This window comes from Nocardia sp. NPDC059240 (assembly GCF_042753865.1).
In the GTDB taxonomy this organism is placed as follows: Bacteria; Actinomycetota; Actinomycetes; order Mycobacteriales; family Mycobacteriaceae; genus Nocardia.
On record NZ_JBHZAC010000017.1, the window covers coordinates 1 to 56,741 of the forward strand.

A 56,741-nucleotide genomic window follows, 5' to 3' on the forward strand; every position below is an offset into this window, starting at 1 on the left:
GGGGGGCCGCTTCTGTTTTTTATCCGCCCCCGGGGTGCCCCCTTGGGGGTGGGGCGGGGGGGGGTGGGGGGGGGGGGGGGGGGGCCCGCGGGGGGGCCCCCCCCGCTGGGTTGGTCAGGCGGCTGCGGTGTTCGGGGTGCGGGTGCGGCGTGCCCGCGTCGGCGTGCCCGCGTCGGGCGTGGTGGCCGGTTTCGCGGACTTGGCTGCGGGCTTGGCCTTACCGGTCGCCGGGGCCTTGCCGGTCGCCGTGGGCTTGGCCTTGCCGGTGCCGGTGGCCTTGGCGGTGGCGGCCTTCGAGGCGGGGGCCGGTGCGGCGGCCGGGCGCGCGGCCGGTGCGGCAGCGGTCTTCTTTGCGGTGGTGCGCTTGGCCTTGGCGGTGGCCGGTTCGGCGGCGGGCGCGGGGATCTCGGGCGCGGCGGCCGGGGCGTCGGCGGCGGCGTCGGCCTGCGGCGGTTCGGCGGCGGGTGGCACGGTCGCCGGGGCGGTGTCCGTGTCCACCGGTTCCGGTTCCGGCACGGGGGCCGGGGCGGGGGCGATTGCGCGGGGTGCGGGTTCGGCCGCAGCGGGCACCGCTGTCAGCGCGGGCCGTGTGGCCACGGCCGGGGCGGTGTCGGGCGTCGCCAGGGCGGCCTTGGCGGCGGTGGCGGCGCGGGCGGTGGCCCGCATCGCGGCGGCGGCCATGAGCACCAGCGCGGCGGCGGTAAGTACCAGGGCGAAAGCGGTGTGCGCCAACGCGGGTTTGGCGGCGGTGACGGCGCGGGCGGCGGCGGGCCGGAAGGTCGCGGCGGCGCGGCGAACCCGCGCGGCGACCCGGCGGCCCGCAGCGTCGGCGGGCACGACGTGCGCCGGGCGGGCGGGCACGGCGTGGACGCGGCGGGCGGTCACGGTGCGCGCCGGGGCCGGGGCCGGTGTGCGGGTGGGCGCGGCGGCCTTCGGGCGGCGCGGGGCGGGGGCCGGGGCGGTCGCGGTGGCGGCCGTGTGGGTGTGGGTGTTGGCGCGGTAGCGGCGCGGGGCGGCCTGGGTCTGGTCGGCGTGCCCGGCGCGGGTCAACGTGTCGAGGGCGTTGCCGATCGCGCCCGACGAACGGCCGGTGATCTTGGCGATATCGCGGGGGCTGTATTCGGTGCCGGAATTGTCGGCCAGCACGTGCGCGACCATGCGCCGGAGCTCGCCGTTGCCCAATCGCGGGGTGGTGGGTGCGGTCATTTCGGGACTCCTTTTCGGAATGAATCGAATTCCGGCTCGCCCGCCGTTCGTTCGGATAGTCGCACACGGCGGGCGGGGCCGTCATTCGAATTCGGTGGTTTTTGCGGTTTCCCCGGGTGCCGTTCGAAGCTAGCTCCACCCGGCCCGCGAATTCAACCGTTTTCGCCGAAAATATCGAGGCGATTCCGCAGGTCACCACATATTTCCGGACAAGCAAGGGGGCCAATGATCCCACTGCATCCGTCTCGAACCGCCGGCCGCCGCGGCTCGGCGCGGGAGTTGTAAAAGGGAAAGGCTGGAAGTAATTCAGAGAATTACGGACGATCAACCATAGGCACCGAAGAGGACATCCGAGCGGACACACCGACCGGCCACCGCCCCGCCCTCATGTACAAACCCTCCTACCGGGGGTAGGACCCTGGGAGCCGCCACCGCCGATACTGCGCCGATGACCGGGCAGCCCTCGGGCGGGAGGGTGGTCTGGCTTGATCAGACCACGGAACAGACCACCGACCAGACGACAGACAAGACCACCCAACCAGCTCGACCCGACCCTCGAAGATCCACTCCCCGGACTTGCGGCGGGAAACGCGGCGCGCCGAACTGTTTCCGGAATACGCGAACAACGCCGCGAGTGCGCTATCGGCGCTTGGCGCTATTCCGACCGGCTCCGACTAGAACGCTGAATAAATATCGCGCCGAATTGATCGAGAGTGCTCGAGTCGCTGTTATCGGCTGCCTATCGATCATAGTGATCCGGCCGGGGCGGTGACGTGGTTTCATTCGATCGAATGCAATTGATGCTATCGCCGAGACGCTCGGAAATGGAGATTATTCAATAATGGGGAGAATGATGCGTGAGCGTTGTTGCGCTGCCTGTGTGGGAAATCTTGATGATTGTCGATACCGGGGTGAACGGTCGCATGGAAAGGTTTTTGTGGGTATTCAGATCAAGGGTTGCGTGTTTTTGAGGTGGCTGACGAGTTCGAGTGTTTCGCGGCTGGGTTTTTCGCCGATTTCTGCCAGGCGGCGCGCGGCCAGTGCCAGGGTGAGATCGAGGACGTAGTGTTCGCCCAGGCGGGCGTGCAGGCGCAGCATGTCCTGGTAGAGGCGTTCGTTGTGGGGGTCGATGACCAGGACGGTCTCGAGCAGGTCCAGGGCCGCGCGCGGGTCGGTGGCGGCGAGCAGCGCGGCGAGCACCCCCAGGGCGGTCCGCGCGTCGCTGCGCGCGGCCTCGCGCAGTGGGGGCAGCCAATCGGCGTCGAGATCTTCGGCCAGCACCCCGGCTACCGCCAGGTCGACGATGCGCTGGCAGGCGTCACGGCGCTGCGCGTCGGTGCCTGCACGGCGGCGCGCCGCCACGGCGGTGGTGAAGTCGGCGTAGTCCAGGTGTACCGCGGCGGGGTCGAGGACGTAGCGGCCCGCGTCGGTAATGAGCACCTGGTTGCCGGTGCCGTCGGTCGCGGCCGAGAGGGCGGTGCGGACTCGGCCCAGCGTGGTGTGCAGGGCATTGACCGCGCGGGGCGGGCACGCCTCGCCCCAAAGGGCGTCGATGAGCTGGTCGCGGGTCAACCCGTGCGGGTGGGTCGCCAGCAGCGCCAGCACCTCCCGGCTGCGGCGCTGCAGCCGCATCGTGATCTCCACCTCCTGCCCGCCCTGGCCGTCCTCGCCCCGAGCTGGCCGCCACATCACACGCACCGGCCCGAACAGCCGCAACGCCAACACCGGTCCCACAGCGTCGGGTGCGGGCGCGGTATGGGCCGAGGACGCCCCCACCGAGACGGGGCGCATCGGGGCGGTCTCGCACGATCCCGAGACCACGGCGACGGGCTCGGCGATCGGGACTCGCGCCTGGGTGTGAGGGCTGGTCGTCAGGGCCCCGAGGGCGCGAGCGGGGTGCACGGGGCCGCCGACCGGGTTGCCGGAGCCGGGGAGGCTGATGCGATAGATGTGGGGGGTCGAGCGGTCATGGCGTGCTCGACCGCCAGGGCCGTGCCACGCCGTGCGGGCCTGCGCCGAGGGCGGTTCAGGGCTCGCCGGGGTGGTGGTGCCAGTATTCACATGTGCTCGCACCGCCGCGGCGAGCGCGCCGGCCGGTTCGGCGAACCCGCTCTCGTACAACCGAACTCGCCCCGACCACAGGGTCGCAGCGTCGTCGGTGTGCGGGAGGCGACCCAACACGGGCAGCGGTAACCGGTCGACGGAATCGCCCCCGGTGTGTTCGGAGCCGATCGACACGATCGCCAACCGGGGGTAGCGTGCCGCCAGCTCGGCGACCGCCTCTTCAAGCGCGACCGTGTCGCGGCGCTGCGACCCGAGCACGAGAAGCAGCAGATCGGCGTCAACGATGAGCGGGCTGGGCCGGGGGTTGGTGAGGTTTCCGCAGTCGGCGATCACGACCAGCTCGCCGCTCCACTCCCGCCCCGGGCCGGGGCGCCGCAGCGCAGCGAGGACCTCGCGGCTGGCGTGCGGGCCGGGCACCGGCGGCGCGGCCAGGTAGGCCACGCCTGCCGGATGCCACTGCAGATGCGCCACGAGCTCGACCCGATGGGCGGCGGCGCGCGGAGCGCTCGCGGCGGCCATGCTGGCGAGCCCGCGCCGTACGTAGCCTCCGCACGCTGCGGCTAGCACGCCGCCGTGAGGGTCGGCCTCGACCAGGATCACCGATTCGGTGGCGGGCCAGGCGGCGGCCAACGCCAGTGCGGTCGTCGTCGCTCCGGTGTGCGGCCCGAGGCCCGCGACTGCGATCAACATGGACACCACCACCTGTTCCTGGACTGTGTATTGCATTGCCGTGCACTGTGTTCGGTCAGCCGTAACGTCACAGATGCGTGATGGCGGTGATCAACGCGCCCGCGTCGGGCGGGCTGGTCGAAATCTGTTGCCGCCACACGCTTTCCGGTTCACCCGGCCGGGTCTCGTGAACCTCGACCGCGTACAGGCCGACCGTCAGCGCCATGATGCGCGCGCAGTAGGTCGTGCCGAGCGGGACCGTATCGATCCCGGCCTGAATCGTTTCCGCGTCGGGGATCGCCGCCGAAGCAGCTACCACGTCTCGTGCCCGCGCCCCGGACCGGGCCAGATAGTAGGCGGCCTCGAACACCGAAATAGCCTGCGCCCCATCGCTTGCACGCCAGGGGCCCTGCCCGGTGACCACCGCGGCGAGTGCACCGCTGCCCGGATCGTGTGCGCAGCCGGGGGAATTGCCGGTCACCAGCGGCTGCGACGGGTGCATGCTCGCGACCGCCGCCGGTGGCGTGGGGCTGTTCGCCACCGGTCGGTGGCCATCGCCGAGGCTCGCGCCGACCGCGGCGATCCCGATACCGAGCACACCGATCCCGCCCACGATCGTTCGCCACGACGGCCTGCGACGCGGCGCAGAGTCCGTAGCGTGGTGATCGTCCTCGCCTCCATCGAGGTCGTCTTCGGGTTCGGGGGTGGTGTGGGTGGTCCACCAGTCCTCGAGCTCACCGGTCGTTGGTGCTGTGTCCTCGAGCAGGATCTCCTCGGGCTCGTCACTGTTGTCGGTGTCGTGCATGTCGGTGTCGTGCATCGTGCTCACCGCCGCTCTGCAGGTAGGGAGGCCGCGAGGGCATCGACCGCGTCCTGGGCCTGCGGTGCGAGGTCGGCCACGGCGGGCTCGACGGCGTCGAGGACCAGCGGCACCCACTGCTGCGGGTCCGTGACCGTCATCTGCGCCCACGCCAGCTCATCGGCCAGCGGAGCGGGCTGCTCGTCCCCGCCGCCGAGGGTGACCTCGGTGGCAGGGCCGGAGAGGCCGGCGTCGGCCACCACTTTCGACACCTGGTCCACAACAAGGGCATTGAGGGCGCGCTCGTGCGCCGCGATCGGGGCGGGCAGCCACACAGGTCGCGCGATCGCCGCCGCGTCGATGCGCAACCCGTCCTCGCGTCCTGGGGCATCGGGCACGGACTCCTCGGCCAGCGGCACGGCCTCGGTAACTACCTGCGCCGAGCGCGGCGCCGACGATGCCGACGGGACCTGCGGCACCACCGTCACCGTCACCGCCTGCGGCTGCTCACCGCCCTGCTCGGTCACCGCGGTCACCGCCCCCGCGCCTGCGTTCGGGTTGCCCCGGGTCTGGTCGGTCGCGGGTGCAGCGGGGGCCAGACCGGCTTGCCTATGCGACGGGGGATCGATGATCAGTCCCGGCTGCCCGGTGGGCGGGCTGGCCACCACAACCGGAGACGCACACACCAGCGTGGCCACCGCCGCCAAGGCGGCGACCAACAGTCGAGACCGCACTCTCGCCGCCCGAAGGTGAGGTAGTCGTGGCAGATGCGGCGAGGTGCTTACGCGCGACTGTGAGGCGGGCATGACTCCCGCCAACGCCTGCCCTCGTAGCGACGTCCACAGCACCCCCTCCCGCAATGTTCGGGTGTGCAGCGCATACACATGAAAGCCCTTGCCCACCAGATAGTCACCAATCACCTCGACGCGTCCGATGACCGGGTGTGCCACGCGGTCCGGTGCCAGGGCTATCACCACCACCGCTTCAGCGTCGGCCCGAATCTCGACGGGCACTTCGGCATCCAGATGTGAAGTCCATTCGCAGGCCAACGCTCGGCCTGCTCGCATCCAGACCACCCATATCCCCACCGTCGCAGCCGAGTTCCGTGCACTCCTCGCCGCAGCGATGAGCGCTGTTGCTTCTGCCGACCGCGGGTACTTACTACCGATTGACCAGTTCATGGCGCGCTCCTTCTACGAGAAGGCCACCCTGCCGCGACGCACGCAGCGGCAACACAGGCGTGAAAGCGCCTGGTGCGCAGCTGATTACGTGGCCCGAGGGGGCGAGGTTATTGGATCGATCGGTGGATTGCGCGTCAGGGTCGGCTCCCCGATCGCGGAAGCCGTTGCGCCTTCAGAGGCTGTCTACACAGGCCCTGGAAAGTTCTGGAGTTCACTCAGCTCGGAAGCACAATCCGCGAGATAACTCGAAGGTTGCTTAGTTGCCAAGTTCGATCCACGATAGCCGTCTGATGTGACGCTTGCAATACGTCGAAAGTACTGGTTTTTCAGGCAACTGTTCAAAAGAGACTCGATCTCCTGCGGGTAGTCGGGTACCGACGCTGGACAATCGCTCACCGACGAGACGGTCGACGCCAACCAGCGGAGGACCGGCGATGGCAACTCGACACCAACCTGGGTCGAGGCGGAGCTGTCCGACTCGGCGAAATCGGTCCGGGGCCCTTCGGAGTCTTCGCGAACCTGGGTCCGATTGGGTGGTGGTTCAGCGACGCAATAGGGCGTAGCACGCGGCAGCAATGCCACATCCGACTTCGGGCGCGAGGTCGCCGAAAGATGGAAAATGTTGTGGCACAACACCGATATAGAGTTGCTGGTTGGCGAACAGCCACACCGACACGACCAATCCCACCCCCATGGAGATCGGCCCAGCGCCATGCCGGTACCCATGGTCGAACACTAGACGGCGCAGGTGCGCATCATCATCCACCACACTCGGCCCTGGTCGATGCCGATACAGGTCGAGGAGGACGACGCCCAGCCAGGGCCCCACCCAGTAGGCGACCATCAGCAGAAATGCCTGATATCGATCAGCTTGCGCGGTCAGACCCAGGTAGGCGAGCACCGAACCCGCTGTCCCGAACATCAACGCCGCCACCGCCCGCCGGAACCGCGACCCCAGCCGGATTCCCAGAGTGACGAAAGAGACTGCACCGGAATACACATTCATCACCCCCGCCGACATCGCACCGAGGGTGATCGCGAGCAAGGTCGCTGCCGCGACCGGTGCGGGCAATTGATCGGTGAACGAGCTGGTGGGGTCCGCGAGTGCCTCGCGTCCCGCGCCGACCGAGGCCGCACCGGCGACCTCTAGGACGGTACATGAGACGAAAACCCCAAGCCCGCAACATAATCCGACCCCTCGGCGATCTTCACATGCAGGCAAATACCGGGTGTAGTCACTGGCGGTGGGGCTCCACCCGGCGGCATAGCTCCAACATGTCGCGAAGGCCAGCAGGCAGCCGCCAGTGACTCCTCGGCCGTTCGCGGCCACCGCGTACGAGGCTCGGGAGAGCACCAGTACCGTGGCGATCGTAAACACTCCCGCCAGTACGACCGATGCGTAGCGCTCGACCACCTGAATGAGGTTGTGCCCCAGGACTGCGACCACCACCTGGATCGACACCACGATCAGCAGGCACAGGGGGCGGGGCAGATCCGTCAGGGTATTCAGCGCCAGCGCCGCGCTGATACTGCCTACCGCGAACCACCCCACACTGGTGAGTGTGTTGAGCCCGGCGGGCAGCATGTTCCCGCGATAGCCGAATGACAGGCGGCTCAACACCATCTGTGTAACCCCGAACCGCGGGCCCTGCGCCGACAGCAGCCCGTGCATTAGTGACCCGAGACCGTTGCCGAGCAGTATCACCACGCTCGCCTGCCAGAACGACAGACCGTAAACCGCGACCGCCATCACACCGACGAACACCGTGGCGAACTGAAGGTTCGGCGATATCCATGTCCACAGCATCTGCAGCGGCCGACCGTGGCGGTCCGCGTCCGGAATGACTTCCACCCCACCGGGTTCCACGGCCACAATCCTGCTGCCGTACAAGCCACCTCGCGGTTCCGAGGACGCTTCGTCAGCGACGCCCACTGTGAAGTTCGGGCCCTAGAGGTTCTTCGACTGCCAGTACTCGCGCAGCGAAGCGATCCTGTCTCCGTCGAACTCCAGGATCGCGACCTCTCTCATGATCTTGCGGACACCGCGATCGGCGAATTCGGCTTCCCACTCCGCGATGGCGGTCTCGCCCTCGAGGTACAGGCTCAAAAGCCTGCAACGGATATCGGATTCGTCGCCGACGACCTTGTCTTTCCAATAGGCGGCGATCCCGTTGTGGCCGCGGTGGGGCTGTTCGAAGGCGCGTTCGGCATAGGTGGCATTCTCAGTGAAGATCGTGATGATCAACGCGGGATCCTGGCGCTCCCACGCTTGGAAATAGGTGTCGATCACCCGGCGCGCGATGTCCTTGGTCAGCATCGATCCTCACTCCGTAATGTCGGCCAGGCCGAGCGGTGGGTCCAGACGTGATCGTTGTTGGACCAGAGCGTAAACCTGCTCAGGTGCCTTCATCCGTAGCTCGCCCAGATCCGTATCAGCGGTGGCGGTTTCGTTGACACGGACCCATTTCCACGGCTCGCCCACCACCGTGACGTCCGAGGTGTTCGCGGTGTAGAGGCCCGACAGGATCGTCTCGCCCGGCAGTACAGCCAGATGCAAAGCCCCGAAGTAGTAGCTGTCTCTGCTATTTCGCCAATGCCCGACCAGGTGCCGCTGCGAGAGCTCGGCATCGATCTCGTTGCGGTACCCCGTATGGACCTTCTCGCTGCGCGGCTCCGGTGGCCAGTTCCGGCCCGTAACGCGATGCCCTGACACAGCAGTCAGGCGTGTCAGATCGACATGACAGCCGACGTCCTCGACCCGGTAGGTCGTAACCCACAACCCGTTCAGCACCGCCGCTGACAGGCTGGGAGCCAGCTCGTCGGACAACGCGCCATCCGCCACGACCTCGGTCTGGGGTTCGGTGTCGGACAGCGCGAACAATCGCTCAACTGTCCAGCCAGGAAACATGTGCTCCAACACCAGGCAGTGTGGTCCCCTGGGGAGTCCTTTCACCTGACCGGCGACCCATTTGTAGTAATGGGCCTTTGTCGGTGGCTCGGGTATCACCGGCAGATCCAGCGCCTTGGCATGTCGCCGATATTCGGCCACGAACTCGCTGTATCCGTGCATGTGGCGAGCGCGCAGCAGCGCCTTCAACGCGATCGTCGGCATCGAGTTCCTCATCGGCGAGGTCCATCTCCAGCGCAAGCAAAAGCGACTCCACGAGACTATAACGCGACACAGTCGCGCCCCCATCGCGTCGCAAACATACTGGTCGCCACGCGAGTATCGAAGCCATGGACACAGACGATGACCAGGAATTCGAACCGTCACAGGTCCCGCTTGTCCCCGCAGCGGATCCGCAATCCGACGCACCGGACGTTCCGAAGGCCGCGAACGTACCCGGCCACCCCGCGGCACGCCACCAACTCCGTTGTCGACAAAGCGCCGGCTCACATCCGCGAAACAACTGGGTCGTCGCCGAGACCCTTGCAGACCCCGAGCAGCCGACGACCGTCCTGGACGGTCCGCATGGCCGCGCGTTCACTCGGCTCAACCATTCGAGCGTCGGCCGCCTCGCGGCAGCAGTCCCGCTGCTCGGGCAGCTGATTAGGTCGTGTACTACATTCGGTGCCGCCGAAACCGAATGCTTCACCGCGTCGGGAGGACGGGAGATGCGCATGATCGCGGTCCCCGTCCTGGGTCCGTTCGGCTCCGTTAATGCAGTCGCCCTGTGGACCGGTGCACGAGGCGACCCTATCCCCGAGATCCCGGAAATCGGGTCCGTCGAGTGGACCGCCGCAGGCATCGCGGCCACCACGCCCCCTGCGCAATACCTGCTGCGGCTGTCCTACCTGGATACCCCTGCCGTGCACACCGTTCCGGAAATGCTGGCGAGCTTCCACAACTTCGAGGACCGCCCCGGTTTCTTCTCTCTGTTCAACCTCGACAATCCCACCGACCGCTGGGCGGGAACCGCCACCAAGATCTACGAAGACGGCAACGCCCACCAACTCCACATCGCAGCCCACGCTTCGGGTGCCGGCACCGACCGCACCGTGCGAGCCATCGTCTGCGACATCACCGACGACCAGACCCGCGCGATCCCCGACATCAGCTCCCTCGCCCTACGCGCCATGCCCATCCCTCCCGGCCACGCCCTCGGCCTCGTCGACCTGAAAACTGGATTCATCCACGAATGGCTCACCGACGAACACAGCCCATTGGCCGGATGGAGGCATCACAACCCCGAGATCGAACCCGGTGACCAACTCATGGTGGCCACCACGTGCTACGAACTCGCCGCCAACATCCGGCGGACCGCCACCACCCAAGTCCGCGTCCGCTTCCACCCCAACGACGAGTGGATCACCCTCCACGGCCGCTGGAATCGCATCGCCGATGGCGACCGCCCTCAAGCCCTAATCGACGTCACCCCCATCTCACCATCCCGCATCGCCCCGATCAGCCACTGCAACCTCTGCCAGGCCATGGCACTCGGCAGCACGGACAGATGACGATCCACGGCCTGCCCCTGCTCTGGCTGCATGGGCGCGGTCCGTCGCGACGCGCAGAGAAAGGTCGTCCGGCCGCATCCGACCAGGTGCCGTCCACTCCGGCTGCCCCTTGGCCACAGACAGCCGGAGTGGACGGTCTCGGTTGAGCTACGCCGCGTGATCGGTCGGTGGTAGTTCAGGACGGAGTATGGAACGCGGTATCGTGCCAGCGGCTTCGATATCGCCGAAGATCTCGAACACTGCGTCGATCACATCCTGTTGTCTCCGTGCCCATTTGGTCCAGAGCGGAATTCGGGAAGATGAATACCGGTGTCCGGGGATTCATCTCGGATGAATCCGCGCGGTCGGGCGCGCGATCGACTGCCCACGGCGGGCCGGTACGTACAGCACCACAGACGGTGCCGACCGAACCCGTCAACATGGTCGGGAGGGAAGGTTGACTATCCGAGACCGGCTGGCCTGAAGGAAGATTCCGCGCTGCCGCCTGCCACTCCGACCCGACGACGAAGACCCCCGTCCGGATCATCGATCCGGGCAGGGTCGTATCCCCCGGGCGAACTCGCGGGGTCGCAATACGCTCCTTGCGCAAAACAACGAGCATTGGTGGTCACGCCACGCCCGAATCGGTTACCGCCACGTGTGGGTCACACCAATGATGCAGGCCGAAATGGCGGTCAGCGCTGGCCGCGGCTGGTTGAAGGCGGAGGAATACAGGCGGACTCCCTAGAGCCGAGCGAATATACGGGGGACTGCTCATTCGACGACAGTTGCGAAGCGTGCCCAGTCGGTGAACTCCCAGTCCCATCTGCGGCAAACCCGTTCTTTTGGCAGTCCTTCGTCGCTTGGATCGACGAGCATGAGCTTGACGTAACGGCCATCGCCGACAAGCACCGCCAGCAGGTAGCTGCCCGGGGAGGTGAGCATCAACGACATCTCATTGTTCGTCATGGCAAAGCGTGCATCCATGTGATCGACCTTCTTCACCTCAATTCGCACGGGCTCTCCGGCAGGGTTGTTGCCGGAGAGGTCGTATCCGACGTTCTGTCCGCTGACGTCTTCGAGAAGCCAGCCGCGGCAGTTGAGATATTCCATCGTTGCAACTTCGGCAGTTCGCCAACGGGACACGATGTCCGCCAAAGGTTCTGCTGTTTGGGGAATCTCTCCTCGACCCGCAGCCGCTGCAGAGCTCTGCGCGATGAGCTGTGGGGAGCACGACTGCGTACCGGGGCTCATGTCGACGATGCGCTGCTCAGCGGTGGTGAGTTGCCGACCGTAGCCACGGGCCATCTCCCCAAGGTGTGCTCCCAGCTGTGCGATCAGCTCGTCGGATAACTGCGCGACCAAGGGACCGTCCACAAGCTGCTCGACTTCGAGCGTGTCTAGTCCTAGAACGGCCTTCAGCGCGCGTGCGCTGGGCTGATTCTTCTTCGTATACAGAGCTGCAGGTGCACCTTTTGGGAAAATGCGGGTTACGTCGCCTGCTGTCAATGGCAACGGAGAGTAGGCGAAGTTCTTCGGCAGAGTCTTCATCACGCGTTGAAGTGCAGTAAGCAGTGCTCCGCTCACAGTCGGGTGTGACGAGACCAAGTGCGACCGGAGGTCCTCGCCCTCCAAGACGAGCTCCCAAAGCCGCTGGAACAAAGGCGCTTCTGGTGTGGTCAGCTCGATTGCGATGGCAGCAGCGGCGTCCGAAAGCACTTGCTGAGTAGATTCGTCCCCAACGACAGCGTGCGTGCGTGATGGGTCGGTAAGTAGGTCCCCGGAAACCGCCACGGGCAGACCCGGTTCGTCATCTAGCGGTAGGCCGCAGGCAAGCCGGCCGCGAAGCCCCGTCAGCGACTGGGCATGTGGATCGAGAGGGACGGCGACCGTCGCAGTTCCGTGCCGGAGCAACCCGAAGTGCGCAGCGCCAGCATCGTCGTGGAGCGTCACATTTGAGCCGTCGCGGCCCACACTGATCGTGACATCCCTTGCAGGGGTGCTGATGTCGACGCGGCCGACGTGACGGAGGAACAGCAGGCTGACTGGGTCAATGGCGTCCAGAGAAGCCTCGGCGCCGAGGCGCCCGAAGATTGTAAAGACTGCGCCGTCGATTTTGGCAGTGCTTCGGATCTCGCACGGGATCCGGATTAGGGGGACTATCGACGGTGACTGCTCGCCGAGTAGCCCAGTAGCGATGCTTCGATCGAAAGTGAAAGCCACGTCGGCAGATTGGACATCGATGTGGGAGGCGATCGCGGCCAGGGACTTGAATCCGATGCCACGGTATCCGATGGAATCGCCGCCTCGGCGTTTGGTCGAACTTGCACTTCTACACAGTGCCTCGGCATCTGCGGTGGTGAACGACCGACCATTGTTCGCCCAAGACCAGGCCCCGCCGTCGAGTTCAGTGATAGTGATAGTTGTGGATCCGGCGTCATCCGAGTTCTGAAGTAGCTCGTAAGGCACACGATTGCGGTAGGTGTCGGCCAGTAGGTCTTCCATTCGGGCAATTTCCCCAAACAAGCCTGGGGCCTGCCTGTGTTCGTTGACCAGTCGGGTCTGCAACGCCGCCAGGTGTTGGGCCAGCCCGCTCATGCGATGCTGTCAGTCACACGCACGACAACCCGATATGGATCGCCTGGAAGGTCGCTGACGTCGAAGACTCTGCGGCCGATCCATCGTGGCTGGCGGCGAGGTACGTTGCCCAGGTTGTCGACAGGGATATACCCATAGAAACTACATGTTCGGTCATTGAGCAGGAACCCTGTGCCATCCAGGATCTCGAATCTGACCTGCGGCACGTTTACCTCGAAGGGTGCGTAGTCCATCACGGTAGATCCGTGGTCATCCCAATCGTTTTGGGTACGGTACCCCTTGAGTAGATCCTCGACGCTGCCGAACTCGAAGGTGCCTTCGGTGTGCACGGTAAGTGTTGTCTTGTAGTCGCCCTTCGACACATAAGCCGCCGCGACTGCGACCTTCGCACACGGCGCCCCCAGGCTGGTTTCGCTCACCACTGATGTTTCGAGTGGAGTCGTCACCGGAGTGGGAAGGCTCAGCTTTGAGTTGATATACAGGTCCGAAACGTCATCGAGATCGTAGGCCGTCAGTCTGAGATCGATGTCTGTTGCCGCCAGAGGCGCGTCGCAGGTCCAGTCATCACTCTGGGCAGATACCCGAATCACGCCATTCTCCGCGTCCTTGATCTTCTCGAGGACAACCCACTTGTAGCTACCCGAATGAGTCGGAACGCCTTGTCGGTTCAAGGTGAGGAAGACCTCCGATGCGTAGCTCCTACCATCGCTGCGTTTGAACCGGTCAGTCCAGTCCTCGGGAAGAAACCGGAAGGTGCCTGAGAAGGCGACCTGCTGCTTGCAACCGTTACGGCCACGCGGTTCAGTGACTATCCGAGCCTGAGCGTCAACTATCTGCCATCCCACGAGCGACAGCGCTAGTTCGTCAGCATTGACGTTGACGACCTCGAACTCCTTGCTGCCCATCAGATCTGCCTTTCGAAGTCGCGTACGCCACGTAGGAAGTTCAGCGACTCTATCGCCGCCACGTCCGGAAGGATATGTCTTCCCGGGAGTCGATCTGGCAGTCGTCTACTCTGCTGACACGCCGGAAACCGTTGGGTAACAGCAAGAAAACGCGAACTCCCTGGTTGGAGTGGTTGCGATCTCAGCTATGGGCGTTCCGTTCGCTGCGCCACTGCCCTACTAGCCGCATAGCGCGCTGACCGATCCGCGCCAGAGCTGGATGTCAAGCTGAATCCGTGATGTCACGGCCCGCTCCGCGTCAGTGATCAGGACATGTGAGTTTGGTAGCCTCCCACCCGTCGGACCGAGCCCTAGACCCGCATAAGGCCGACTACCGCTAGCGAAGCCCCCTTGCTTGCAGACCCAAGGCCTGTGGGCGCGGGGGCTTTTCGTCGTTTCCGGGCTTAGGCGGCCCGGATGTATGCCTGGATCGTGTCGCGTGCCTCCAGGGCGCTTTGCGAGCCGGGGAAGTGCTCGTCCAGCAAGTCGTCCAGTTGACCCAAGCGCTTCTTGACCCATGAAAACGATGCTGTGAGTGGACGTTCCAGGATCGGATTCACCGCCTCGATACTTCCGTCGAGGTCGCCGAGGCGGGCGCACGCCGTGGCGAGGTAGATGTAGGTCAGCATCTCGTCGCCCGGGGACTTTGTCTCCTGCCAGGCTGCAATGGCCTCATGGGAGGACTTGATCGCCAGGCGGAGGATCGCCGGCTCATCGGCCCACATCAGCGAGAAGCCCCAGTAGTACAGCTGTTTCGCGGGGCTAAACCCGAACAACGGCCCATCGAGATCATCCGGGCCGCATTGTGCCCGCACCCGGTCCGCACGCTCCAGCAGCTCGACCGCACCCCACGAGTCCCCGAGGTTCGCGGTGGACGCCGCGAGCCCGCACAGCAGCCGTGGCCCGGCGGTTCCGGTCGACGCCCCGACGTACTGAAGCCCCTCTATCGCAGCGCGTTTCGCTGGCTTGAACTTCTTGTCGAACCGCCACGCCAGCGACTCGGTCCCCTTCGCCCACGCCCTCAGCGGGTCATAGTCCGCTCGATCCGCAAACGTGAATGCCGCGGTGACGTGCGCGTGGGCGTCATCAGCCTGGCCGAGATCCAATGTCAGATAGGCCAATACGCCCGAGACCCGCCCATAGGCAATGTAGAGGTCGCGGATTTCTTCCGGCCGGTGAGCGCCGACCCGTAGGCGGCGTGCCAGCTCTGCGCGAAGCTCCAGCGCGTGCCGAATCGATTTGTCGTACGCCTCGATCCCTGACGACCGGGCAACCTGTGCAATGTCGTCTTGGATGTCATCGAGGTGAGCGCCGTCCGGCGCGACGAGCAACGTTTCGGACTCCCGGCGGGCGTCTTTGAGCGCCTTCATCGTCGCGTGTGCCTCTGCTCGCTCCGCTTGGTCGGCGTCCCACGCTGCCAGCAGCTCGCCACCAGCGCGCAGCAGCTTGTCCGCGTCGTCGACCCATTGGCGACTTGTCGGCAGCCTGCGGCCGGACTCCATCGCCGTGATCCACGTATGGCTACAGAACAGGCGGGCGGCTACCTCGCGGAGACTCAGCCCACGCGCGCAGCGGTAGTGCCGAAGAGTCACGCCTGTCCGGTTTGGGTTCATATTCGGCAATCCTGTAGCCGTGGAGCCCATTTCTCCTCGTCCCCCGTGGTTACAGATTGTGAGGTGCAGGTCTGTGACCACCGTATCCCGTCGAATGTCCTGCCGCTGATGGTGAGCTGAATTCACCTCCGGAAAGGGCTGCGGTCAGGGCCGGAGGCTACCAATCGACTGACGCACTAGGGAGCCGCGATGAAGTACCGACCGACAGCCGTCGGATACCTACGAAGCGACGTGTCCGGGGTTCAGCAAGCGTGGGACGAGACCCAGATCCGCAGCCTCGCTGGGAGATTGGGTTACGACTTCGCGCGCATGGTGGTCATTGACGGCCGCACGGCGACCCGGCTTCTGGCCGGGGTGAAGGCGACCATCGCCCGGCTCGACGCGGAGGCCGTTTTCGTGCCGTGCCTCGCGCACTTCGAGGGTGAGAACGTACCTGCGGATCTTGTCCAGGCGGTCGACGTGATCACGGTGAGTCCGGAGAACACCCACGCGCGCTGGTCAACTGGCCTGGTGGAGTCCGAGCGGGGAGGAGGTGGTTCTACGGCCTAGCCCCAGACAGGACATCGTCGGACACCCCTTGGCCAGGCTCCGCATCCTTTCGGTCGAGGGGTGATCTGCCTCTCGGACAACTGAATCACGACTCAACAGCAGGAAATACTATGCGTTACAACGCGATTCGATCAATTCTCTTTACAGTATCAGTGTTCACCGCGGTCATGTTGGGCGCTGGCGCGGCCCACGCCACACCACACGACGACTGGTGCGACACCAAGCAGCAGTACTTGATCAACCTGTGCAATGCGTACTACCTGAACGACAGGTCGGATAACCTCAAGTACCTCCAGGCCTGCTATGCAACCGTCAACCGCTGGTACGCCGACTGCCGTCGGAGCCAGGACGCATACCCCGATGACCCCTGCCTGAGCGGGACTGTTCCAAGCCGACCCGACCAATTCACGCCTGCCTGCGGCACTGCGACCTTCTAAGGTGAATTCATGCCAGAGCCCATGATCGACCCGAAGCGGGACGTAGGCCCGTTCGGAGAACCCATCGTCACGCGGACTCTGACCTCCGAGGTACACGGGGGGCCAGTGATCGTGGCCATCGGGAAGCCTCGGCTGCACCCGACCAACGGACGAACATGGCTCTGCCCCTGGCGAATCGAGGGGCTCGACGAGGAGCCGCTCACCGGCAGCCCAGCCATCGGGGTTGATGGCTGGCAGGCGCTCAACGCCGCGATCAGGTACGTCGATGCGGCATTGGAAGGGACTGGCCACCCGGTCAGCTTCAACGGAGGTCCACCGTCTCTGACGGAGTAGCCCCAGAGGCCTATGCGCTGCTGGAGGTGTCGTCGTCACGGGGCTGTTCGATCTCGCGACGACCGAAAGTCGGCCAGTCCCGCTGACTGTCCCTGTTCATCTTTCCCAGGGCCCGAATGATCTTCTCCCGCTGTTCTGGCTGAGTGTTCCTCAGTGCGTAGCGGAAGGTGAGGTAACGGAACAGCCCTAAAACAGCGGCTCCGGCCGGGATTCCTGTCCCAGCAACAGCTACAATATCCACCTACGATGTAGGTTGCGCTGCCGTCCCTGACCAAGAGAAGCAACACAGACAATGCGAGCGAACTCTCGCCGCTCCCCCTTGGAGAGGAGCGTTCGTCTGGTTCCAGAGTAGGTGCTCTCGATTCAAGATCGCAATGAAGTACAACAACAATGGGTTTCGTCGTTTCAGAACAATCGATTCGGCTGGGTGGGATCAACCGGCTTAGGACCGTTGCGGATCTCATCCTGGACTGCGGTGCCTCGTCGGTCGAGCAAGGCGTTGATCGTCTCGTCGATCCCGTCGAGCTGCTTCTCTGCGAAGGCGATTCCCTTGCGGTCCTTGGTCCTGTGGGCTTCGTCTAGGTCGGCGAGGATGTCCTCCCGGTCGGCCTGAAGTTCCTCGAGCCGATTCCGCTGGATCTCTGCTCTTAGGCGTTCGATCTCGGCATCGGACATTAGGCGAAGCGTACGCGAATCATCCTCGGCATTCGGTGATGTGCGTAAGCGGGACGCCGCATCGGCAACGACCTTGAGTGGTTTGGTCAGCTCCCGAAGGATCTCGGGGCGCTCAGTCGCTGTCGAATCCCGTAGCGACAACACGACCAGGCAGATCAGAGTGGCTGCCAGCCCTACGGCTAGCACCAAGGCCGCGGCGGAAGCGATGATTGCAGGCCAGTTCAATGAATCGTCCTCTCCTCCGGTTTGTGGGGCCGGGGAGACCAGACAGACTCCTACGCAGCCCAATCCCTCATCAGTGGTGGCGCATACGGTTGAAGCCTTCGGGCGGGCTGAGATCGCCCACCCCTCAATACGATTGCCGCAACTTAACCCGTTGGGGGGCATGATCACAAGGAAACCCCGGTAAGTGTCCAAGACGCGTTGATTGCTCCGTTTCTCGGAACCCTTCGCCCGCGTGGCGCGTCAGAACTGAGCATGGACGAACCAATCGAGTTCCGACCTCGCGCCTCCGGACAGAACGGGAAAAAGGGCCCCCTCCCGCGCACGTGGGAGGGGCTTTTCGTGTATCCAGGGTTCAGAGTTCTGTCACGGACTGGACCCGGGCTGTCGGGGTGTTGGAATCATCGGTGCTGATGAGGCCGGAGGCGACATCCGTCTTGGTTCCGCGGATCTTCAGCGAAGTTACTCGCTCCCACGACGTTCCCTCGCCCACCACGACCGAGACGCGGTAGGACTTCGACGGGTCGAGTTCAGGTGGGTGGTGAGGTTGACCGCGAGGTCATACTTGAAGTTGCAGCCGGCCGAGCCGTAGCACTTCTTGTCCGTCACCGTTAGGTCCACCCCGAGGAGATCCACGGTCGGAACGTCGTAGACCACAGTCGGTTTCGGCGGGACGTAGGTCGTGGTCGCCATGGCCGAGACGGAGATCGGGCTCCCCGGCTTCCCTGTGGTGGCCTTCTTGTCGCCACTGACCACTGCTCCTCGGCCAGTAGGGCCCGCGAGACCACCACGGGCTCCGAGCGTGCACAACCCCAAGGCAGACGCGCCCACGATGATGGCGACTACCTTGCCGTTGATCGTCTTCTCGCGCGGAGGAAGCTTGTACGGCTGGTGCTCCGGAAACTGGTACGTCACTTCGCCTCCAGGGCTGCGAGCCGGTCCTCGACAGCGGAAAGTCGGTGGTTGATCGTGATGATGCATCCGGTTGCTGCCTGAATCGAATCCGTCAGGCCGATGAGGGCGGTGTAGACGACGGATAGCCGCATCGAGATCTCGCGGGTGGGGTTGGCGCAAATGAAGCGTGCGGGGTACGAGGGCTACTTCGCCCAAGGTGACCCGAGCGCTCGAATGATCGCTGGCCGTTCCTTCGGATCAGTGTTCTTCAAAGCGACAACGAAACACGTGATCTTGACGGCGGCTGCCGAGACGGCTGCTGCTGATCCGGTGATGACGACCACCACACTCGCTGTGTCCACGTCCGGGCTTCCTCTGGAGGGATTAGGCGTACGGGCGAGAGTATGGCGCAGGTCGCTGCTGAAATGGAGTTCGATCGACGGTGGTTGGTCGTAGAACGCGATATCGCAGCCGAGTAGGTTGCCCTGCTATCGACGTCAAGCAGATGCTTGTTAATGCTGAGCGGCTCGGCCGGTCGCAGTCTGCGGACTCGTATGACGCGCATCGCTGACGTCACGGAACCTGTTGTCCGCGTGCCGCCGCGGGCCGGGCCGCCACCATGAGACCGCCGCGGGCGACGCCGCGCCGCGCGGTCGCGATCGTGCGGGCGATTGCGGTGTGCAGGCACCGCGCAGATTCGAAGTCGCACACAGCACGTCGTCATAGCAGCCGCCCACCGAGTCATCGAAGCAGGCAGTCACTCCAAGCTGCCTCAACCAACACGCTGTCATGCCGCGTCCCGCGCTGATCGAATCAGCCAACGCGATACAGCTGAAGGTCAACGGGCCGAGCCGATCCGGACCGGGCGGAAGCATCCTGCGCTGCCGAATGCCACGGTGTGCGGAACCCCGTCTCCGATAGTCCTCTACGGCAATACAATCGAGCTTGAAAGGCCAGTCAGGCGGCTGATCGTGGGGGGTGAATCCAGTGGTCACAGCGCTACTAGCGGGGTTTGCAGGCGTGGCTGGAATCGTGATCGGGCGATTTTGGGATACAAGAACCGAGTCCGCACGGTGGCGGCGAGATCAAAAGACCACCAGCTACCAGCGCTATGCGGAACAATTCCAAGCACTGTACGAGGCAACGCGTCTGGCAGCCTTTGCAGATTCACGCACCGATACCTTCGCCGCTCTGGTCGAGCACGCACGGTCCAGCACTTTCCCAGTCTGGGTTAATGCGCTATCCGCGGTCTGGCTGCACGGCTCGTCCGAAGTAGTAACCGCCGCAATGCAGTTGGATCAGGCGGTCACCGATCTGTTCTACGGCGTCGCCGATCGCACAGTCTCCGAGCTCAACTGGGACACAGCGAGGACGCCCGCACGCGACGCATTCCAGCGATTTATCGTCTCCGCCCGCACCGAACTGGGGCTCCCGCTAGTGGATGTCGCGTTCTTCACTGAGCCACGGTCGCAAGCAAGGACAACCGATGCGGACTGACGAAGGTCATCGGTGCCAGGATCATCCTGAACCGCCACATGGTGGCCGGTTCGAATCGGCCACGTGGCTCGACGGAAGGCCAACGGGCAGAGACTGTCTCGGCTCAGCGAAGGACCGGGAACAGGGCGAGCAGGACCGCGATGACGAGTAGAGGGACCGAGAGTCGCTCGACGAGGGCATGTGTCCGATCAAGATCGACATTGGCATGGGTGCCATCCCCCGAGATGCCACGAGCACTGTCTGCCCCACTGGCTGCGCGGGTCGCGAGTGCGGCGTCGACACGGAGCTTGACGGTGAGGATTGCGGCCATGGTCAGCGCCCCGATCAGATAGACAACCGCAATCGCTCCGGTGCCTGTCACGAGTCGCACGACCTCGATAACGGCGAGGATCACGCTGGCAATCAGCGAAGCGCGGTTGTAGCGGTTCCACGCCCCGACCGAGATCTTCTCGACGGCGAGCGCGGTATTCGGGGCGGAACCCGGCGACTGAGCAGCCAGCAACAAAGGCCGGACTCCGGCGACCATGATCAGTCCGCCAGCGGCGACGATGCCGACTGCGAATCGTTCTGCGCCGGTGATGCCGATGGCGATGGCGGTGCTGACGAGGTTGGTGTCCATGTGTTCCTCCGAAGCCGAGAAATAGTGTGGTGCGCGCTCACCACATTCTGCGATGGCGTTACTATGGTGCGCGCTCACCTCACTTGTCAACGGGTGGGTTCGCGCCGACCGAGGGAGAAAACGATGGCACCACCCGCGCGACAGCGGATCCTCGATGCCGCAGCGCGCCTGCTACGTGAGAAGGGCATCGCCCGCCTCACCACACGTGAGATCGCCCTCGCTGCCGACGCCGCGGAGGGCTCGATCACGAAGAACTTCGGCGGCAAGCTCGGCCTGCTCACCGCGTTGCTGTCCAGTGAACTTCCGGAACTGGCCGCCTGGCACGCCGCACTCACCCCACCGACCGCCCGCCGGGAGGACCTGCGCGCCGCGCTGATCACCGTCGGGGACAGGGCAATCGACTACTACGCGGCCTCGCTCCCACTCATCGCCAGCGCTGTCGCGGACGCCACCCTTTTCGACGCGTACCGCGCGACCAACACCGCTCAGGACACCGGACCCCAGTTGGCCGTGGAGACCATGACCACGTACTTGGCCGGCTGGCAGTCCACCGGCGTCCTCACCCACGACGCCGACGTATGGGCTATGGCCCTGATGTTCTGCGGCGCAGCACAATTGCAGGCGTGGACTCAGCAGTTGGCGAGCGCCCACGCCCTGCCGGGCGATCGAAACGCCCGAATCCAGGCAGTCGTCGACACGCTCATCCCATAGCATCCAAGGTGGACGAAGACCCCGTCCGGATCACCGATCCGGACGGGGTCGTGTCCCCCAGGCGAACTCGCCGGGTCTCGATACGCTCCTTGTCGACACAACGAGCGTTGATGGTCATGCCACGCCCGGTCCGACTGACCGCCGCGCGCGTGTCGCGCACGAATCACGTGCCCCGAAATGGGCAGGTCAGCGGCCCGTCACCGCGGCAAAACCCCAGGTCGGATCAATGCCCCTGGAATGGGGAATTGACCGTGGAGAACTAGCCGTGGGCGACGGACACAGGGCCTCAACTGGAAGTTGCGTCGAAACGCCTCGATTTCGACATACGTCGGACTTGAGGCGTGAATCGCAAGCTCACTGCCGGGATGGGTGGGCGATCTCAGGGACCACGTGCCCCCGAACACCTCCTACCTCACCTGCGGCTTGCCGCACTGACCGAACCAGCCAGCGCGAGGTGATCGAAGATCAACGGGCCGAGCCGAGCCGAGGCCAGCCGAACGCACTGAAATGCCGATAGCAGCGCGGGGTCAAGGAGATCCGTTGGTGAGCAGGAAGTAGAAGATGTCGCCGCGGAAGACGAAGCTGGCCGAGTCATTCGGTCCGCCATCGAAGTAGGCAGGGGACGAGCCTCCATCCTGCCGGTCGTAGTAATGAGTCGAGGCGAGGAAGTTCGGTTGCACCGCAACGAAGGACCAATCGGCCGGAGACGGCCCGAACAGCTGACGTTCGAAGTCACGAATCAACTCGCGCGCCTGACCTGCTGTTCGGTGCCGTCCATACGGGCTGAATGCCGTGCACAACATCCAGATCAATCGTGTTTCGAACTCGGAAGCGCTCATCGGGGAGCAAGTCAGCTCGAATCCCTCCCGCAGCAGCCTGGATTTGTCGGCCGCCGCACTGTCGGCCATCCACTGAAGGTTCCACCAATCACGGTTGAGATCGGCTTCGAGCATGGCTGAGCAGAACACGGCCGATCGGAGGAAAAATTCGAGTACTGCCGCGCCCTCGTGTTCGTCAGTGATGGGTGAATCGGTTCGGATCTTCAGCAACAGCGTGTTGCTGTTCATCACCTCGTCCACCGCACTCAGAAACCGATCCACCGCCGGGTGTTCCAGCTCGCTCCCCAAAGACTGCATGGCCCCTATCTTCGTAGCTCAACCGCCATCCACGCTGAACGGCCCTCCGTCACACATCCGCACATGCCGCGGACAGCGCGACCCTCGGCGGCCCGGCGTGATCTGACTGAAGATCAGCGGCCCGGGGCATCTCGGAGCCGTCACGGTGTCCGCACATGGCTCCAGTTGAGTGCGCCGTTTCGACCATCCACGGTGGGCCGTGCCAGAGATCGTCTCTCGGCGTGGTTTGGTACTCATGTGAGCCTGTGCGTCCATACTTTCCTGCTCAGCGCTGACGGCAGCAGCAGCGTCATCGGTGAAATACTCGATAGGCCCGAGGGAGTCAGCGACTCAGCGGGCCCGGAAAGCTGGCGCACCAAGGTGTGGGGGTCGCAAGGCATGCGCTCCCTGGATGCCAAGTTTTTCCCGGTCCTGGCAGATCTGAGCCAACCCAACGGCGCGCTCATCGTTATGCCAGACGAGCTTCCGGAGCTCTTCCGGGAATGCCGTGAGGTCCGTGAGTTTCTCTCCGAGCTCATACCGGCGGATCTAGACGCGGCCGCCGCCGCACGACTGAGATCGGGGATCTTGGAGCGCTTGGCTAACGTTGAGATCGCGGCTGGTCGAGCGCTGGGTGTGGGTGGCGGTGTACTGATCTGGTAGCGACCAGATAGTCCGGGCACGTAGCGCACCACACGCACAATTCGGACCGAGCCACAGTCCTCCAATGGTCCTGATCGAACGCACTACATTGCCGCTTACAAGGCTGTTCGGACCGCCCAGCAGCCACGACTGGCCGAGCGCAACTGCACCTGCCGTGCTGAGCGGACCGGTCAACACGGTCAGACAGGAAGGCTGACTGCTCAAGACCCGCCGGCATGAAGGAAGATTCCGCACTGCCGCCTGCCACTCCGACCCTACGACGAAGACCCCGTCCGGATCACCGATCCGGACGGGGTCGTGTCCCCCGGGCGAACTCGCCGGGTCTCAATCCGCTCCTTGCACGAAACAACGAGCGTTGGTGGTCACGCCACGCCCGAATCGGTAACCGCCACGTGTGTCACACACCAATGATGCAGGCCGAAATGGGCTGGTCAGCGACAGGTCAACACGGCAAAACCCCAGGTCGGATCAATGCCCCTGGAATGGGGAATTGATGGTCCTCAACTACCTGACGTGAACGGCATAGGGCCCTGACCGGAAGATGCATCGTTCCGTCGCGATTGCGACATTCCAGACCGGAGCAAGGACAGCGTCAAACGACGGCGACGGACGGCCCCCTCCTAAACCCCGGCAGCCCACTCCCCCACAAAAACCCCGCACCTCGAACCGCCGGTTCCCTACCACCGGCTCGACAATCGGGCCAGAGCCGATCCCCCTTCGAGCGAAACCGCATCGGCCCACAAGACGCTCGGTTCGCAGCCAACGCATACCCTTTCAAGAACAACGGACCGAGGCGATCCGACGCGCCCTCGCCGGAGCGATGATCGGGAGCATCTGGGCCGTGACGGACCGCCATGACTCCGCACCCGAATCCCTGTTGCGCGCCGTCGAATTCCTCTCCGAAGGCGACTGAGATGGTAATGCGCTGTGACCGTCGCTGGAACCATCCGGAAATACCGCATGGTGCGCGGTTCGAAACGGCCACTGCGGGGTGTCAAGTCCGCTTGTGATGTAGTTTTTCGCCGATACGGCATCCAGCTCGCTGCGACCGCCGTCGAGATTCACCGATGAGCTCCGTCATGATTCGCGTATGTAGCCATGCGTGGGCTGCGCACGCTGTCCAGGGGCTTGCACGACTCCGGGGCAGCGCTCGTTTCAGCGGCTACGCATTTTGCCGAGGGCGAGGTTCGCGAACTTCTTGAGCGTGTCGCATGTGTTGTCGGCGTCCTCGACGGCGTTGACGAACAGCAGCCGCTCCCCGGCGAGAATCACTAGCCCTGCTCGTGGCCCCTGACCGCCCGGGTCCATGGCGCAAAAGGCTGCATCCCCGAGGTTCGCGACCGGTCGAGGGTCGCTATTCGCCTCCTCGGCACTCCACTTTGCATACTCTGCCTTGGAATCCCGGCCCTCTGCGAAGCCTCCGCTGCCCGTGAATGTCGCGTTCACCATGTGTTTCACAGGCGTGCGCAGGGCATACCACGAGCAATTCATCCCGCCGTCCTCATGCTCCGACATGCCTCCGTCGGACGGAGGGGAAACATCATCCCAGGTCACGCCGAAGATCTGCGCCGCCTCATTTCTCGTAACCAGCGAGCATGCCGATATGACCGGCGCAGACCATCCGGCCATCCCCCCTGTTGCATTCGCCGAGGTCGCCGTTACAGGCGACATTGTTGGGGAGATGCTTGCGGTTGAGGAACTCGTGCCGCAGCCTGCGGACAACAGGGTTGATGTGAGAAATATTGCCGCACAGGTGAACCGCATGAGTTCCCTAGTCGTTCGGATAGATCGTGGCGACCCAGGACCCGTTGCATCCCAAGCTCGTGTTGCGGTCTGCACGGTAAATCCAGTCGATGGGATGCGGGTCTTCCACCCGGATCGAGAAGTTGCCGCTCTCACCGGCCTTGATGAGATCGCCGTTGAGGGAGACGACCTGCCTCTCCCACGGGGAGAATGTCCAGTCGAACAGGCTGTTCATATCGTCGGGCAGCCTCGGGATCTGTAGGTGCACGGTGATCATGTCGAGCGTGCGGTTGTTGATCACCAGGCATGAGCCGGAGTGGTCGTCCGCGTGCGCAGTAGCGGATGTTCCTATGAGGCAGCCGAGACCGACAGTGGTCGCGACGAGGAACGAGAAGACCTTCATTTCGTTTCCCTCCCGAGGGTCGCGCACACAGTACCCAAATCAGTGGACTAATCAGTCGCTCAACGGGATTCGAAGTTCTGACCTTCTGTGCCAACCGCACCGCACGGGCCTACTGATTCGCTGACCGATTCCGGTCGCCTGCACCGCAGGGGAAATCGTGCTATCTGCCGCCTGGGGATTTGGGCATTTGGACACTGTGTCAGCAAGCTCCCGCAGAATCGTCCCCGTGACAGCGACCGTGCATGATCTGACGCCCCGCCCCGCCCCGCCGCGCTGAGCAGCGCCGTTTGCCGGTTACCGGGCTGTCGTTCAAGTACGACGCGCCCGCGACGGCTGGGAAGTCCGATCACGCTCGACGGCCCCGAATTCCAGCCCAATGACCGCGCTTCCCCGAGCTACAGCCCGGACCATCGATAGTTCCGGGTAGAGGCCCCGGCGGGCCGACGACCGCCGGCCGAGTGGCCCCTTCCCTCGCGCATCGAGGGGAGGGGCCATTTTCTCGTTCAGTGGCGGCAGCCGGTTGCGAGAGCCGCGGTGAACAGAGCGCGCATCTTGGCGAGGTCGGCATCCGTCATCGGATCATTTGCGGTGGAGGCCGATTTGATGAAGTCGAGGGAGCCTGTGATGAGTTCTGCATCCGTGGGGGCGGGCGCGCCCGGCTCGGTCAACTGCCGCATCTGGTGTTCGAAGTCGATGAGGCTGTTGCATGCGTCTGCGAGTTCTGCGGCACTGTATCGGGTGTTCGTGAGCGCGGCCGTCGTTGCAGGGGCGGTAGTCGTCAGCGCCGGGGCCGCGGTAGTTGTCGCGGCGGGGGTGGAGGTGGATGTGGAGGGCGCGGCAGGGGCGGAGGTGGCCGTCGTCGTGGGCTGCGGGGATGCGCTGGTGTGCGAGGTGCAGCCGGTGAGCGCGAGGGCGACTGCGGGCAGTACGAGCAAACGGGCGTTCATGCCCGCACCGTATCGTTTTGCGCGCTAACAATCACATCGCGAGGCTTCCGAGTGAACGGACGGCTGGGGCTATTGGCCATTTGGACAGCTGTCTTCGCGGCGGTCTTAGGCTGCCGCCGTTGGCAGCATTACACGATTCTGCCGAATCATCCCAGGCCGCACGTTCGAATCGTGTTACCCCGGCCGGTAAATCCGTCGCAATGCTTGTTGAGCACGTGAGACCGTTGCCTGACGGTGGGGCGCCGTCTAACGGCAGGACACCGCGCTTTGGTCGCGGGAACCGAGGTTTGATTCCTTGCGCCCCAGCACCTTTGGGATGTCACCTAACGCCTAGACGGCAGACTCTGGATCGGCCAATCAAGGTTCGAATCCTTGTGTCCCAGCACTTCCTATGTGCGCCAAATGGCAGAGCGGCCGACCCCAAAAGCCGGTGGATGGGGGTTCGAATCCCTTGTAGGTACTTCACGCGAGATTGCGCGGCTTGCTCGTATTCATTTATGCGGGTTGGTAGTTAGAATCCCTGGGTACGTTTTCAACAGCTCAGCACTAGGCGGAGCAGGCAGCGGGATTTCCGGTGCTCCAAGCTCGGCCCTCATGGCAGAACGCAGTTGCCGACGCAGAGCGTAGCCCGCAGCCCACTCGGCGTCGAAGGCTGCGGTGTCGTTGACTTCGGCTGCCTGCGCCAATCTCCACAGCTGCCACATGGCGGCATCTGCCGCCTCAATCGAGGCGGAAGTTGCGGCGGTGATGGCTAATGCATTGGTCGCACGGTTGAACTGAGTTGACTCGTCTGGCGCGAATGCTTCAATCATGTTCGATGCAGCTTTGCTTTCGGGCTGGCTCTGCCTTTCAAAGCGGAACACCAAGATCCGGTCTTGTAGAGCGTCGTACGCAGCCCAGTAGTCGATGAAGGAATCTCTGACCTCCTTCCTGTTTCGGTCGATTGCTGCTGCCTCCAGCTGGCGGTTCAGCACATCACGCTGATGACGGTTGCTGAGAGCGTTGATAGTAAGACTGCTTGCGGCGGTGACAACGACGCCGGACAGGGTTCCGACTACAGCAATCCATGCGACTCCCACCTGTCGATGCTAGCCCCGGTTACCCCGGTCCGATCGATGAATACTGTTTGCGCTCTTGCGGATCTGGCTACGCTGGTCAATCCGAATGTCGGTTATCGGTGAACTTTCGAGCCAGCCCGCAGGGCCGAGATCCGTTGGGATCGGCGAAATCTGACGTCACCGGCCAGCGTGTCCGCCCGACCGGGCATGACCGCCTGAACCCGCACCGAGTTGAGGGCATTGATGGTCAGTCCTCCGCGGACACCTGTTCATGGCCGACACCTCATGAACTTGCCCCGAGCTCGTGTATCGACGCGTAGGTTCATGACTGTGCCCGATCCCGCCGGGAATCCGCCACCTGACAACACCACGCCACCGCCTGAACCAGAGACCTCTGCATCCCTAGAACCAGCTGCACCGCAACAGATTTCCGAGAGTCAGAACTCCGGAGACAAGCAGCTCACCCTGTGGGTTGCTGGCATCGCAGCTATTGCTGCATTGCTTGGCAGCACTATCGGCGGCACTACGACTTGGCTTGTCGCGCGCGAACAGGTCGACGCACAGTCCTCCCAGTACATTCGAACCGAGCGCAAGACGTTCTACTCCGCAGTCGTGGACAAGCTGGTGGTGATGCAAGGGCTTGAGGACGAGTTGGTCACCACGAACATCGAGCTGTATGCACCGCTGAGCTCCGCAAATCCCCCAGGCCGAGTCCGGGTATCAGCTGACTCACTAGTCCAGTTCGTTGGCCGATACCAGGTCGCCTACAACGATCTGCACAACGGCGAAACCTCGATGTCGTTGCTCGGCAGCAGCGATGCACGAGTTGCCTTCTTCTCCGGACTCGGCCAGCGCGAATCGCTGCTACACGAACTCAATGCCACGATCTCAATCATGCGGGGTGAAAACCCCGGGGCAACAATCGATACCACGCTGACCGGCGTGCGGTCCGCGACGGTTGCTATCCGCGACCACGACGGTGCTTTCGTCCAAGCTGCACGCACAGACATTGGTCTCTCGACCTCGTGACCCACGATCGATACCCATACAAGACCCAACGCGGTTCGGGCACGTCACTCTGCAGGCCGAGAGCCTCGCCAATACGCGTTCATGCCACACGTGCAGTTCGGTCGACAGCGGCCGCCAACCACACCTGAAGATCAACGTGCCGAGATCATCTCGACCCGCCGACAACCTGAGCCCGCACCGAATGCAGTGCAGTTCACAGGTCGGTACCACCAAGTGGACCGGAGGCGAGGTCCTGACTCGCGCCTGGAGCTCACGCTCGTTTGCCAAGCCCAGGCGCTCCCGCGCTCGCTGTGGGGACTGACACGTCTCGGTTCAGCTTGCGTTCCCTACGGTCGTCTATCTCCGCCTTCTGCGCACGTACTCTTCGCGAGCTGTCCTTGCTCACCGCCTTCTCGGCGGCCCGCCTTGCTACCGCAAGCTCCGATTGCATTGAGTTCCAGCAGACGCCACAGCGTCGAATCTCCGTCGGGCGCGCTGTGCTTGTCGGTTTGGCCGACTCCACTGGCAGCTTGCACATCGTCAGAGCGTGTTTCTTCGGGTTCAAAACATGCGCCCGCTCGTTCAGGCTGATCCAATTCCATTGGAACGGTGCAGATTTGCCCGGTTTCCCCATGAAAGATCAACGTGTTGCTCAAGCCCGAATAGGGAATAGGTAAGATTTGCCCCAAACGTACAATTCTGCCGCTTCCCGCGCTGACCATCACGGACGAGGCGGAGGGGCAACCGGGGCCGCTGCAGGATTGGGTGACAGTGTCACCTACCCCTGCAGCAGCCCCACCTGTTCCACCAACTAGAGGCAAGCTCATTTTTTGATCAGATATCCTCTGCCACAGCTGATATCAGCTGTGGATTCACGGTGCGCGGGACGGTTGGCTCATGCAGAATCTGGTCATGTTCGGGTGGGCTAGGACTGTGGACGTTCGCGCACGCAGGCAGCTGATGATGACGATGCAGGCGTACATAACGAAGAACGGCCGCGTGCAGCTCCGGCGCAGGGCCGCCCGAATCCAGCTGTTCCCCGCAGTCGGCTCCGCGCTTGCCATCGGTCTGTTCGTGGCGTGCGCCGCCTATGGCGTTCTGTGGTTGATCACCCCTACCAGCAATGTGGCGGCCGCACCGATCGATCTCACCAAGGTTGCGTTGACTGTCGTCGCAGGTGTCGGTGGCGTAGTCGCGTTGGTGATCGCCTACCGCCGCCAGCGTGACCTCGAACGGGGCCGGTTCGTTGAACGATTCGGCGCTGCGGCCGCGCAACTCGGCGCCACCGATGTTGCAGTCCGCCTCGCCGGTGTGTACGCGCTGACGGTCGTCGCCGACGAATCCGACGAGCCGCACCGTCAGCAGTGCATCGAGGTGCTCTGCGGTTACCTGCGGCTGCCCTACTACGCCAGCCAGGGCGCCAACCATCAGACTAAACGCATCCGTAAGTGGCACGACTCCCATGAACAGCCAGAAAGCGATGTCGAAGACCACTTCGAATACCGGCAAAACGATCGCGAAGTCCGCGCCACCATCGTCCGCGTCATCGCCGACCATCTACGGCCTGGGGCTGAATATGGCTGGTCTGCGAACGATTTCGACTTCCGCACCGCCCATCTCGAGAATGTCGACTTCAGCAGGGCGACCTTCTCGGGGGACGCCCGGTTCGACAGAGCGACCTTCTCAGGGGGCACATTGTTCGATGGGGTGACGTTCTTCGGGGACGCCGACTTCGGCAGTGCGACTTTCTCGGGAGACACTCGGTTCGACAGAGCGACCTTCTCCAGGAACGCAGACTTCAGGAGGACGACCTTCTCCGATGACGCCGGCTTCTTCAAGGCGATCTTTTCCAGGAACACCCAGTTTATCGAGGCGACCTTCTCCGGAACCGCCCGGTTCGGTGGGGTGACCTTCGTCGAGGACGCCTGGTTCGGCGGGGCGACCTTCTCCATGGTCGCCGACTTCGGCGGGGCGACCTTCTCCAAGGACGCCGACTTCAGCTGCGCGACGTTCTCGCGTGACGCCGAGTTCGACGAGGCGACCTTCTCCCGGAACACCCGGTTCGAAAAGGTCGATTTCGGCGACGCCTTGGCCTCATTCAGAGACCCTAAGCAGTGGGGACCGCCTGCGCCGGTGTTCGACTGGGACGGGGACGTGACGCGGAAGCCTGCGAATGTCGAACCGCAGGATTGGCCACCGACGACGAGAACTGTCAGTTGACAGCGTCGAGTGAATGCACGGGCCGCTGGGGCACTGGCTGATTCGCGCATCGTCATGTCCGGTACGCCACTACGCGCCCAAAAATCCCAGACTTTCTTTCCTGGAGCGAATTTGCGATGCCAGCACGATTGCCGCGCGGCCGCAATCGGGCGCATCGGCTGCCGAACTCCGACGGCGCGAGTTCGTACCTTTGCACCGGGCATGAAGGACACTCCGGCGGCCACTCGCCTCAACGACAAAGACCCCGTCCGGATCACCGATCCGGACGGGGTCGTGTCCCCCGGGCGAACTCGCCGGGCCTCGAACCACTCCTTGCAGAAACAAGGAGCGTTGATGGTCACGCCACGCCCGGATCGGATGCCGTCCGCGCGTGGCACACACGAATCATGTACGCCGAAATAGGCAGGTCAGTGGGCCATCAATATGACATAACCCCAGGTCGGATCAATGCCCCTGGAATGGGGAATTGACCGTGGCCAACTAACCGTGGACGACGGACAGAGGACCTCAACTGGAAGTTGCGTCGAGATGCCTGGATTTCGACATGCGTAGGGCTTGAGGCGTGAACTGCAAACTAGCTGGCGGGACGGGTAGGCGATTTCAGTGGCCACGTGCTGGCGACCACTTAGTACCTCATCGAACTGCTTGCCGTAATGACCGAACCAGCCAGCACCGGTGATGATCGAAGATCAACGGGCCGAGCCAATCCGAGGTCAGCCGAACACACTGAAATGCCGAGTTGCGGATACTGGCCTGAGCGCACACTTTCGGCTGTCCGCTGGGCGACAGGACCGCGGTGAGTGGTCCGGACAGGGGAGTACATCGGCTACATACGATGTGCGGTCATCTCCTGGACGAGTTCGAAGGATTCACCGTCGGCGGTGAGGCTGCCGTGCCATTGGAAGCTGGTGTCGGTGATGTCGAAGAATTTCCAGTGCACTGTGGTGCCGTGCTGGGTGGTGCCGTCGAGGATGATGGCGTGGTCGTTTGAATGGGCCCGCAATGTCACGTACATGCCCGAGTGCGGGTCGAGCCAGACCGCGTGCCAGCGGTCGGTGGGTGGGTGATAGCAGCGAATGGTGGTGCCGGGATAGCGATTCGATGCCGTTGGGCAGTCGAGGACGTCCTGTACGGCCAAGCCGCCGAGGATCCAGCCGAAGTCCCATCGACCGTGGTGCATCGACCACGAGCCATCGCGCTCCCGAATGCGGTTGTCGATGTGCCAGGCGCCGATGAACTGGCCGAACATCGCGAGCCGGTCGGCGGCGGCGGGATGGGGCCCGTCGGCGTGCAGGGTGGCAGCGAGGGTGTTGTCAGTGTTCATGTCCTGATCCTGCGGTCTCCCCCCACTGGAGACTCAAGTCCAGCTGCGATGACGTAAGGACACATCGTGTAATCGGTATTCGCTTGCATTCGCTGGTCGGGCCGACGCGATTGATGTTGCGGCGGGCGGCTTTACGCTCCTACTAGGCGGCGAAGACGGTGCGGATGACGGACTCGTCGCCGTCGGTCTCGACAACCCCGAGGGCGCGAGCGTCGCCGAGTGTGAGCGCTCCCGCGGCGAGCCCGAGTATGTAGGCGGGATCGGCGTGGACGGTGGCGTCGAGGGCGTGGTTGTCGTGGGGGCCGACCTCGAATCCGGTACTCGCTGAACGGAGTTGGAACAGCGCGCCACCGATGTCGAGACCGATCATCGCCGCGGGCGGGTTCTGGACTCGGGTGGCGAGCAGGGCGGGCACGGCGAGGGCGAGCCACTCGGGTCGGAAGGCATCGGTGCCGGGGCCGGGGATCATCAGTGGGGTGGACCAGCGGATGAGGCCCTCGATCGGCCCGCGCAACTCCGAACCCCAAGGGGTGAGGGCGTATTCGATCGTGTTGCCCGCGGTCGCCAGGCGTCGTTCGACCACGCCGGAGGCTTCGAGATCGCGCAGCCGGTCGGCCAGGAGGTTGGTCGCGATTCCGGGCAGGCCGTCGATCAGGTCGCGGTAGCGGGCGGGGCCGAGCAGCAGTTGGCGCACGATGAGCAGATTCCATCGGTCGCCGACGACTTCGAGGGATCGGGCGAGCCCGCAGTACTGGCCGTAGCTACGCATCATTTCCTTCAATCGCTTGAGAATCTCAAGTGTAGTTGAGAAGATCAACCATACCGTGATGCCAATCGTAGGGGGTTCACCATGGCCGAGACCAGCAACGACGTACGACCCGACTGGGTCGACGACACCCTGTTCCCGTTCGGCAGCCGCTTCGTCGACATCGACGGACACACCGTCCACTACATCGACGAGGGGGCGGGGCCGACACTGCTGTTCCTGCACGGCAATCCGACCTGGTCGTTCCTGTGGCGCGACGTGATTACCGCCCTGCGTAAGGATTTCCGCTGCATCGCCCTCGACTATCCGGGCTTCGGCCTCTCGACACCGAAACCCGGATACCGCTACCTGCCCGAGGAGCACGCCGACGTGGTCACCGAGTTCGTCGATACGCTCGGCCTGGACGGGGTCACCCTCGTGGGCCAGGACTGGGGCGGCCTGATCGGGGTAGCGGTCGCGCAGCGGAGACCGGGGAGCTTCGAGCGCCTGGTGCTCGCCAACACCTGGGCATGGCCGGTCAATGGCGTCCTGCACTTCGAAGCATTCGGCCACATCGTCGGAAACCCGCTGAGCCGCTTGCTGATCCGGCAGTTCAATCTGCTGGTCAACGCGTTCATCCCGACCGGGCATCACCGCCGCAAACCCACCGACGCCGAGATGAACCACTACCGGCGAGCATTGGACACCACCGATCGGCGTCAAGCATCCGCGATACTGCCCAGCCGTGTTCTCGCCAGTCGGGAGTTCTTCGCCGAGATCGAAGCCCACCTTCCCGACGTCGCCCACCTGCCGACCTTGATCGTGTGGGGCGACGCCGACATCGCCTTCCGCGCCCAGGAACGCCAGAGGCTGGAAGCCACCTTCGCCGATCACACGACCGTGATCGTCGAAGGCGCCGGCACCTATGTGGAATCCGATGCACCCGACGAGTTCGTCACCGCGATCCGCGACTTTGCCAAGACCTGACGCCAACGGACCTGCTGCGCAGGCACTTCGGCCGTTGTCACGCGCCCGGCGATAGGCACAAGCAGAACGGATGCCCGGCAGGGTCGAACAGCACCCGGCACTTGCCGGGCGCGGGCTGATCCTCGGCCAGGCGCGCACCGAGGTCCACGGCATGGCGTTGCGCCTCGTCGAGATCCGACACCACGAGATCGAGGTGAATCTGCTTGGGAGGAGCCTCATCCGGCCACGACGGCGGCCGATAGTCCGGCACGCGAATCGCCGTGAGAACCAGATGCGGTAGCTTCACGCTCACGAACTTCTCTGTGCTGGCGACGGTCGCACCGCCCAGCAGCTCCGCCCAGAAGGCCGCCAACGCGGTCGGGTCGTCGCAGTCGACGGTGATCGATCCCAGGTGCGCTACAGCCACCCGCAAATCCTAGAACGCGTTGCAGATCCAGGCATCCTCAACGCACTGTCACCGCTGACCGCTCGGTTCCCGAGACCCGGAGCGGCAGACCGGCGAACGGCTCACGGCGGTACATGATCGTGGGATGCCTAAAGGGATGTCGGACGATGAGCAGCTTCGGTTCGTCGTCAAGGGTGCCTTCAACCTCACAAGTCGGGGGACGTCCGTAGTCGGGCACATCAAGGCTGGCTGGGTAGTCGTCGGCGACCGGCTTCGTGTCGTAAGAGTCGATGGTGAGCTCGGTCCCACGGCCGAATGCACAGGCGTAGGTCGCCTACGGGTTGCGAGTTGGGAACCAGGGCAACCTGTTCCGATGGCAGTACTTCTTCCTGACCTGCAAGTTTCGGATATTCGGGAGGGTGACGTCCTTGTCCGCGATGCCGTCATCGAGTAACTGCCATCGCGCCCAACGCACTCAATTGCCGCGACCCTCGCTGTCTCAAGCGGCCAGCGCGGGCCCGTGGAAGATCAACTGGCCGTGCTCATCCGGGGCGTCAGAACGCACTCACATGCCGCGAGGCGCGCTGACGGAACCGGTCGGCGCGATTCGGCGAAGGAACAACTGGCCGAGTCGATCCGACGGCGGCGGAGCGTCCGGCAGTGCCGAGGATGGTGTGGATTTCGCATGAGGACTGCACTGACGCCATCTGACGTCTGCGGATGAAACCGCACCGCACCTCGCCGCGAGAGCGGCGATCATGGAAGTTGCAGACTTCCTGCATGAGTCTGCTTGTCCAGCAGAGAAGTTCGCATGGCAATCAACTCACGGAAGGGGGATATGCGCTGCCACGATGAGCCGAGAAGTTCAGCGACAGGACGCAGCGCTATATGGGCGAATGCAAGTTTCTGTGGCTGCTGAGCATCCGCCCGAGACGCCGCGACTACGAACGTACGACCCGACATTTCGAGACTCGCCTCATCTGTGCGGCCAACGGTGAATTCGCTCATCTCATTTGGGGTGCTGTGTTGTCGTTTGTTGTTTCACGATGGTTCTCATAAGAGCGATTTGGTTCTCGATGAAGTCCTTGAGGCTGTCGAATCGCGTGTAGTCGCCGCGGTCGACGATCCAGACCGGAGCCGAGGCGCACGGCTGTCGGTTCGGGCAGGCGAGCGTGACGTAGTCGATACCGTCGGCGGTGTCTCCTATGACGAGGAGGTTGTCGTAAGAGTCGGTGCCCAGGTCCTGGGGTGTTTTGGATTCCTCACGCAGGAACTTGACCAGGTTCTGGTAGGAGGGCAAGTCGCGAGAGATCTCAACGAGGGAGTGCAGGGTGATGCCGCCGGAAAACGCCGGCCAGCCGTTACCGACGCGAGTCAGCCAGGCCCGGTACTGATCGTCCAGGCGTACCCCGAGGCGGTCTTCTGCGGCGCTGACTGTGTCGGTGGCGGCAGGAGGGTTAGGACCTTTCAACATCCAGTCCGATCGCATCCCGTTGGCGAGATCGGCGTCGTACCACGCCTTCTGCAGCGTCTTGAGGTCGGCCACGGCCTGTGGGATCCAGTCTTCGGAGTCGGTGGCCGATGGTGTGCGTGAACACGCGCACAGCGTCACCACTACCGCGATCAGTGACCATCGCAAAACACGCACCGAAAGTCTCCTTCCTGGACCGAACATTGCTGTAACCGACTGTAGGACTATCCGATTGCGCTGGTTCCGCTGAGATAGGGCCGCGGTATTCATCGGGTGCCCGGAGGTCGCAGTGGCATGTCGGGGGTCGTGACGGAAGGCAGGCATTTGCCATCGATCCAGTCACCTGGGACGAACGCGCGGGCTTTGTAGTTGACCGGGTACTGCTTGCCTTGGGAACCGATGGATTTGTTAAGAGAGTCGTCTAGGGGCAGCCACCGGAATGGCTCGGCTTTGGGTGGCGGGGGCCCGGTCCACATGGTATCGGGTACGTGCCCAGCGTTGATCACCCCTGATGGGTACATGTTGCGGTCGACCTTGTCGCCGGTGGGGTAGTCCTGCTCGTGGGATTGCTTCCACTGCTGGGCAAGTCGGCTCCCCAGCTGTCCTTCGGGCGTGTTCGCAGTGCTGATGCGCCAGGCGGGGAACATCTCCGTTTGGATGTATTCGTTACTTCCCGCGACGTAGGCGTCGCGTTGTCGAATGAGGTTGGCGCGCTGGGGATCCGGCATGGAGTCCTGGTCGCGGGAGATGCAGACCGCGACGATTCCTTCGCAGTCCTTGGAGGTGTCTCCGGTGCGGTCGCATTCCTTCTTGGTGCGGTCGCGGTTGATGTTGCGGTCGCGGTAGACCTGGTACCACTCGTCGCGGACCTCGTCCCAGACCTTTTGCGCGATCTGAGCTTCGGTGCCGTAGCAGCCGCGGTTGAGCTCGTTGGTGAGGTCGATTGTGCGTCGGACCAGCGGAGAGTTCGGGTCCTCGTCCTCGAGCGGTCCGAGGATACGGGTGACGATCTCGTGGACCTGTCCGGGATCGAGGACCTTCAACCCTGGGATATTGCACGCTGGATGTACCAGTTCCGGCGGGATGGGTCCTCGTCCCGGCGTCGGTGCGGTGGGGTCGGTGATATCCCCGGGCGTGGGCGCTGCGGGTGTTTGATGGTCTGGTGCACCCGATCCGCTGCCGGGCAAAGGGATCGGCGGCGGTAGTGGTGGTGTTGATGGCGGGGACGGCGCGGCGGGCACCGGGACGATCGGAGTACCGTTTCCCGGGCCGACAGGAGGCGGAGTGAGCGCACCCGCGTTAGGACCGCCACCAGTACCCGTCGGGGGTTGTCCGGGCAGGGATGGTGTGGGCAGTGGGGGCGGGGTGGAAGGTGGTCCCGGTGGCGGGGTCGGCGGGTCGGGGACATCGATGCATGGCCATCCAGGGTGCATCTGCTGCCACTGTTCACACGGAATGTAGGGTCCGGCTTGAGCGGGCGCGCCACGGTTTGTATCAATGCCGATCACTGTCGCGGTGACCAGCACGACGGCCGAGGCACCCAGCAAACCCCCGGAGCGAAACAGCCGGCGGCGGTGGGTGGGGATCATCGCGGTTCTCCTTCGGCCGGAAGCAGGAAGTGGGACTGGACGGCGATTTACAGCCAGATGGGGTCGCCGTAGACGGTGACCGTGTTGTCGGCGGCCGGGGTGGAGATGCGTGCGGTGGCGTAGGAGCGCAGGGTGACAGGCCCCATGCAGGCATCGATCTTGATCTCGACCCCTTCGGCGGTGATCGAAGCGCGTGGTCCTGCAAGGGGTTTGGACCCGAAGTCGATGGTGGCGATCGATCCGGGTTTCAGCGTGGTGGAGATGTTGGGCGACACCGAGGCGCTGGCTCCCACACTGACGGAAGGGAATTGGGAGATCGTGACCGAAGCATTGGGGCCGATGGAGAACCCCATGCCGAGGGTCAGTCCGTTGGATACGTCGACCTGGCAGCCGAGTTGGTAGCCCAGTGTCAGCGTGCCCGCCGAGATCGGTTGTCCGCCAGCGCCACTCACCTCGGCGATAGCTTTGAGGGACACGAAGCCTTCGCGGGTGAACATGGTCGCGGCCAGGTTCGGATAGCGGTCGAGGTTCTCGCTGGTCTTGGTAACCGACAAGGTCCAGCCATCGTCGGTGAGGGTCTGTCGGAATTTGTCGGGCACGGTATCCGCGGACGCGAGTGCGGTGCCCGAGAACAGAAGAGCAGCTGCTGCGGTCGTGCTGAAAGCGGCGCCGATGGTGTTGCGGTGTGCTGATGCGAAGCGATTCATGCTGTCCCACCCCGTGGTGTCGATCGTTCGAGCGATCAGAATCCTTCCCCGTTGAAGGATTCCGACCGGGGCTCAATAGCAACAGCAGAGCTATCTTTCAGCAACTTCAAGTGGTGGGGTTGCCCCTCCCGTTATCGTCCGGTCATCCACTTCGCTTGCGAGACTTCCTGCTCGCCGGGATATGGCCGTGTTGGTCGGAAACATTTGTGACTCCCGCCACTCGCGGGTCGTTATCCGGCATGTTCGATTGGGCGAGCTGTCGACTGGGCGGTTGGGCGCGCCGCATTATCGGGACCTGAGTGGCTGATACGGACGTGAAAGGGGGCGGCAAATTTGGTGCAGCTTCGCGTGGGCGTAAAGATTCGACGGCACGAGGGCACCGTCGGGCGTCCCGCCGAGTGCGCTCCTGCACGCGGTAGAACGCGCGAAGGTATCGACGCCGCAGGCCGAGCTGAGCGGACCGGTCAACACGGTCAGACAGGAAGACCGACTGCTCGAGACCCGTCGGCATGAAGGAAGATTCCGCACTGCCGCCTGCCACTCCGACCCAACGACGAAGACCCCGTCCGGATCACAGATCCGAACGGGGTCGTGTCCCCCGGGCGAACTCGCCGGGTCTCAATACGCTCCTTGCAGGAAACAACGAGCGTTGATGGTCAAGCCACGCCCGAATCGGTCACCGCCAGGTGTGTCACACACCAATGATGCAGGCCGAAATGGGCCGGTCAGCGACAGGTCAACACGGCAAAAACCCAGGTCGGATCAATGCCCCTGGAATGGGGAATTGACCGTCCTCAAGTACCCGGCGTGAACGGCATAGGGCTCTGACCGGAAGATGCTTCGTTCCGTCGCGATTTCGACATTCCAGACCAGAGCAAGGACAGAATCACAACGGCGGCGACGGACGGCCTCCTGAACCCCGACAGCCCACTCCCCCCACACGCGCCCCGCACCTCAAACCGCCGGTTCCCGACATGGTTCCCCACTATTGGCTCGACAATCGGGCCAGAGCCGATCCTCGCTTCGAGCGAAACCGCATCGACCCGCAAGACGCTCGGTTCGCAGCCAACGCATACCCCTTCGAGAACAACGGACCGAGGCAATCCCACGCACGGTCAAACATCCGGCATTGCCTGATTACACGGTGTTGGCCACTTTCGTGAGGCGCCGACATGAATCAAGTGATACCGCTCCATGTCCAGGAATCGATCCGCCAGACCGTGTTCTCCTTGACGACTCCGATGACGACTTCACGCCGAGTTTCGACCCAGCCGGAGGGTGCGTTCACGATGGCACGCACAGTAGGCGGAGCGTCGCCCCAGAGGTCGCATTCCAGAGATTCGAGGGTGGGTTGCGCCGCGCCACCCCACAGCACGGCCTTACGCAACATGTTGAGACCGGATTGTCCAGGTCGCCGGTCGAACTCGGCGCGCCACCGACCTGACAACGCGTGCCGAATGATGGCACGGTTCTGCGTCGCGATGCCGCCGATCAGACGACCTGTCTGGAAACGCACGTCGGCGCGATCATGTTGGGCGAGATCAATCGAGTCGTCGCTCCGGAGGTCTTCGTGCCGGTCGAGCAGTCGGGTCAGTGTCGCGGCGAGGTCTCCGAGAATGTCGGGCTCATAGCGGCAATCGGCGATATCACCGGAGGGGGCGCCGGGATCGGAGACGGAGAAATTGCACACCAGGCAGCTCGAGACCAGCTCGGTCTCGCCGATCAGGACATGCGCGCGACCTGCGGGTGCAGGGTTGAATATCGGTTCGATCGTTTCGCCGTTGTGGGTCTCGAAGGTCGGTTCGTACTGGAAGTATTCGATCTCGAGCTGTGCGGTCGAGGCCAGCCAGCGTGGCGACGCGCCGAGTTCCTCTACTGAGTACAGGAATGCTTCGAGCCCTTCGATGCCGCTGCAGATCGACATCAGTTCCCGGTACTGGGCGTCGAAGCGAATACCCAACCGGGCCTCCGCGGCCGCGAGCTCGGCTGTCGACGCCGGAAGCCCGAGGGTCGCACCCATTGCCACGGCCCGCGCCACAAGATCACGAAGCTGCATGAAAAACGACGCTACCAGGACAGTTACCGTTGATCGACGGTGCCGGACTCACGCCCGGAATTGCCGCGACCCGGGTCGTCCGACGAGGCTGAGGCACTCGTCGGCGACCGCACGATCTATGCCGAACGTCGTGGCTCGAACGACCGCGAATTGACAATGCGACTCGACTACCGAAACGGCATTAAGGACCAATCGGTCGTTATTCTGCGGATATGACCCGCGCCGAAGAGGAAGGCCACTCCCACTCCCGCAATATGCGAGCTAAGGTGCTGGCCCTTCTGACCAGGGTGACCAGGCTGCGAGGGCTCGTACTTTATCTATTGATCCTCACCGTTGGCAGCGCGATCTCGATCGGTGTGGACCTGTCGTCCGGCCACTACTCATGGTCGATGCTGGCGAACCTCGCGATAGGTATCACGGTGTGGGCGCTGGCCTGGCCAGGTGTCGTTCGAGCCTGGCAACGCACCGACCGGACATTTGGCTCTAGTTCGCCAGAGTGAGCTCTATGCCGCTGGTCGCGCGCTGCTTGCGTCGGCTGCGGCGATGCCGTCGAAGCTCACCGCGAGTGGGTAGAAGCGGGTCGTCCGGCGCGGGGGCATTGGCCTGGATCGGAGTAGCCAGGGGCCAAGGCAAACAACATGGGAGGCATCGTGTTTCTTCGCCCTGGTCGAATGGCATGCTTTCTATGTGAGCTCTTCGGTGCAGACGACGAATTGTCTTGTACTGTGCGGTATTCCGGTCTTGTGGGGGCATAGTCCGAGTTCGGTGCCGCCGGTTATGTAGCTGTCCGGTTTGACGACTGCCCGGCCCGGCGAGGGTTTGCAGTCGACGGCGGTGACCTGGTCGTCGGCGAGGGTGTCACAGTTGATGGTGTTCCAGTTGATGTCCAGGCATGCAGTCCACCGGGTTTCCGCAGAGGCGTGGAAGTACCTGTTGTCGGCGTCGTCGATGCAATGCTCGGGGGTGTCGGCGAGCTGGACCACTCGGTAGGCTGCTGTGCCGGATTCGCAGCTGACGATTTCCAGTGTCCGGGCGGTTCCGGTTCCGCTGATGTTGGCGCAGTCCCCGCGACGAGGCCCACCGGGGGCCGGTGAATCGGCGGTGGCGGGGTATTGCACGACGGGGTTGAACACGTATGGCGGCATGAATGGTGCGCCGGTCGTCGGTCGCGTGGATGGGGTGTGTTCGTTGCTGCATCCGGTGGCCAGCGTGCCTGCCATGATCGACAGCCCTAGCGCGAGGAACCGTGCCGCGGTGCGGGATCGGCGCGATGCGGTCTGGGTCATGCCGTCGCTCCAGTGGGATTGTCGGGACGGAACAGAATGGTTTCACCGGGGTTCCAGCCGGCGAGCATGGTGTGCAGGCCGCCGTTCACGGGCCACCAGGTATAGGCGGTGAGGAGGAAACCGCCGACTGTGACGTGAACGCCGTCGTAGTGTTCGGCGACGTTTGACCACTTCGGTTGGAGTTCATCGGTGGGGCCGTGACGGAACCAGTCAGGGCTCACGATCGTGCTGTAGAGGTCGTCGGGCTCGGGTCGTGGCACCACCGATGGGAATCGGTTTACCAGCTCAATCCAGTCTTGCGGACCGGCGATGTGGAGGATGTTTCGGGCACGCAGGTCGATGGGTTCGGTGAAGTGGAATTCGCCGTCTGCCATCGAGGTGTGCTCGTCTTCCCAGAATTCGCGCACAACCTGGCCCGTGCCGGGTACGACGTCACAAGCCACTGCTGTGGGGCCGCAGGCTGCACTGTTCCAGAACACCGGCTCTGACCACCACGATCCGGGGTTACCGGTGCCATAGACATCCGGCTCGGCTCGCGTGTGCTGTTCGACGGGAGTCCGGGGTGACCAACGCTGTGCGGTCGAGGGCCGGAACCACCATGCGGACGACGGCGCGGTCACGATGCGGTGTGCTAACTCCATGCCGTTGGGTAGGCGGTTGAACGCGGCCTTCGCCTCACTGATTCCGCGTTCCTGTTCACCACCGAACAGCAACAGGTTGAGGTCTACCTTGAACATGTCCTGCGCAGTCGTCGTCTCCGGCGGTCGCTGCTGCAGGTCGCGGGCCACAGCGAGAATCTGCAACCGGCCCAGGACGCTGTCGGCCAGCTGCCGGGCGGGGTCAGAACACATCGCCGCAGGGCAACTGGACAACCACAGAGTAGGCAGTTGCGTAGTAAGTCTGGCCGCCCTCGACGATCGTGGACACGGTTTCTCCTATGAATGCGTGCATACCGCCGGTCTTACAGGTCATTGCGAAGTTCTTGCTCACCCACTCCTGCTTGTTCGCGTCGTAGACCGGGTTGTCGCTGATGGGCGATCCAAGATGCTCCTCCCAGGTTCCGAACCAGTAGTCGTACACCTGGACCAGCTTCATCTCGTTGTGAACCGTCTGCACCATTCCCGGGAACTCGCATCGGGTGATCGGTTTGAACCCGATCGTGGAGTATCCACCCGACTTCCGCAGGTGAGGATAGGGGACCTGCAGATGGCAGTTGGCGGGGTCGCCGTAGCCTTCGGTGTCGCCACCACTTGCCTGTTTGATCAGCGATGCCACCAGCCCTGCCAGCCCGCATCCGCTCGGGCTGGAGGTGGCGCTCGCCAGTCCCAGTTGCTGAGCCGCAGTGGCGCACGCTTCCGCGACGTCGGGAACCGGCGGTGTTGCCGATTCCGGCGGTGCGGGCGGTTCGTTGCCCGGAATGTTGGACTCAGGTGCAGCACCTCCCGGCACAGAGGGGGTGTTGCCAGGTAGGACAGGGTCGGTGTATCCGGGGACGGGAATGATGGGTGTGCCGTTGTATGGACCGAGCGGGGGCACGGTGTTAGCGCCGACGTTGGGTCCGGCTCCTTGGCCGGGCGGGGTCGGGAGGGTCGGGACGGGGGCCGTTGGCGGGGCGTAGGTGGTAGGTGGACCGGGCTGCGGTGGTGGCGAAGGCGGTGGTACCGGGCACGAGATGCCGAGCACCGGGTTAGGGATGCAGATCGGCTGGGCATCTGCTGGCACAACCGTCAGCCAGGCGATAACCAATCCGGCAGCTGCCACCACCTCGAGAGCTCTGACCTGGTACCCGCCCGAACCGATGGCGGTCACCGATTACTCCAGTCCAGCGACACGTTCACCCGATGCCGCCCGACAGCGGCGGGGCCACCGCCCCAAAGGCTGGTCGGGTGGGAGCTGAGGGTTGCGCTTCAGTCATCGCCGATCACTCCTTACACCGGACGTACATCGCTCTGGACGGAATCGGTGAAGCGTTGCAGCGGCCCTCGTGGGGCCGCCCGACGAACAAGATCAGCTATCTTGCGGCAATCATATTGTGCTACCAGGCTCACTTAGTCACAGATGTCGAAAATGTCGGATTTCAGTGCGATGGCCAGCAGGGTCTTCACAGCCAGATGGGAGGCCCGTAGGCGGTGACCTGGGTGTCGTATTCGGCGGTGGATGCCGAGAGGGTCCCGATAGCCCTGATGGAGGTGAGCCCACCACAGGAATCAACCTTCAAATTGATCTCTTCGATGTGGATCGAGGCGTGCGGCCCGGCCATGGCCTTGGTCGCCACCGCCAGGGTCGTGATGGTGCCGGGCTTGACGGTGACCGAGACGCTAGGGGCGACCCCGGCGTTGAAACCGGCACTCGGTCCACCGTTGAGGGATGGATACTGGCCAATCGTGCCGGAGCCGTTGACTCCGGCGTTGACCCCGGCGTTGGCACCCACGCCACCGGTCACACCGTTGCTCATATCGACTTGACAGCCGATTTGGAATGCCGCGATCAGACTGGCAGCGCGGAGCGGGGAGGTGCCAGTGCCAGCAATGTAGGCGTCGAAATCGGCGCTGATGAACCCCTCCCGGGTGAGTAATGTGGTGGCCAGGTTCGGCACCCGAGTCAGATTCTCCCCCGTTTTGGAGACCGTCAGCTCCCACCCGTCACGAGTGGTCGTAGTGCGTGACGCATCCGGGACCGGGTCGCCCGACGCGGTACCCGAACCGCAGCAGACGAGCATCGTTGCGAACACGACACCGAAGCTGATACGCACGCGCAAACCCACCTCTCGATCACCTTCGTTTGCCGACGAACGTCGAGAGAGTAGCGGCAAGAATGGGGTCGACCTGGGAACTCAAGTGCGACAGGCCGCTTGAGGCGTGTTCAGTCATCATCCGATGCATCTGAACTACCTATGGCGCGACATGGACCGCCCGACCTATTAACGCCACCTATCCAGACAACGCACTACACTGCCGCGCGGACATGCCAGGTTCGGGCCTGGCCAACCACCATGGCTGGCTGGTCCGAACAGCACCACACACCGTGCTGACCGAACCCGCCAACATGGTCGGGCGGGAAGATTGACTGCCCGAGACCGGCTGGCATGACGGAAGATTCCGCACTTCTGTCTGCCACTCCGCGCCAACGACGAAGACCCCGTCCGGATCACTGATCCGGACGGGGTCGCGTCCCCCGGGCGAGCTCGCCGGGTCTCGATACGCTCCTTGCATCAAGCAACGAGCGTTGATGGTCATGCCACGCCCGAATCGGCTACCGCCATGCGTGTGTCACACACCAATGATGCAGACCGAAATGGGCAGGTCAGCGGCCGGTCAACACGGCAAAACGCCAGGTCGGATCAATGCCCCTGGAACGGGGAATTGACCGTGGTGAAGTATTGGATGGCGGCGGCGATTGCTATCGGGGCGGTGACGAAGAGTTGGCCGGCGATGGTGCCCATGAAGCCGACGGTGGAGGCGCCGATGAGGCAGCCGGCCACGGGGCCGATGCCGAACATGGTGGCGAGAGGGGCTGTGGCGGCGGCGAAGACGACGCCGCCGACTACGCAGCCGAGGGCGGCGCCGCCGAGGCCGCCGACCAGGGTGCCGAGGGCGGCGCCGACGGAGATGGTGTCGCGCAGGCGGCCCCAGGCGGCCTGTTCGCGGTCGTAGGGGGTTTTCCAGGGGGCCTGGTCCTCGTAGGGGAGGGCGATGGGCTGGTAGACGGCGTGGGCTTCGTCGTACTGCGGGGTGAGGGTGGCGGTGTGGCCGGCGATATCGGCGGCGATGGGGAAGACGAAATCGTCGACACGGAAGGACAATTCGGTGCCCGCCAGGGTGGTGCCGTCGGCGGCCTTGATCTTGAAGACGCCGTTCTCGACGGTGAGGGAGCCCGCGTCGGTGCGGATGACGGCGGCGGTGTCGGTGGAGTCGGCGGTGTAGTTCACGGGGGCGGGGGTGTCGGCGCTCGCGGTGCCGGTGACGGCGGCGCCGAGGCTCAGCGACGCGGTGAGCAGCACGGACGCCGCAGCGGTTTTCCTCATCTGGGGTTCTGCCTGATTCTCTCTGCGTGGGTGGGGAGATCGCCCGCCGATCGCCGGGCGTCGCGATCACCGTGTCCGACACCCCGGCCGTGAGCGCGGCCATGCCCGGTTCTCGATTCGTGCGATAGGCATTGCCGATCGCCACGCCACCGACCCCGCTCCCCCACCGAGACTGAGCTCAGTCCGGCGGAAGGAGAGCAGTGGCCCGGCTGCAGATCGACGCGGTGTCGAAACGATTCGGCCCCGACCATGCGGTGCGCGAGGTGAGCCTCGACATCGCCGATGGCGAATTCCTGGTCCTGCTCGGCCCGAGCGGCTGCGGCAAATCCACCCTGCTGCGCATGATCGCGGGCCTGGAGGAACCCACGGACGGCCGAATCCTGTTGGACGGCACCGATATCACCGAGACCGCGCCACAGCAGCGGAACCTGGCCATGGTCTTCCAGAGCTACGCGCTGTACCCGCATCTGACGGTCGCGAAGAACATCGGCTTTCCACTGCGCAGCAGGCGGCAGCGGCGCGCGGAGATCGCGGCGCGGGTCGCCGAGGTCGCGGCCACGCTGGAGCTCTCGGAGCTGCTCGATCGTCGCCCGGCCGCGCTGTCGGGCGGGCAGCGGCAGCGAGTCGCGTTGGCGCGCGCCATGGTTCGCGATCCGGGCGCGTTCCTGATGGACGAGCCGCTGTCGAACCTGGACGCCAAGCTGCGCAGCGCCACCCGCGCCGAACTCATCGCCCTGCACCGCCGCCTGGGCGCCACCTTCCTGTACGTGACCCACGACCAGGTCGAGGCCATGACCATGGCGACCCGCATCGCACTGCTCAACGCGGGCCGCATCGAGCAGGTCGGCACCCCCGAGGACCTCTACGACCGGCCCAGTACGGCCTTCGTCGCGGGCTTCCTGGGCGCTCCGCCGATGAATCTGTTTCCGGCCGATGTCGTTTCGCACCACGGTGGCCTGCGAGTGCGAGCCGACGGCATCGATGTGCCGCTCGGCATCGACGCCGAATCCCATTCCGGCACCACCGTTCTCGCCGGGATTCGCCCTGAGCGCCTGCGCATCGACGCCCAGGCCGAAGCCGTGCGCGGCCGCGTGACCATGGTCGAGAACCTCGGCAGCGAGGAACTCATCCACCTGGACACGTCCGGATTCTGTGTCCGCGCCGCCCGCCCCACCGGTATCTCGGCCGGTGACGATCTTCGACTTCGGGTCGCCCCCACCGATATTCACCTGTTCGACCCCGACTCGGGCCGCCGCCTCGTCTGGCAGGAGCCCGAAACCACCTCCGAGTCGCGCGACGACGCGGCCGTGTCCGTCGCCTGATACCCCGTCCCGAGGAGAATCCCTGTGAAACGCACCGTGCCCCGGCTGGGCCTGGTGTTCGCCGCCGCCCTGGCCCTGTCCAGTTGTGGTCTCGGCGGCACCGTCACCGACAGTCCCGCCACCACCGGCCAGGTCCCGGAATTGGGTCCCGATCAGAAGGTTTCGATCGTCTTCGAGTCCTACAACTACGGTCTCGCGGGCGCTTGGACCGACACGTTCAACGCCTTGATCGACGGTTTCGGCAAGAAGTTCCCGAATATCAAGGTCACCGCGCAGAAGCCGCAGGGCAACAGCCCGAACCCGGCCACCGACACCATCTCCAGCATCCAGAACCAGATGGTCGCCGGCCACCCGCCGGATGTCGCCCAATTGGGTTTCAGCGACCTGGATTTCACGATCCATCAACTGCAGGCCAAACCTCTCGACGAGCTGTTCGGTAAGCAGGCCGTGCAGGCGAACTTCGACGGCGCCCGCTTCCACTACCATCCGCGCGCCCGCACCCTCGATGACTGGGACGGCCACACCTACGGCGTCCCGTTCGTGTTCTCCACCCCCGTCCTGTATTACAACGCCAGCCTTTTCACCGCCGCCGGACTCGACCCGGCGAAGCCGCCGGTGACCTGGCAGCAGGTCGCCGACGACGCCAAGGCCATCAACGCCAAGACCGGCCAGGGCGGCGTCTACATCGACTGCCTCACCAAGTCCGCGAAGGACTGGTGCTTCCAATCCCTGGTCCGCTCCGACGGCGGCCGCGTCATCTCCGAGGACCGCCGCAGCCTCACCTACGCCGACGCCCCGGCCGTCGAGGTCACCAAGCTCGCCCAGGACCTGGTCACCACCGGGGCCATGCCCAAGCTCGCCCAGAAGCAGGGTTACGAGGCCTTCGCCCGCGGCGAGGTCGGCATGATTCTGGAGACCAGCGCCATCCAGGGCACCTTCGTGACCGGCGCCAAGGACAAATGGGATCTGCGCGCGGCGCCCATGCCCCGTTACGGCGACAAGCCGGCGGTCCCCACCAATTCCGGTGCCGGCCTGCACATTCTGACCAGCGACCCGGCCAAGCAGCGCGCAGCCTGGGAGCTGATCAAATATCTGACCAGTGAGCAGTCCTACGTGAAGATCTCCCAGAACATCGGCTATCTGCCGTTGCGTTCGGAAATGATGACCGACCCGGCCGTGCTCGGCTCCTGGGCCGCCGAAAACCCGCTGCTGGCACCGAATGTCGCACAGCTGGCCACCATGGAACCCTGGGTTTCGCTGCCCGGCAACGACTATCTGCAGATCCGCGACGGCATGATGGACGCCGTCGAATCCATCGTATTCCAGGGCAAGGATCCGCAGTCCACCCTGGCCGCCGCCCGCGCCGAGGGCGCCAAACTCCTTCCCGCGTCATGACTTCCGCGACCGACCTGACCCTGGTCCAGATCACCGACACCCACCTGCGGCCGACGGGCGAACACGTCCTCGGCGCGGTCGACACCCACGCGGTACTGCTGCACATCCTCGACAAGCTCCGCACCGGCGGACGGCGCATCGACGCGCTCATCCTCTCCGGCGACCTGGCCGACACCGCCGCCCCCGAGGCATACCGTCGGCTGCGTGCCGCCGTGGAACCGGTCGCCGCCGAACTCGGCGCGCCGGTGCTCTACGTCATGGGCAACCACGACGAGCGCGAACCCTTCGGAATCGAATTGTTCGGCCGCACCCCCGATTCCGCCGCCGCACCCTACGACCAGGTCCTCGACGTCGACGGCCTGCGCGTCATCGGCCTGGACTCCACGACACCCGGTCGCCACGACGGCTACCTGGAAGCCGAGCAACTGGCCTGGCTGGCCGACCGATTGCGCGAACCCGCACCCCGCGGCAGCCTCCTGGTCCTGCACCACCCTCCCCTCCCCTCGGCCATCCCCGCCGCCGAATACCTCAAGCTCCGCAATGCCGACGAGCTCGCCGCAGTCCTGTCCGGCACCGACGTCCGCATGATCCTGTGCGGCCACAACCACATGACCGCCGCCTCCGCCTGCGCAGGCATCCCGGTCTGGGTCGGCCCCGCCCTCGCCTACCGCATCGACGCCATGGCCCCCAACGGCCGCCAACACGGCCTCGCCGGTTCAGGTTTCACCCGCATCGACGTCCTGGAGACCGCGATCGTCGCCACCGCCGTCGAGACCACCCCCACCACCCGTCTCTACGACAAATCCGAGAACGAGGTCCAGGAACGCCTCGAAGCCCTCGCAGCGGAACAGAGGTAACGATGTTCGTCCTCGCCACCGCACAGAGCGACCCGCCCGAACCCGTCCGGCAGGAACCGAATTCGGCTCCGGGTGAGCCGACCTCGGCGAGGACGAACACCGTTGCCGGGCCGGACGAACCCCCCGAACCCACGGCACGAAAGCGGCCCGGACGCACGGCGAATTCACTCCGCCTCGCGCCGGGCCGGAAGGGGACCTTCTCGCGCCGTTCGCTCGGTCCGGGGTGGAGTGTGCCGCGCCGTTCGCTCAGCGCCGAGCGAGACTTCCCGCGGCGCGGGCTCCCTCCGGAACCGGGCCCATCGGGTCGTCGCATCCTGCGCCGACTGGGCCGCAAGGCGGTCCCGTACCTGTATCTCGCTCCGGCCTTGTTCTTGCTGGTGGTGTGGACGTATCAGCCGTTGGTGCAGGCGGGGCAACTGTCGACGCTGTCCTGGAATCTGCTGCCGACCTCGCCGATCCGGTCGGTGGGTGGGGCGAATTATGAGCGGCTCGTGCATCTTCCGGCGTTCTGGTCCTCGCTGGGCCGGACCGGCGTGCTCATCGTCGGGCTACTGCCATTCACGGTCGTGCTGCCGGTGCTCATCGCCATGGCCAGCCGCCGGGTTGGTCCGCGTGCCCGAACCCTCTATCACGCACTGATTTTCGCGCCGTTCCTCATCGCGCCGGTCGCCGCAGCCGCGGTGTGGCGCTGGCTGCTACACCCGCGCACCGGATTCGTGGACCGCATGCTGGGATCGGATCGCAACTGGGTCTATGACGCGAACACCGCCCACGCGGTGATCATCACCATCACCGGCTGGCAGTTGCTGGGTTTCGCGACGCTGGTGGTGTGGGCCGGATTGGCCGGCATCAGCGGCGATTACGACGAAGCGGCCCGGGTGGACGGCGCGACTCCAGGGCAGATCCGCCGCTGGATCACGCTGCCGCTGCTCTCCCCCACACTGCTGTTCCTGGTGCTGACCACCGTCCTGCTCTCCCCCACCCTCACCTTCCCGCTCATCGACACCATGACCCAGGGCGGTCCCGCGCAGTCCACCACGAACATCTACTACCTGTTGTGGGAGTACGGCTTCCACACCTTCGACGCCGGGCTCAGCGCCGCCGCGGGCATTCTGCTGTTCGTCGGCTTCGGCTCGGTGGCCGCCCTGCTGGTCTGGATCTCGGAAAAGGTTGCCTTCCATGACGACTGATGCCCCGGCCGCGCGGCCGAGCGCACCGCTGCGTGACCGCGTCGGTGACGTGGCCGGCCGGATACTGCTCACCGCCACCGCGCTCGTCTGCGTCTTCCCGATCTACTGGCTCTTCGCGACCGCGCTGCGCCGCCCCGAGGACGTCGCCTCGCTCTCCCCCATCCCCTGGCCGCTGTCGCTGCGCAACTTCTCCGACGCCGCGCACGAGGTGAACATCACCAGCCTGATCGCCAATACCTTTGTGGTCGCGGCACTCTCGGCGGTCGGCCAGTTGCTCATCGCATTGCTCGCCGCCTACGCCTTCGCCGTCTATACGTTCCCGTTGCAACGCCTGCTGTATCTGGCGTTCGTCGGTACCTGGCTGGTCCCGTTCCAGGTCACCATGCTGCCCAACTACATCCTGCTGACCCGCCTCGGTCTGCTGGACACCCTGGTCGGCGTCGTCCTGCCCACCCTGTGCTCGGCGCTGGCGATCCTGCTACTGCGCCAGCATCTGGCCGCCTTCCCCAAGGAGCTCATCGCCGCCGCCCGCATCGACGGTCGCTCGTCCTGGTCGATTCTGTGGACGGTCGTGGTCCCCAACCTGCGTCCGGCGCTGGCGGCGCTCGCCATCCTGCTGTTCATCAACGAGTGGAACGAATACTTCTGGCCCGCAGTGGTTCTCCGCCGCTCCAATGCGGTCCTGCAGCTGGGCCTCCGCAGTTTCATGGGCACCGAGGGCGATCAGTGGGGTCCCATGATGGCGGTGGCGGGCCTGGCGTGCCTGCCGGTACTGGTGCTCTACCTGCTGCTGCAGCGCCACATCGTGAATGCCTTCGTCCGCTCGGGGCTCAAATGATCACAGCCCGAACACCCGCCGCGCATTGCCCTCCAGATACAGCTCCCGGGTCTCGTCGTCCAACCCCAGCTTGTCGAGCCCGTCGAGGGCGTGCTGCGGCAGGATCATCGGATAGTTGGTGCCGAACAACACCTTCCGGCGTCCGCTGCCGGTCTTCATGTACGACACCAGTTCCGCCGGAATCCGTTTGGTCGTGTACGCGGAGGTGTCGATGACGACGTTCGGGTGCTTGCGCGCGACCGCGATCATCTCCTGGGTCCAGGGGTAACCGATATGCCCGCACACGATGGTCAACTCGGGGAAGTCCAGCGCGATCCGGTCGATGTAGGGAATCGGCCGCCCCGGCTCCGACGGCCGCAACGGCCCGGTGTGCCCGACCTGCGTGCAGAACGGAATCCCCAGATCCACACACGCCGCGTACAAGGGATAGAACCGCGCGTCCGTCGGCGGCACCTCCCACAGCCACGGCAGCACCCGCAGCCCCTTGAACCCCTCGTCGCGGACCCGGCCGCGCAGCTCCCGCACCGACTCCATCGGCCGCCGCAGATCCACCGACGCGATCCCGATCAGCCGTTCCGGCTCCTGCGCGACCCACTGTGCCACTTCGTCATTGGAGATCAGCACCCCCTCCGGCGCACACCACGCCGACAGCAGCGCCCGATCCACCCCGCCCGCATCCATCGCGGCCAGCGTGGCCTTCAGCGGAATCTCCTCGCTCGGAATGACATTCCCGGTCCACCGCCGCAGCGAGTCGAAGATGTCACGCTCGAGAAAGCGACCCGTCGGATGCTGTGCCCAGACGTCGATCGTCATAGTTGACTGCTCCTTCGGTGTCCGGACCTTCCAGACATTCCAGGAACGCGGTCACCGCCGGATTGGTCTCCTCGCTGCGCCACACCGCGTACAGATCCAGTGTGGGCACCGGATCCACGATTTTCACCGCAACCGAGATACTGCCCGGACCGCCCATCCCCATCGAGATGGCGCGCGGCAGCGAAGCGAACCCGACCAGCGGCCGAACCGACACCATGTGCGCGGTCGCCCCCGGATCATCGGCGTACTGGGTGACGTTCAACGCGATCCGGGTCTCCGCGGCCGCCCGGAAGATGTTGTCGTACATGGCCGGACACTGCTCGCGCGCGAACAGCACGCACTCCTGCCCCTGTAGTTCCGCGAACGGCACCCCCGCCCGATCCGCCCACCGATGCCGCCTGCCCACCACCGCCACCAGCGGCACCCGATGCAACAGCCGCCGATACCGGAACTCCGGTGTGCTCGGATGCCCGTACACCATGGCCACATCCAGCGCGCCCTCGCTCAAGGCCGTCAGCTGCGGCCCGGTCCGTTTCTCCCACATCGACACCTCGATATCGGGATACCGCTGCGCCATGCGCTGCAACGCGTCCGGCAGCACGTGCCGGCTCGCCGGCAGGTTGTAGCCGACATTCACCGTCCCCACCCGCCCCTCTGCCAGGGCGCGCGCGGAGCGGGCCGCCCGCTCCAACTGCGCCACGATCTGCCGCGCGGCGACTTCGAATTCGCGCCCCGCCGGAGTGAGCCGCACCTCATGGGAATTGCGTGCGACCAGCGTCACCCCGATCGATTTCTCCAGCTTCTGCAACTGTGCGCTCAGACTCGGCTGCGTCAGATGCAGCCGCTGCGCCGCCCGCCCGAAGTGCAGTTCCTCGGCGAGCGTGATGAACGAAACCAGATGCCGCAACTCCATGACCGCCTCCTTCCGGGTAACAGCCACGCTAGCCACGGCGAATAACCGGTGATGAATTCCGGCGCACCCCGGAACAAATCCTCGATGGCCTTCGTTGTACAACCAGCGCTCCGACTCCGCACGCCGGCGGGACTCCGGAGCCGGGGGCGATAAACCCGTCGCGTACGGCACCAGCGTTGTGCCACCATATGTTTCACCGAAGATCAGCCGACCGTTTCCCGGTCGTGACCAGCAGGAAGGAGGAGACGGCAATGAATCCGACGGTCCCCGAACAGTACCCGAGTTCGACGGGACAGCGCACCCTACTCGTGCGCCTCAGCAAGCGCAGCCTGCGCAGCGATGACCGGTCCATCGGCCGTCTCCAGGCCCGCGCGTAAAGCCGCCCCTTCTTCTTCCTCTGTTCGATTCTGTTCGTTGAAACAGCCCAGTATGAAACATGGTGACCCCCATGCTGTTCCGTCATGCCGAAGACCCGGAGATAACCACCGACAACTGGATACACGCCGGAGTGCTGCTGCTCAACGCCTCCTACGAGGCGCTGACCACCATCCGTGCCGATCGCGCCATGGTGCTGCTGCTCAGCGGCGCCGCCGAGACCGTCACGGAACGGCAGCCGCACTTCCCGATCCGCTCGAAGCATCTGGAGCTGGTGCTGCCGGAGACCATCCGGCTGCAGCGCTACATCTACCTCGAGCACCGGATCCTCGTGCACGACGACAACAGCCGCGCCACCCTGCCCGCGATCCTGCGCCGTGACCGCTACCGCTGCGGTTACTGCAATGGCTGGGCTCGCACCGTCGACCACATCCGCCCGCGTTCCCGCGGTGGGCCCAATACCTGGGCCAACCTCATTGCCGCGTGCGGTCCCTGCAATACGTCCAAGGCGGACCGGACTCCGGAGGAGGCCGGGATGCGCCTGCTGTGGGAGCCCAAGGCGCCCAATGACAGAGAGCGCGCGCAGCGTCAGGTCTGGAAGGAGCTGGCCGCTTCGTGAACTTCCGTATCGATTGAACAGAAGTCATCCATCACGCGTGATCGGACATGAAAGGAGCGAGATCCGATGACGAACACTGCACTGCAGGAGCAGACCCTGGCGGATCTGCTCCCCATCTCCGACTCGAAGGACTACTGGCAGCACGCGGCCTGCGAGGGTGACCCGAACCACGAGGCGTGGTTCCCGTACCCCTCGCAGGACTTCGAGTACGCACGTGCCATCTGCACGGGCTGCCCGATCCGCCGCGAATGTGGTGCCTTCGCCTCCCGTACCGGCCAGTCCGGTGTCTGGGGCGGGCACGAGTACGACCGCGGCAAGCTGATCCGCGATTAACCCGGAAGGGGCGGCGGCCGTTCCCCAGGAACGGCCGCCGTTTTCGTGCCGGTCGGATTGCGCGTAACCGCCTGGAACAGGTGGCTACCTGGTCGTCAACATAGACTGGTCGATCGTGGGTACTCATCGCGCCGCGGGCGGGTCACGAGGTGTCAGCAAGGGACCAGTTATCGCAATTGCCGCGGTGATCGTGCTAGCCCTGGCCGTCGTCGGCTGGGCCTGGTTGTCGGATCGTTCCAAGGAGCGTGACAGCCGCGCCGCCGCCTCGTGCGTGGAAGGCACCGCCACCCTGAATGTAACCGTCGATCCGGACATTCTGACTCCGGTCAAGGCGGCCGCCGACCGTTTCAACGCCACCAAACCGCACGTCCGCGACCATTGCGCGGAGGTGACGGTCGCCGCGCAGCCGTCGGCGGCCATGGTCGCGGCGTTCACCGCCAACAAGCCGTGGGATCCCGCCCTCGGCCCGCAGCCCGCGCTCTGGATCCCGGAATCCTCGCGGTCGGTCGAACAGATGCGAGTGCCGGGCCTGATCGCCGGAACCCCCGCACCCATCGCCATCAGCCCCATCTCCCTGGCCGTACCCGACGCACTGCGCGCCGCGATGGAGACCGGCAAGGTGCACTGGGCGGATCTGCCGAAGCTACAACAGGGTTCGCTCGCCGATATCGGCCTCGCACCGTGGGGCAAGCTGCGCCTGGCCATGCCGGCCGGGGACGCCTCTCTGGCCGTCGCCACCGCGGTCGGCTCGGGAGTCTCGGGCACCGATCCACTCGATGACAAGGCGGTCGCCACCGGTCAGGTCATCTCCGCCATCTCCCTGCTGGCCGCGGACGCCCCGGCGGCCAAGGATGCCGCGGGCGCGCTCACCGCGCTGGCCGCCGCCACCGACCCCAACGCGCCGGTGCACGCGGTCGCCGCCACCGAGCAGCAGATCCGGGCCCGCAACGGGCTGACCGCCTTCCGGCCCGACGGCGCGGGCCCGGTCGCGGACTTTCCGGCCGCCCAGCTCACCGGTTCCTGGGTCGACCCCACTCAGAATCTGGTCGGCAGCCTGTTCGCCGACTTCCTGCGCGCACCCGACCAGTCGAAGCTGTTCACCGACAACGGTTTCGGCGCGGCGCCCCCGGCCGTCACCGCGGTCCCCGCGAAAGCCGTGCTGGACAAGGTGACCGGGATCCTCGCCCACCCGGTGCTGGGCGTGCAGGCCACCGTGCTGCTCGACGTTTCCTCCTCCATGTCCGCGTCCGAGGGCTACGGCACCCGGCTCGCGAATGCCGTTGCGGCACTGGAGTCCACGATGGGCGTGATGCCGCCCGACTTCGGGCTGGGCGTGTGGGAGTACTCCAAGAATCTCGACGGCAACAACCCCTACAAGGTGCTCACCCCGACCGCGCCGCTGGCCGACGCCCAGCGCACCGCCATCAGTCAGGCGCTCACCACCGTCACCGTGAGCCCTTCCAAACCGGACCGCACCTATCCCACGCTGGAAGCGGCCTACAAGAACGTGCTCGCCAATTACGCGACCGCCCGCACCAATTCGATCCTGCTCATCACCGACGGTCCCGAGGACGACTCGACCGTCACCGGCGACCAGTTACTCGCCGACATCGCGGCCGCCAACGATCCGGCGCATCCTGTGCGTATCGACGTCGTCGTCATCGGCAGCCAAGGCACCCAAACCCTGCAAACCCTCAGCCAGCGCACCGGCGGCACCTACACGAAGGTGAACACCACCGCCGACCTCCCGTTCGGCACCGCCGTCTCCCAAGCCTTGACCACACCCTGACGCCGGCGGCGACCACATGCGAGCGACGCGCCCGAGATCCGGACCGCAACACGGGCGCGTCGCTTTACCGATGGGTCAGCAAACCCGTGGCATATTCGGCGAATGGCACACAGTACTGGTCCTGAACCCACTCTGAAGCAGGGCTTCGCAGCCGGAACCACGATCGCGGCGGGCATCCTGCTGATCGTGATCGGCGTGCTGTCGGTCCTGCAGGGCATCTCCGCCGTAGCCGCCGACGACCTCCTCGTAGTCGGCTACGACTACATCTACAAACTCAACACCACCGGCTGGGGCTGGATTCACATCATCCTCGGCGCCATCGAAATCTGCGTAGCCATCGGCCTCCTCAAGGGCACCACCTGGGGCCGCACCGCCGCCATGATCCTCGCCGCCCTCTCGATCGTCGAGAACTTCCTCTGGATCCCCTACTACCCGGCCTGGTCCCTGCTCATCATCGCCCTCGACGTAGTAGTCATCTGGGCCATCGCCGCCTACAAGCCCGCGACAAGCTGAACCCCGAAACATCGAGAAGCGCCTCACCGGTTCCGAGAACCGCTGGGGCGCTTACCTTTCAAAATGCTGTGGATCGAGTGGCAGGCGCTCTGGCATGGTCTGGTGAATGGGTATCTGGACGGACCAATTCCTCGCCCCGTATGAGGCATACCTCCCGGAGGCGGCGGAGTTCGCCGAGCTGGCGGCGAGCATGATCCACTATCGGGTGGCGTGCGCGCCTTGGACGCTGGTTGCCGGAAACCTGTCTGCCAATGCGGAACTACCCTATGTCGGGATACTCGGCGATATCCGATGGAACGTCCGCGACGGGTCCCTGACCGTCGGCGGCGAACGGGCCACCGAACGCCACGAGTGGGACGACGACGACCAGCCGCCGCCGTGGGGGCAGTCCTTGGAGGCGGGCCGAGTGTTGGCGACCGGAACCGACCCTGCGGATATCGCGCCCGCACTCTCCTGCGCCCCCTACGGGCAGGAGGACCTCGCCATCACCTTCGACCAGTTGGACTTCAGCAATCCCGAAGTGCTGAATCACTTCCGGAGTCAGGACAGCCGAATCCAGCTGACATGCTTCGCACTTGCTCGCCCGCAACACCGGCCGCTGGCCG

The 56,741-nt window shown here is 64.6% G+C and carries 55 protein-coding genes and 1 tRNA gene (1 of these 56 running past the window's edge); 23 read left to right on the top strand and 33 right to left on the bottom strand.

Annotated elements, in window-relative coordinates; all coding sequences use genetic code 11:
* Positions 1 to 114: 114 nt before the first annotated feature.
* The 7 genes from ACFXHA_RS40825 to ACFXHA_RS40855 form a co-directional block, all read right to left on the bottom strand.
* Positions 115 to 1,206: a hypothetical protein gene (locus ACFXHA_RS40825; RefSeq protein ID WP_379366013.1), complete on the bottom strand. Its 1,092-nt coding sequence runs from the start codon at positions 1,204 to 1,206 to the stop codon at positions 115 to 117.
* Positions 1,207 to 2,151: 945 nt separating this feature from the next.
* On the bottom strand, positions 2,152 to 3,996 hold the full coding sequence (locus tag ACFXHA_RS40830) for a hypothetical protein (protein WP_379366015.1): 1,845 nt from the start codon (positions 3,994 to 3,996) through the stop codon (positions 2,152 to 2,154).
* Between the two features lie 31 nt (positions 3,997 to 4,027).
* Entirely contained in the window at positions 4,028 to 4,759 is a 732-nt protein-coding gene (locus tag ACFXHA_RS40835) for a hypothetical protein (protein WP_379366017.1), read from the bottom strand.
* A 5-nt stretch (positions 4,760 to 4,764) separates the two neighbouring features.
* Entirely contained in the window at positions 4,765 to 5,805 is a 1,041-nt protein-coding gene (locus ACFXHA_RS40840; protein WP_379366019.1) for a hypothetical protein, read from the bottom strand.
* A 655-nt stretch (positions 5,806 to 6,460) separates the two neighbouring features.
* On the bottom strand, positions 6,461 to 7,786 hold the full coding sequence (locus ACFXHA_RS40845) for a purine-cytosine permease family protein (protein ID WP_379366021.1): 1,326 nt from the start codon (positions 7,784 to 7,786) through the stop codon (positions 6,461 to 6,463).
* Positions 7,787 to 7,867: 81 nt separating this feature from the next.
* A complete protein-coding gene (locus ACFXHA_RS40850; RefSeq protein WP_379366023.1) occupies positions 7,868 to 8,236 on the bottom strand; it encodes a nuclear transport factor 2 family protein in 369 nt (122 codons plus the stop codon).
* A 6-nt stretch (positions 8,237 to 8,242) separates the two neighbouring features.
* Positions 8,243 to 9,043 carry a hypothetical protein gene (locus ACFXHA_RS40855; protein WP_379366025.1) on the bottom strand — a complete coding sequence of 267 codons (801 nt, stop codon included), beginning with the start codon at positions 9,041 to 9,043 and terminating at the stop codon, positions 8,243 to 8,245.
* A 113-nt stretch (positions 9,044 to 9,156) separates the two neighbouring features.
* Between ACFXHA_RS40855 and ACFXHA_RS40860 the strand changes: the two genes are divergently transcribed.
* The gene (locus tag ACFXHA_RS40860; protein WP_379366027.1) at positions 9,157 to 10,377 is read left to right on the top strand and encodes a GAF domain-containing protein; all 1,221 of its coding nucleotides are present in this window, start codon (positions 9,157 to 9,159) and stop codon (positions 10,375 to 10,377) included.
* 753 nt (positions 10,378 to 11,130) lie between these two features.
* On the opposite strand, the gene ACFXHA_RS40865 is transcribed toward ACFXHA_RS40860, so the two are convergent.
* The 3 genes from ACFXHA_RS40865 to ACFXHA_RS40875 all read right to left on the bottom strand — a co-directional run bounded on the left by ACFXHA_RS40865 (position 11,131) and on the right by ACFXHA_RS40875 (position 15,541).
* A complete protein-coding gene (locus ACFXHA_RS40865; protein WP_379366029.1) occupies positions 11,131 to 12,861 on the bottom strand; it encodes a sacsin N-terminal ATP-binding-like domain-containing protein in 1,731 nt (576 codons plus the stop codon).
* Between the two features lie 89 nt (positions 12,862 to 12,950).
* A complete protein-coding gene (locus tag ACFXHA_RS40870; protein WP_379366031.1) occupies positions 12,951 to 13,859 on the bottom strand; it encodes a hypothetical protein in 909 nt (302 codons plus the stop codon).
* Positions 13,860 to 14,302: 443 nt separating this feature from the next.
* A complete protein-coding gene (locus ACFXHA_RS40875) occupies positions 14,303 to 15,541 on the bottom strand; it encodes a helix-turn-helix domain-containing protein (RefSeq protein ID WP_379366033.1) in 1,239 nt (412 codons plus the stop codon).
* Between the two features lie 159 nt (positions 15,542 to 15,700).
* Here ACFXHA_RS40875 and ACFXHA_RS40880 point away from each other — a divergent pair, with 159 nt between their 5' ends.
* The 3 genes from ACFXHA_RS40880 to ACFXHA_RS40890 all read left to right on the top strand — a co-directional run bounded on the left by ACFXHA_RS40880 (position 15,701) and on the right by ACFXHA_RS40890 (position 16,830).
* Entirely contained in the window at positions 15,701 to 16,060 is a 360-nt protein-coding gene (locus tag ACFXHA_RS40880) for a hypothetical protein (RefSeq protein WP_379366035.1), read from the top strand.
* A gap of 110 nt (positions 16,061 to 16,170) precedes the next feature.
* Positions 16,171 to 16,497, top strand: a complete 327-nt coding sequence (locus ACFXHA_RS40885) for a hypothetical protein (RefSeq protein WP_379366037.1) — start codon at positions 16,171 to 16,173, stop codon at positions 16,495 to 16,497.
* A gap of 21 nt (positions 16,498 to 16,518) precedes the next feature.
* A complete protein-coding gene (locus ACFXHA_RS40890; RefSeq protein ID WP_379366297.1) occupies positions 16,519 to 16,830 on the top strand; it encodes a DUF6968 family protein in 312 nt (103 codons plus the stop codon).
* A gap of 405 nt (positions 16,831 to 17,235) precedes the next feature.
* Here ACFXHA_RS40890 and ACFXHA_RS40895 read toward each other — a convergent pair whose 3' ends face one another.
* The 3 genes from ACFXHA_RS40895 to ACFXHA_RS40905 form a co-directional block, all read right to left on the bottom strand.
* Positions 17,236 to 17,730: a hypothetical protein gene (locus tag ACFXHA_RS40895; protein WP_379366039.1), complete on the bottom strand. Its 495-nt coding sequence runs from the start codon at positions 17,728 to 17,730 to the stop codon at positions 17,236 to 17,238.
* 459 nt (positions 17,731 to 18,189) lie between these two features.
* A complete protein-coding gene (locus ACFXHA_RS40900) occupies positions 18,190 to 18,642 on the bottom strand; it encodes a hypothetical protein (RefSeq protein ID WP_379366041.1) in 453 nt (150 codons plus the stop codon).
* Positions 18,639 to 18,773, bottom strand: a complete 135-nt coding sequence (locus tag ACFXHA_RS40905; protein WP_379366043.1) for a hypothetical protein — start codon at positions 18,771 to 18,773, stop codon at positions 18,639 to 18,641. The genes ACFXHA_RS40900 and ACFXHA_RS40905 overlap by 4 nt, the downstream gene beginning before the upstream one ends.
* A gap of 868 nt (positions 18,774 to 19,641) precedes the next feature.
* Here ACFXHA_RS40905 and ACFXHA_RS40910 point away from each other — a divergent pair.
* Positions 19,642 to 20,118, top strand: a complete 477-nt coding sequence (locus tag ACFXHA_RS40910) for a hypothetical protein (protein ID WP_379366044.1) — start codon at positions 19,642 to 19,644, stop codon at positions 20,116 to 20,118.
* A gap of 103 nt (positions 20,119 to 20,221) precedes the next feature.
* Here the strand turns inward: ACFXHA_RS40910 and ACFXHA_RS40915 are convergent, their stop codons facing one another.
* Entirely contained in the window at positions 20,222 to 20,815 is a 594-nt protein-coding gene (locus ACFXHA_RS40915; protein ID WP_379366046.1) for a hypothetical protein, read from the bottom strand.
* Positions 20,816 to 20,860: 45 nt separating this feature from the next.
* Here ACFXHA_RS40915 and ACFXHA_RS40920 point away from each other — a divergent pair, with 45 nt between their 5' ends.
* Positions 20,861 to 21,448 (top strand): TetR/AcrR family transcriptional regulator, encoded by a 588-nt coding sequence (locus ACFXHA_RS40920; RefSeq protein ID WP_379366048.1) that lies wholly within the window; start codon positions 20,861 to 20,863, stop codon positions 21,446 to 21,448.
* Between the two features lie 527 nt (positions 21,449 to 21,975).
* On the opposite strand, the gene ACFXHA_RS40925 is transcribed toward ACFXHA_RS40920, so the two are convergent.
* Entirely contained in the window at positions 21,976 to 22,584 is a 609-nt protein-coding gene (locus tag ACFXHA_RS40925; RefSeq protein ID WP_379366050.1) for a hypothetical protein, read from the bottom strand.
* A 237-nt stretch (positions 22,585 to 22,821) separates the two neighbouring features.
* On the opposite strand from ACFXHA_RS40925, the gene ACFXHA_RS40930 reads away from it, so the two are divergent.
* Complete coding sequence (locus ACFXHA_RS40930) at positions 22,822 to 23,226, top strand: hypothetical protein (protein WP_379366052.1); 405 nt, start codon at positions 22,822 to 22,824, stop codon at positions 23,224 to 23,226.
* A 1,155-nt stretch (positions 23,227 to 24,381) separates the two neighbouring features.
* Here the strand turns inward: ACFXHA_RS40930 and ACFXHA_RS40935 are convergent.
* The 3 genes from ACFXHA_RS40935 to ACFXHA_RS40945 form a co-directional block, all read right to left on the bottom strand.
* Positions 24,382 to 24,741 carry a hypothetical protein gene (locus ACFXHA_RS40935; protein ID WP_379366054.1) on the bottom strand — a complete coding sequence of 120 codons (360 nt, stop codon included), beginning with the start codon at positions 24,739 to 24,741 and terminating at the stop codon, positions 24,382 to 24,384.
* 256 nt (positions 24,742 to 24,997) lie between these two features.
* A complete protein-coding gene (locus tag ACFXHA_RS40940; RefSeq protein WP_379366056.1) occupies positions 24,998 to 25,372 on the bottom strand; it encodes a hypothetical protein in 375 nt (124 codons plus the stop codon).
* Between the two features lie 503 nt (positions 25,373 to 25,875).
* Positions 25,876 to 26,319 carry a hypothetical protein gene (locus tag ACFXHA_RS40945; RefSeq protein ID WP_379366058.1) on the bottom strand — a complete coding sequence of 148 codons (444 nt, stop codon included), beginning with the start codon at positions 26,317 to 26,319 and terminating at the stop codon, positions 25,876 to 25,878.
* 235 nt (positions 26,320 to 26,554) lie between these two features.
* On the opposite strand from ACFXHA_RS40945, the gene ACFXHA_RS40950 reads away from it, so the two are divergent.
* Positions 26,555 to 26,625: transfer RNA gene (locus ACFXHA_RS40950), tRNA-Gln, on the top strand.
* A 185-nt stretch (positions 26,626 to 26,810) separates the two neighbouring features.
* Here the strand turns inward: ACFXHA_RS40950 and ACFXHA_RS40955 are convergent.
* Complete coding sequence (locus ACFXHA_RS40955) at positions 26,811 to 27,398, bottom strand: hypothetical protein (RefSeq protein WP_379366060.1); 588 nt, start codon at positions 27,396 to 27,398, stop codon at positions 26,811 to 26,813.
* A gap of 309 nt (positions 27,399 to 27,707) precedes the next feature.
* On the opposite strand from ACFXHA_RS40955, the gene ACFXHA_RS40960 reads away from it, so the two are divergent.
* Together ACFXHA_RS40960 and ACFXHA_RS40965 are read left to right on the top strand one after the other, a co-directional pair.
* Positions 27,708 to 28,406 (top strand): hypothetical protein, encoded by a 699-nt coding sequence (locus tag ACFXHA_RS40960; protein WP_379366062.1) that lies wholly within the window; start codon positions 27,708 to 27,710, stop codon positions 28,404 to 28,406.
* An 876-nt stretch (positions 28,407 to 29,282) separates the two neighbouring features.
* A complete protein-coding gene (locus ACFXHA_RS40965) occupies positions 29,283 to 30,605 on the top strand; it encodes a pentapeptide repeat-containing protein (RefSeq protein ID WP_379366063.1) in 1,323 nt (440 codons plus the stop codon).
* 826 nt (positions 30,606 to 31,431) lie between these two features.
* On the opposite strand, the gene ACFXHA_RS40970 is transcribed toward ACFXHA_RS40965, so the two are convergent.
* Both ACFXHA_RS40970 and ACFXHA_RS40975 read right to left on the bottom strand, forming a co-directional pair.
* A complete protein-coding gene (locus ACFXHA_RS40970) occupies positions 31,432 to 31,929 on the bottom strand; it encodes a hypothetical protein (protein WP_379366065.1) in 498 nt (165 codons plus the stop codon).
* A 142-nt stretch (positions 31,930 to 32,071) separates the two neighbouring features.
* Entirely contained in the window at positions 32,072 to 32,698 is a 627-nt protein-coding gene (locus ACFXHA_RS40975) for a winged helix-turn-helix transcriptional regulator (protein ID WP_379366299.1), read from the bottom strand.
* An 81-nt stretch (positions 32,699 to 32,779) separates the two neighbouring features.
* Here ACFXHA_RS40975 and ACFXHA_RS40980 point away from each other — a divergent pair, with 81 nt between their 5' ends.
* Positions 32,780 to 33,661, top strand: a complete 882-nt coding sequence (locus ACFXHA_RS40980; protein ID WP_379366067.1) for an alpha/beta fold hydrolase — start codon at positions 32,780 to 32,782, stop codon at positions 33,659 to 33,661.
* Positions 33,662 to 33,698: 37 nt separating this feature from the next.
* On the opposite strand, the gene ACFXHA_RS40985 is transcribed toward ACFXHA_RS40980, so the two are convergent.
* The 5 genes from ACFXHA_RS40985 to ACFXHA_RS41005 all read right to left on the bottom strand — a co-directional run bounded on the left by ACFXHA_RS40985 (position 33,699) and on the right by ACFXHA_RS41005 (position 39,869).
* Positions 33,699 to 34,067, bottom strand: a complete 369-nt coding sequence (locus ACFXHA_RS40985; RefSeq protein WP_379366069.1) for a VOC family protein — start codon at positions 34,065 to 34,067, stop codon at positions 33,699 to 33,701.
* Positions 34,068 to 35,055: 988 nt separating this feature from the next.
* A complete protein-coding gene (locus ACFXHA_RS40990; RefSeq protein WP_379366071.1) occupies positions 35,056 to 35,694 on the bottom strand; it encodes an SMI1/KNR4 family protein in 639 nt (212 codons plus the stop codon).
* Positions 35,695 to 35,783: 89 nt separating this feature from the next.
* A complete protein-coding gene (locus tag ACFXHA_RS40995) occupies positions 35,784 to 36,560 on the bottom strand; it encodes a hypothetical protein (RefSeq protein ID WP_379366073.1) in 777 nt (258 codons plus the stop codon).
* 593 nt (positions 36,561 to 37,153) lie between these two features.
* On the bottom strand, positions 37,154 to 37,813 hold the full coding sequence (locus ACFXHA_RS41000) for an MspA family porin (RefSeq protein ID WP_379366075.1): 660 nt from the start codon (positions 37,811 to 37,813) through the stop codon (positions 37,154 to 37,156).
* Positions 37,814 to 38,990: 1,177 nt separating this feature from the next.
* Positions 38,991 to 39,869, bottom strand: coding sequence for an SMI1/KNR4 family protein (locus ACFXHA_RS41005; RefSeq protein WP_379366077.1), 879 nt, complete (start codon positions 39,867 to 39,869; stop codon positions 38,991 to 38,993).
* Between the two features lie 212 nt (positions 39,870 to 40,081).
* Here ACFXHA_RS41005 and ACFXHA_RS41010 point away from each other — a divergent pair, with 212 nt between their 5' ends.
* Positions 40,082 to 40,369, top strand: coding sequence for a hypothetical protein (locus ACFXHA_RS41010; RefSeq protein ID WP_379366079.1), 288 nt, complete (start codon positions 40,082 to 40,084; stop codon positions 40,367 to 40,369).
* Between the two features lie 183 nt (positions 40,370 to 40,552).
* On the opposite strand, the gene ACFXHA_RS41015 is transcribed toward ACFXHA_RS41010, so the two are convergent.
* The 5 genes from ACFXHA_RS41015 to ACFXHA_RS41035 form a co-directional block, all read right to left on the bottom strand.
* Positions 40,553 to 41,155: a hypothetical protein gene (locus tag ACFXHA_RS41015; protein WP_379366081.1), complete on the bottom strand. Its 603-nt coding sequence runs from the start codon at positions 41,153 to 41,155 to the stop codon at positions 40,553 to 40,555.
* Entirely contained in the window at positions 41,152 to 41,943 is a 792-nt protein-coding gene (locus ACFXHA_RS41020; protein WP_379366083.1) for a hypothetical protein, read from the bottom strand. Before ACFXHA_RS41020 ends, ACFXHA_RS41015 begins: the two co-directional genes overlap by 4 nt.
* 52 nt (positions 41,944 to 41,995) lie before the next feature.
* Positions 41,996 to 42,964: a hypothetical protein gene (locus ACFXHA_RS41025; RefSeq protein WP_379366085.1), complete on the bottom strand. Its 969-nt coding sequence runs from the start codon at positions 42,962 to 42,964 to the stop codon at positions 41,996 to 41,998.
* Positions 42,965 to 43,256: 292 nt separating this feature from the next.
* Positions 43,257 to 43,919: an MspA family porin gene (locus ACFXHA_RS41030; RefSeq protein ID WP_379366087.1), complete on the bottom strand. Its 663-nt coding sequence runs from the start codon at positions 43,917 to 43,919 to the stop codon at positions 43,257 to 43,259.
* 576 nt (positions 43,920 to 44,495) lie between these two features.
* Complete coding sequence (locus tag ACFXHA_RS41035; protein WP_379366089.1) at positions 44,496 to 45,179, bottom strand: hypothetical protein; 684 nt, start codon at positions 45,177 to 45,179, stop codon at positions 44,496 to 44,498.
* Positions 45,180 to 45,379: 200 nt separating this feature from the next.
* Here ACFXHA_RS41035 and ACFXHA_RS41040 point away from each other — a divergent pair, with 200 nt between their 5' ends.
* From ACFXHA_RS41040 to ACFXHA_RS41060, 5 genes are all read left to right on the top strand, one after another.
* Positions 45,380 to 46,501 carry an ABC transporter ATP-binding protein gene (locus tag ACFXHA_RS41040; protein ID WP_379366091.1) on the top strand — a complete coding sequence of 374 codons (1,122 nt, stop codon included), beginning with the start codon at positions 45,380 to 45,382 and terminating at the stop codon, positions 46,499 to 46,501.
* Between the two features lie 24 nt (positions 46,502 to 46,525).
* Complete coding sequence (locus ACFXHA_RS41045; RefSeq protein WP_379366093.1) at positions 46,526 to 47,896, top strand: ABC transporter substrate-binding protein; 1,371 nt, start codon at positions 46,526 to 46,528, stop codon at positions 47,894 to 47,896.
* Positions 47,893 to 48,753, top strand: a complete 861-nt coding sequence (locus tag ACFXHA_RS41050; RefSeq protein WP_379366095.1) for a metallophosphoesterase — start codon at positions 47,893 to 47,895, stop codon at positions 48,751 to 48,753. The genes ACFXHA_RS41045 and ACFXHA_RS41050 overlap by 4 nt, the downstream gene beginning before the upstream one ends.
* A 311-nt stretch (positions 48,754 to 49,064) precedes the next feature.
* Positions 49,065 to 49,943, top strand: a complete 879-nt coding sequence (locus ACFXHA_RS41055) for a carbohydrate ABC transporter permease (RefSeq protein WP_379366301.1) — start codon at positions 49,065 to 49,067, stop codon at positions 49,941 to 49,943.
* The gene (locus ACFXHA_RS41060) at positions 49,933 to 50,781 is read left to right on the top strand and encodes a carbohydrate ABC transporter permease (protein ID WP_379366097.1); all 849 of its coding nucleotides are present in this window, start codon (positions 49,933 to 49,935) and stop codon (positions 50,779 to 50,781) included. The genes ACFXHA_RS41055 and ACFXHA_RS41060 overlap by 11 nt, the downstream gene beginning before the upstream one ends.
* On the opposite strand, the gene ACFXHA_RS41065 is transcribed toward ACFXHA_RS41060, so the two are convergent.
* Complete coding sequence (locus ACFXHA_RS41065) at positions 50,782 to 51,594, bottom strand: amidohydrolase family protein (RefSeq protein WP_379366099.1); 813 nt, start codon at positions 51,592 to 51,594, stop codon at positions 50,782 to 50,784.
* A complete protein-coding gene (locus ACFXHA_RS41070) occupies positions 51,542 to 52,507 on the bottom strand; it encodes a LysR family transcriptional regulator (protein ID WP_379366101.1) in 966 nt (321 codons plus the stop codon). The genes ACFXHA_RS41065 and ACFXHA_RS41070 overlap by 53 nt, the downstream gene beginning before the upstream one ends.
* A gap of 251 nt (positions 52,508 to 52,758) precedes the next feature.
* On the opposite strand from ACFXHA_RS41070, the gene ACFXHA_RS41075 reads away from it, so the two are divergent.
* From ACFXHA_RS41075 to ACFXHA_RS41100, 6 genes are all read left to right on the top strand, one after another.
* Positions 52,759 to 52,884 carry a hypothetical protein gene (locus tag ACFXHA_RS41075; protein ID WP_379366103.1) on the top strand — a complete coding sequence of 42 codons (126 nt, stop codon included), beginning with the start codon at positions 52,759 to 52,761 and terminating at the stop codon, positions 52,882 to 52,884.
* Between the two features lie 71 nt (positions 52,885 to 52,955).
* Entirely contained in the window at positions 52,956 to 53,501 is a 546-nt protein-coding gene (locus ACFXHA_RS41080; RefSeq protein WP_379366105.1) for an HNH endonuclease, read from the top strand.
* Between the two features lie 66 nt (positions 53,502 to 53,567).
* Positions 53,568 to 53,834 (top strand): WhiB family transcriptional regulator, encoded by a 267-nt coding sequence (locus ACFXHA_RS41085; protein WP_379366107.1) that lies wholly within the window; start codon positions 53,568 to 53,570, stop codon positions 53,832 to 53,834.
* A 115-nt stretch (positions 53,835 to 53,949) separates the two neighbouring features.
* A complete protein-coding gene (locus tag ACFXHA_RS41090) occupies positions 53,950 to 55,623 on the top strand; it encodes a VWA domain-containing protein (protein WP_379366109.1) in 1,674 nt (557 codons plus the stop codon).
* Between the two features lie 102 nt (positions 55,624 to 55,725).
* Complete coding sequence (locus ACFXHA_RS41095; protein WP_379366111.1) at positions 55,726 to 56,136, top strand: hypothetical protein; 411 nt, start codon at positions 55,726 to 55,728, stop codon at positions 56,134 to 56,136.
* A gap of 106 nt (positions 56,137 to 56,242) precedes the next feature.
* On the top strand, positions 56,243 to 56,741 hold the 5' portion of the coding sequence (locus tag ACFXHA_RS41100) for a hypothetical protein (protein ID WP_379366113.1). Its footprint extends 164 nt past the window's final position; the window shows 499 of its 663 coding nt (coding positions 1-499); its start codon is at positions 56,243 to 56,245; the stop codon falls past the right edge of the window.

Coding starts and splice junctions, on each gene's coding strand:
- ACFXHA_RS40940 (WP_379366056.1), bottom strand. CDS start 25,372: ATGAAGGTCTTCTCGTTCCTCGTCGCGACCACTGTCGGTCTCGGCTGC.
- ACFXHA_RS40945 (WP_379366058.1), bottom strand. CDS start 26,319: ATGAACGCCCGTTTGCTCGTACTGCCCGCAGTCGCCCTCGCGCTCACC.
- ACFXHA_RS40885 (WP_379366037.1), top strand. CDS start 16,171: ATGCGTTACAACGCGATTCGATCAATTCTCTTTACAGTATCAGTGTTC.
- ACFXHA_RS40825 (WP_379366013.1), bottom strand. CDS start 1,206: ATGACCGCACCCACCACCCCGCGATTGGGCAACGGCGAGCTCCGGCGC.
- ACFXHA_RS41080 (WP_379366105.1), top strand. CDS start 52,956: ATGCTGTTCCGTCATGCCGAAGACCCGGAGATAACCACCGACAACTGG.
- ACFXHA_RS40920 (WP_379366048.1), top strand. CDS start 20,861: ATGGCACCACCCGCGCGACAGCGGATCCTCGATGCCGCAGCGCGCCTG.
- ACFXHA_RS41065 (WP_379366099.1), bottom strand. CDS start 51,594: ATGACGATCGACGTCTGGGCACAGCATCCGACGGGTCGCTTTCTCGAG.
- ACFXHA_RS40870 (WP_379366031.1), bottom strand. CDS start 13,859: ATGGGCAGCAAGGAGTTCGAGGTCGTCAACGTCAATGCTGACGAACTA.
- ACFXHA_RS41095 (WP_379366111.1), top strand. CDS start 55,726: ATGGCACACAGTACTGGTCCTGAACCCACTCTGAAGCAGGGCTTCGCA.
- ACFXHA_RS40830 (WP_379366015.1), bottom strand. CDS start 3,996: ATGCAATACACAGTCCAGGAACAGGTGGTGGTGTCCATGTTGATCGCA.
- ACFXHA_RS41005 (WP_379366077.1), bottom strand. CDS start 39,869: ATGCAGCTTCGTGATCTTGTGGCGCGGGCCGTGGCAATGGGTGCGACC.
- ACFXHA_RS41035 (WP_379366089.1), bottom strand. CDS start 45,179: ATGAGGAAAACCGCTGCGGCGTCCGTGCTGCTCACCGCGTCGCTGAGC.
- ACFXHA_RS40880 (WP_379366035.1), top strand. CDS start 15,701: ATGAAGTACCGACCGACAGCCGTCGGATACCTACGAAGCGACGTGTCC.
- ACFXHA_RS41050 (WP_379366095.1), top strand. CDS start 47,893: ATGACTTCCGCGACCGACCTGACCCTGGTCCAGATCACCGACACCCAC.
- ACFXHA_RS40875 (WP_379366033.1), bottom strand. CDS start 15,541: ATGGGCTCCACGGCTACAGGATTGCCGAATATGAACCCAAACCGGACA.
- ACFXHA_RS40835 (WP_379366017.1), bottom strand. CDS start 4,759: ATGCACGACACCGACATGCACGACACCGACAACAGTGACGAGCCCGAG.
- ACFXHA_RS41015 (WP_379366081.1), bottom strand. CDS start 41,155: ATGACCCAGACCGCATCGCGCCGATCCCGCACCGCGGCACGGTTCCTC.
- ACFXHA_RS40965 (WP_379366063.1), top strand. CDS start 29,283: ATGCAGAATCTGGTCATGTTCGGGTGGGCTAGGACTGTGGACGTTCGC.
- ACFXHA_RS40905 (WP_379366043.1), bottom strand. CDS start 18,773: ATGCGGCTATCCGTCGTCTACACCGCCCTCATCGGCCTGACGGATTCG.
- ACFXHA_RS40935 (WP_379366054.1), bottom strand. CDS start 24,741: ATGTCGGAGCATGAGGACGGCGGGATGAATTGCTCGTGGTATGCCCTG.
- ACFXHA_RS41075 (WP_379366103.1), top strand. CDS start 52,759: ATGAATCCGACGGTCCCCGAACAGTACCCGAGTTCGACGGGACAGCGC.
- ACFXHA_RS40980 (WP_379366067.1), top strand. CDS start 32,780: ATGGCCGAGACCAGCAACGACGTACGACCCGACTGGGTCGACGACACC.
- ACFXHA_RS40840 (WP_379366019.1), bottom strand. CDS start 5,805: ATGCGAGCAGGCCGAGCGTTGGCCTGCGAATGGACTTCACATCTGGAT.
- ACFXHA_RS40860 (WP_379366027.1), top strand. CDS start 9,157: ATGGACACAGACGATGACCAGGAATTCGAACCGTCACAGGTCCCGCTT.
- ACFXHA_RS40865 (WP_379366029.1), bottom strand. CDS start 12,861: ATGGAAGACCTACTGGCCGACACCTACCGCAATCGTGTGCCTTACGAG.
- ACFXHA_RS40925 (WP_379366050.1), bottom strand. CDS start 22,584: ATGCAGTCTTTGGGGAGCGAGCTGGAACACCCGGCGGTGGATCGGTTT.
- ACFXHA_RS40970 (WP_379366065.1), bottom strand. CDS start 31,929: ATGAACACTGACAACACCCTCGCTGCCACCCTGCACGCCGACGGGCCC.
- ACFXHA_RS40850 (WP_379366023.1), bottom strand. CDS start 8,236: ATGCTGACCAAGGACATCGCGCGCCGGGTGATCGACACCTATTTCCAA.
- ACFXHA_RS41060 (WP_379366097.1), top strand. CDS start 49,933: ATGACGACTGATGCCCCGGCCGCGCGGCCGAGCGCACCGCTGCGTGAC.
- ACFXHA_RS41085 (WP_379366107.1), top strand. CDS start 53,568: ATGACGAACACTGCACTGCAGGAGCAGACCCTGGCGGATCTGCTCCCC.
- ACFXHA_RS40855 (WP_379366025.1), bottom strand. CDS start 9,043: ATGAGGAACTCGATGCCGACGATCGCGTTGAAGGCGCTGCTGCGCGCT.
- ACFXHA_RS40890 (WP_379366297.1), top strand. CDS start 16,519: ATGATCGACCCGAAGCGGGACGTAGGCCCGTTCGGAGAACCCATCGTC.
- ACFXHA_RS41070 (WP_379366101.1), bottom strand. CDS start 52,507: ATGGAGTTGCGGCATCTGGTTTCGTTCATCACGCTCGCCGAGGAACTG.
- ACFXHA_RS40975 (WP_379366299.1), bottom strand. CDS start 32,698: ATGCGTAGCTACGGCCAGTACTGCGGGCTCGCCCGATCCCTCGAAGTC.
- ACFXHA_RS41010 (WP_379366079.1), top strand. CDS start 40,082: ATGACCCGCGCCGAAGAGGAAGGCCACTCCCACTCCCGCAATATGCGA.
- ACFXHA_RS41000 (WP_379366075.1), bottom strand. CDS start 37,813: ATGAATCGCTTCGCATCAGCACACCGCAACACCATCGGCGCCGCTTTC.